Origin of the sequence: Paenibacillus sp. VTT E-133291 (assembly GCF_002264395.1) — a bacterium.
Classification (GTDB): Bacteria; Bacillota; Bacilli; order Paenibacillales; family Paenibacillaceae; genus Paenibacillus_AQ; species Paenibacillus_AQ nitricinens.
The window spans coordinates 1-57,671 of record NZ_NFVA01000037.1; the positions used below are offsets into that span (position 1 = coordinate 1).

General features: G+C 42.6%; 57 protein-coding genes, 1 riboswitch and 1 other annotated feature (1 of these 59 running past the window's edge). Of the genes, 36 read left to right on the forward strand and 21 right to left on the reverse strand.

Annotated elements, in window-relative coordinates:
* The first annotated feature begins 466 nt into the window (after positions 1–466).
* From asd to CA598_RS15775, 4 genes are all read left to right on the forward strand, one after another.
* Entirely contained in the window at positions 467–1,552 is a 1,086-nt protein-coding gene (gene asd / locus CA598_RS15760) for an aspartate-semialdehyde dehydrogenase (RefSeq protein ID WP_094868596.1), read from the forward strand.
* A 116-nt stretch (positions 1,553–1,668) separates the two neighbouring features.
* The gene (locus CA598_RS15765) at positions 1,669–2,067 is read left to right on the forward strand and encodes a hypothetical protein (protein WP_094877127.1); all 399 of its coding nucleotides are present in this window, start codon (positions 1,669–1,671) and stop codon (positions 2,065–2,067) included.
* Positions 2,068–2,182: 115 nt separating this feature from the next.
* A complete protein-coding gene (locus CA598_RS15770) occupies positions 2,183–2,365 on the forward strand; it encodes a DUF3934 family protein (RefSeq protein ID WP_094868598.1) in 183 nt (60 codons plus the stop codon).
* Between the two features lie 113 nt (positions 2,366–2,478).
* Positions 2,479–3,171, forward strand: coding sequence for a pseudouridine synthase (locus tag CA598_RS15775; RefSeq protein ID WP_094877128.1), 693 nt, complete (start codon positions 2,479–2,481; stop codon positions 3,169–3,171).
* On the opposite strand, the gene thiE is transcribed toward CA598_RS15775, so the two are convergent.
* The 6 genes from thiE to CA598_RS15805 are packed head-to-tail and all read right to left on the reverse strand — an operon-like array spanning position 3,152 to position 8,160.
* Positions 3,152–3,817, reverse strand: coding sequence for a thiamine phosphate synthase (gene thiE, locus CA598_RS15780; protein ID WP_094877129.1), 666 nt, complete (start codon positions 3,815–3,817; stop codon positions 3,152–3,154). The genes CA598_RS15775 and thiE overlap by 20 nt on opposite strands.
* On the reverse strand, positions 3,798–4,628 hold the full coding sequence (thiD, locus tag CA598_RS15785) for a bifunctional hydroxymethylpyrimidine kinase/phosphomethylpyrimidine kinase (RefSeq protein WP_094868601.1): 831 nt from the start codon (positions 4,626–4,628) through the stop codon (positions 3,798–3,800). The genes thiE and thiD overlap by 20 nt, the downstream gene beginning before the upstream one ends.
* A 21-nt stretch (positions 4,629–4,649) precedes the next feature.
* The gene (gene thiM, locus CA598_RS15790) at positions 4,650–5,444 is read right to left on the reverse strand and encodes a hydroxyethylthiazole kinase (RefSeq protein ID WP_094877130.1); all 795 of its coding nucleotides are present in this window, start codon (positions 5,442–5,444) and stop codon (positions 4,650–4,652) included.
* Between the two features lie 40 nt (positions 5,445–5,484).
* The gene (locus CA598_RS15795; protein ID WP_094877131.1) at positions 5,485–6,519 is read right to left on the reverse strand and encodes an ABC transporter substrate-binding protein; all 1,035 of its coding nucleotides are present in this window, start codon (positions 6,517–6,519) and stop codon (positions 5,485–5,487) included.
* Entirely contained in the window at positions 6,516–7,289 is a 774-nt protein-coding gene (locus CA598_RS15800; protein WP_179283682.1) for an ABC transporter permease, read from the reverse strand. Before CA598_RS15800 ends, CA598_RS15795 begins: the two co-directional genes overlap by 4 nt.
* Positions 7,270–8,160: an ABC transporter ATP-binding protein gene (locus CA598_RS15805; RefSeq protein ID WP_256990517.1), complete on the reverse strand. Its 891-nt coding sequence runs from the start codon at positions 8,158–8,160 to the stop codon at positions 7,270–7,272. Before CA598_RS15805 ends, CA598_RS15800 begins: the two co-directional genes overlap by 20 nt.
* A 39-nt stretch (positions 8,161–8,199) precedes the next feature.
* Positions 8,200–8,303: riboswitch (TPP riboswitch) on the reverse strand.
* 223 nt (positions 8,304–8,526) lie between these two features.
* On the opposite strand from CA598_RS15805, the gene CA598_RS15810 reads away from it, so the two are divergent.
* Genes CA598_RS15810 through CA598_RS15820 form a run of 3 tightly spaced genes read left to right on the forward strand, consistent with a single transcriptional unit; the run spans position 8,527 to position 10,851 of the window.
* Entirely contained in the window at positions 8,527–9,363 is an 837-nt protein-coding gene (locus CA598_RS15810; protein WP_094877132.1) for an amino acid ABC transporter substrate-binding protein, read from the forward strand.
* 52 nt (positions 9,364–9,415) lie between these two features.
* Complete coding sequence (locus CA598_RS15815) at positions 9,416–10,084, forward strand: amino acid ABC transporter permease (protein ID WP_094877133.1); 669 nt, start codon at positions 9,416–9,418, stop codon at positions 10,082–10,084.
* 14 nt (positions 10,085–10,098) lie between these two features.
* On the forward strand, positions 10,099–10,851 hold the full coding sequence (locus CA598_RS15820) for an amino acid ABC transporter ATP-binding protein (protein WP_094868606.1): 753 nt from the start codon (positions 10,099–10,101) through the stop codon (positions 10,849–10,851).
* Between the two features lie 93 nt (positions 10,852–10,944).
* Here the strand turns inward: CA598_RS15820 and CA598_RS15825 are convergent, their stop codons facing one another.
* The gene (locus CA598_RS15825; protein WP_094877134.1) at positions 10,945–11,607 is read right to left on the reverse strand and encodes an S-layer homology domain-containing protein; all 663 of its coding nucleotides are present in this window, start codon (positions 11,605–11,607) and stop codon (positions 10,945–10,947) included.
* A 322-nt stretch (positions 11,608–11,929) separates the two neighbouring features.
* Between CA598_RS15825 and CA598_RS15830 the strand changes: the two genes are divergently transcribed.
* Entirely contained in the window at positions 11,930–12,403 is a 474-nt protein-coding gene (locus tag CA598_RS15830) for a Fur family transcriptional regulator (protein WP_094868664.1), read from the forward strand.
* 368 nt (positions 12,404–12,771) lie between these two features.
* Here the strand turns inward: CA598_RS15830 and CA598_RS15835 are convergent, their stop codons facing one another.
* Positions 12,772–13,452, reverse strand: a complete 681-nt coding sequence (locus CA598_RS15835; RefSeq protein WP_042187527.1) for a TIGR00266 family protein — start codon at positions 13,450–13,452, stop codon at positions 12,772–12,774.
* Positions 13,453–13,597: 145 nt separating this feature from the next.
* On the opposite strand from CA598_RS15835, the gene CA598_RS15840 reads away from it, so the two are divergent.
* Positions 13,598–13,804: a hypothetical protein gene (locus CA598_RS15840; protein WP_094877135.1), complete on the forward strand. Its 207-nt coding sequence runs from the start codon at positions 13,598–13,600 to the stop codon at positions 13,802–13,804.
* Between the two features lie 61 nt (positions 13,805–13,865).
* On the forward strand, positions 13,866–14,597 hold the full coding sequence (locus CA598_RS15845) for a class I SAM-dependent methyltransferase (RefSeq protein WP_094877136.1): 732 nt from the start codon (positions 13,866–13,868) through the stop codon (positions 14,595–14,597).
* A gap of 109 nt (positions 14,598–14,706) precedes the next feature.
* Here CA598_RS15845 and CA598_RS15850 read toward each other — a convergent pair whose 3' ends face one another.
* Positions 14,707–15,525: an AraC family transcriptional regulator gene (locus CA598_RS15850; protein ID WP_094868610.1), complete on the reverse strand. Its 819-nt coding sequence runs from the start codon at positions 15,523–15,525 to the stop codon at positions 14,707–14,709.
* Between the two features lie 320 nt (positions 15,526–15,845).
* Between CA598_RS15850 and CA598_RS15855 the strand changes: the two genes are divergently transcribed.
* The 5 genes from CA598_RS15855 to CA598_RS15875 all read left to right on the forward strand — a co-directional run bounded on the left by CA598_RS15855 (position 15,846) and on the right by CA598_RS15875 (position 20,158).
* Positions 15,846–16,619 carry a sugar phosphate isomerase/epimerase family protein gene (locus CA598_RS15855; RefSeq protein WP_094877137.1) on the forward strand — a complete coding sequence of 258 codons (774 nt, stop codon included), beginning with the start codon at positions 15,846–15,848 and terminating at the stop codon, positions 16,617–16,619.
* On the forward strand, positions 16,612–17,709 hold the full coding sequence (locus tag CA598_RS15860) for a Gfo/Idh/MocA family protein (RefSeq protein WP_094877138.1): 1,098 nt from the start codon (positions 16,612–16,614) through the stop codon (positions 17,707–17,709). The genes CA598_RS15855 and CA598_RS15860 overlap by 8 nt, the downstream gene beginning before the upstream one ends.
* Before the next feature lie 22 nt (positions 17,710–17,731).
* Positions 17,732–18,808, forward strand: a complete 1,077-nt coding sequence (locus CA598_RS15865) for a Gfo/Idh/MocA family protein (RefSeq protein ID WP_094877139.1) — start codon at positions 17,732–17,734, stop codon at positions 18,806–18,808.
* Positions 18,809–18,834: 26 nt separating this feature from the next.
* The gene (locus CA598_RS15870; protein ID WP_094868614.1) at positions 18,835–19,803 is read left to right on the forward strand and encodes a sugar phosphate isomerase/epimerase family protein; all 969 of its coding nucleotides are present in this window, start codon (positions 18,835–18,837) and stop codon (positions 19,801–19,803) included.
* 97 nt (positions 19,804–19,900) lie between these two features.
* Positions 19,901–20,158 carry a DUF2164 domain-containing protein gene (locus tag CA598_RS15875; RefSeq protein ID WP_094877140.1) on the forward strand — a complete coding sequence of 86 codons (258 nt, stop codon included), beginning with the start codon at positions 19,901–19,903 and terminating at the stop codon, positions 20,156–20,158.
* A gap of 23 nt (positions 20,159–20,181) precedes the next feature.
* On the opposite strand, the gene fabV is transcribed toward CA598_RS15875, so the two are convergent.
* Positions 20,182–21,372, reverse strand: coding sequence for an enoyl-ACP reductase FabV (gene fabV / locus CA598_RS15880; RefSeq protein ID WP_094877141.1), 1,191 nt, complete (start codon positions 21,370–21,372; stop codon positions 20,182–20,184).
* 129 nt (positions 21,373–21,501) lie between these two features.
* On the opposite strand from fabV, the gene CA598_RS15885 reads away from it, so the two are divergent.
* From CA598_RS15885 to abnB, 3 genes are all read left to right on the forward strand, one after another.
* On the forward strand, positions 21,502–22,464 hold the full coding sequence (locus tag CA598_RS15885) for a phosphotransferase family protein (RefSeq protein ID WP_094877142.1): 963 nt from the start codon (positions 21,502–21,504) through the stop codon (positions 22,462–22,464).
* Positions 22,465–22,971: 507 nt separating this feature from the next.
* Entirely contained in the window at positions 22,972–24,039 is a 1,068-nt protein-coding gene (locus tag CA598_RS15890; protein ID WP_042187548.1) for an ABC transporter ATP-binding protein, read from the forward strand.
* 187 nt (positions 24,040–24,226) lie between these two features.
* Positions 24,227–25,693, forward strand: coding sequence for an arabinan endo-1,5-alpha-L-arabinosidase AbnB (abnB, locus tag CA598_RS15895; RefSeq protein WP_094877143.1), 1,467 nt, complete (start codon positions 24,227–24,229; stop codon positions 25,691–25,693).
* An 88-nt stretch (positions 25,694–25,781) separates the two neighbouring features.
* Here abnB and fabF read toward each other — a convergent pair whose 3' ends face one another.
* Entirely contained in the window at positions 25,782–27,020 is a 1,239-nt protein-coding gene (fabF, locus tag CA598_RS15900) for a beta-ketoacyl-ACP synthase II (RefSeq protein WP_094877144.1), read from the reverse strand.
* A gap of 124 nt (positions 27,021–27,144) precedes the next feature.
* Here fabF and CA598_RS15905 point away from each other — a divergent pair, with 124 nt between their 5' ends.
* Positions 27,145–27,993, forward strand: a complete 849-nt coding sequence (locus CA598_RS15905; protein WP_094877145.1) for a helix-turn-helix transcriptional regulator — start codon at positions 27,145–27,147, stop codon at positions 27,991–27,993.
* An 86-nt stretch (positions 27,994–28,079) separates the two neighbouring features.
* On the opposite strand, the gene CA598_RS15910 is transcribed toward CA598_RS15905, so the two are convergent.
* Together CA598_RS15910 and CA598_RS15915 are read right to left on the reverse strand one after the other, a co-directional pair.
* Positions 28,080–28,367: a hypothetical protein gene (locus CA598_RS15910; RefSeq protein WP_094877146.1), complete on the reverse strand. Its 288-nt coding sequence runs from the start codon at positions 28,365–28,367 to the stop codon at positions 28,080–28,082.
* 204 nt (positions 28,368–28,571) lie between these two features.
* Positions 28,572–29,741, reverse strand: a complete 1,170-nt coding sequence (locus CA598_RS15915; protein ID WP_094877147.1) for an MFS transporter — start codon at positions 29,739–29,741, stop codon at positions 28,572–28,574.
* A 139-nt stretch (positions 29,742–29,880) separates the two neighbouring features.
* Between CA598_RS15915 and CA598_RS15920 the strand changes: the two genes are divergently transcribed.
* A complete protein-coding gene (locus CA598_RS15920) occupies positions 29,881–30,645 on the forward strand; it encodes an exodeoxyribonuclease III (RefSeq protein ID WP_094868665.1) in 765 nt (254 codons plus the stop codon).
* A gap of 70 nt (positions 30,646–30,715) precedes the next feature.
* Here CA598_RS15920 and CA598_RS15925 read toward each other — a convergent pair whose 3' ends face one another.
* Both CA598_RS15925 and CA598_RS15930 read right to left on the reverse strand, forming a co-directional pair.
* Complete coding sequence (locus CA598_RS15925) at positions 30,716–32,155, reverse strand: serine hydrolase domain-containing protein (RefSeq protein ID WP_094877148.1); 1,440 nt, start codon at positions 32,153–32,155, stop codon at positions 30,716–30,718.
* A gap of 87 nt (positions 32,156–32,242) precedes the next feature.
* Positions 32,243–33,379 carry a VanZ family protein gene (locus CA598_RS15930; RefSeq protein WP_094877149.1) on the reverse strand — a complete coding sequence of 379 codons (1,137 nt, stop codon included), beginning with the start codon at positions 33,377–33,379 and terminating at the stop codon, positions 32,243–32,245.
* A 149-nt stretch (positions 33,380–33,528) separates the two neighbouring features.
* Between CA598_RS15930 and CA598_RS15935 the strand changes: the two genes are divergently transcribed.
* On the forward strand, positions 33,529–33,876 hold the full coding sequence (locus CA598_RS15935) for a hypothetical protein (protein ID WP_094877150.1): 348 nt from the start codon (positions 33,529–33,531) through the stop codon (positions 33,874–33,876).
* A 166-nt stretch (positions 33,877–34,042) separates the two neighbouring features.
* Positions 34,043–35,275 (forward strand): aminopeptidase, encoded by a 1,233-nt coding sequence (locus CA598_RS15940; protein WP_094877151.1) that lies wholly within the window; start codon positions 34,043–34,045, stop codon positions 35,273–35,275.
* Between the two features lie 98 nt (positions 35,276–35,373).
* On the opposite strand, the gene trpS is transcribed toward CA598_RS15940, so the two are convergent.
* Complete coding sequence (gene trpS / locus CA598_RS15945; RefSeq protein WP_094877152.1) at positions 35,374–36,369, reverse strand: tryptophan--tRNA ligase; 996 nt, start codon at positions 36,367–36,369, stop codon at positions 35,374–35,376.
* 102 nt (positions 36,370–36,471) lie between these two features.
* Positions 36,472–36,760, reverse strand: a binding site (T-box leader).
* 197 nt (positions 36,761–36,957) lie between these two features.
* Here trpS and CA598_RS15950 point away from each other — a divergent pair.
* Entirely contained in the window at positions 36,958–37,383 is a 426-nt protein-coding gene (locus tag CA598_RS15950; RefSeq protein ID WP_094868628.1) for a hypothetical protein, read from the forward strand.
* Positions 37,384–37,446: 63 nt separating this feature from the next.
* Here CA598_RS15950 and CA598_RS15955 read toward each other — a convergent pair whose 3' ends face one another.
* A complete protein-coding gene (locus tag CA598_RS15955) occupies positions 37,447–37,836 on the reverse strand; it encodes a winged helix-turn-helix transcriptional regulator (protein ID WP_094868629.1) in 390 nt (129 codons plus the stop codon).
* A gap of 225 nt (positions 37,837–38,061) precedes the next feature.
* Here CA598_RS15955 and CA598_RS15960 point away from each other — a divergent pair, with 225 nt between their 5' ends.
* From CA598_RS15960 to CA598_RS15970, 3 genes are all read left to right on the forward strand, one after another.
* A complete protein-coding gene (locus CA598_RS15960; RefSeq protein ID WP_094877153.1) occupies positions 38,062–38,598 on the forward strand; it encodes a sigma-70 family RNA polymerase sigma factor in 537 nt (178 codons plus the stop codon).
* Complete coding sequence (locus tag CA598_RS15965) at positions 38,591–39,709, forward strand: DUF4179 domain-containing protein (protein WP_094877154.1); 1,119 nt, start codon at positions 38,591–38,593, stop codon at positions 39,707–39,709. Before CA598_RS15960 ends, CA598_RS15965 begins: the two co-directional genes overlap by 8 nt.
* Before the next feature lie 187 nt (positions 39,710–39,896).
* The gene (locus CA598_RS15970) at positions 39,897–41,468 is read left to right on the forward strand and encodes an ABC-F family ATP-binding cassette domain-containing protein (protein WP_094877155.1); all 1,572 of its coding nucleotides are present in this window, start codon (positions 39,897–39,899) and stop codon (positions 41,466–41,468) included.
* A 2-nt stretch (positions 41,469–41,470) separates the two neighbouring features.
* On the opposite strand, the gene CA598_RS15975 is transcribed toward CA598_RS15970, so the two are convergent.
* Both CA598_RS15975 and CA598_RS15980 read right to left on the reverse strand, forming a co-directional pair.
* Positions 41,471–43,276, reverse strand: coding sequence for a cache domain-containing sensor histidine kinase (locus tag CA598_RS15975; RefSeq protein WP_094877156.1), 1,806 nt, complete (start codon positions 43,274–43,276; stop codon positions 41,471–41,473).
* A 7-nt stretch (positions 43,277–43,283) separates the two neighbouring features.
* A complete protein-coding gene (locus CA598_RS15980; protein ID WP_094877157.1) occupies positions 43,284–44,879 on the reverse strand; it encodes a response regulator in 1,596 nt (531 codons plus the stop codon).
* A gap of 294 nt (positions 44,880–45,173) precedes the next feature.
* Between CA598_RS15980 and CA598_RS15985 the strand changes: the two genes are divergently transcribed.
* The 7 genes from CA598_RS15985 to CA598_RS32965 all read left to right on the forward strand — a co-directional run bounded on the left by CA598_RS15985 (position 45,174) and on the right by CA598_RS32965 (position 52,770).
* Positions 45,174–46,565 carry an ABC transporter substrate-binding protein gene (locus CA598_RS15985; RefSeq protein WP_076121384.1) on the forward strand — a complete coding sequence of 464 codons (1,392 nt, stop codon included), beginning with the start codon at positions 45,174–45,176 and terminating at the stop codon, positions 46,563–46,565.
* A gap of 127 nt (positions 46,566–46,692) precedes the next feature.
* Positions 46,693–47,589, forward strand: coding sequence for a carbohydrate ABC transporter permease (locus CA598_RS15990; protein ID WP_440962122.1), 897 nt, complete (start codon positions 46,693–46,695; stop codon positions 47,587–47,589).
* A gap of 12 nt (positions 47,590–47,601) precedes the next feature.
* Positions 47,602–48,489: a carbohydrate ABC transporter permease gene (locus CA598_RS15995; RefSeq protein WP_094877158.1), complete on the forward strand. Its 888-nt coding sequence runs from the start codon at positions 47,602–47,604 to the stop codon at positions 48,487–48,489.
* Positions 48,490–48,545: 56 nt separating this feature from the next.
* The gene (locus CA598_RS16000; RefSeq protein ID WP_094877159.1) at positions 48,546–49,463 is read left to right on the forward strand and encodes a dihydrodipicolinate synthase family protein; all 918 of its coding nucleotides are present in this window, start codon (positions 48,546–48,548) and stop codon (positions 49,461–49,463) included.
* Between the two features lie 5 nt (positions 49,464–49,468).
* On the forward strand, positions 49,469–50,152 hold the full coding sequence (locus CA598_RS16005) for an N-acetylmannosamine-6-phosphate 2-epimerase (RefSeq protein WP_094868638.1): 684 nt from the start codon (positions 49,469–49,471) through the stop codon (positions 50,150–50,152).
* Positions 50,153–50,171: 19 nt separating this feature from the next.
* Entirely contained in the window at positions 50,172–51,167 is a 996-nt protein-coding gene (locus CA598_RS16010; RefSeq protein ID WP_094877160.1) for an ROK family protein, read from the forward strand.
* A 196-nt stretch (positions 51,168–51,363) separates the two neighbouring features.
* The gene (locus tag CA598_RS32965; protein ID WP_094877161.1) at positions 51,364–52,770 is read left to right on the forward strand and encodes a GNAT family N-acetyltransferase; all 1,407 of its coding nucleotides are present in this window, start codon (positions 51,364–51,366) and stop codon (positions 52,768–52,770) included.
* A 402-nt stretch (positions 52,771–53,172) separates the two neighbouring features.
* Here the strand turns inward: CA598_RS32965 and CA598_RS16020 are convergent, their stop codons facing one another.
* Entirely contained in the window at positions 53,173–53,703 is a 531-nt protein-coding gene (locus CA598_RS16020; RefSeq protein ID WP_179283683.1) for a GNAT family N-acetyltransferase, read from the reverse strand.
* A 202-nt stretch (positions 53,704–53,905) separates the two neighbouring features.
* Between CA598_RS16020 and CA598_RS16025 the strand changes: the two genes are divergently transcribed.
* Both CA598_RS16025 and CA598_RS16030 read left to right on the forward strand, forming a co-directional pair.
* Positions 53,906–55,102, forward strand: coding sequence for a stalk domain-containing protein (locus tag CA598_RS16025; protein ID WP_094877163.1), 1,197 nt, complete (start codon positions 53,906–53,908; stop codon positions 55,100–55,102).
* A 184-nt stretch (positions 55,103–55,286) separates the two neighbouring features.
* Positions 55,287–55,475 carry a hypothetical protein gene (locus CA598_RS16030; protein WP_076121390.1) on the forward strand — a complete coding sequence of 63 codons (189 nt, stop codon included), beginning with the start codon at positions 55,287–55,289 and terminating at the stop codon, positions 55,473–55,475.
* 117 nt (positions 55,476–55,592) lie between these two features.
* Here CA598_RS16030 and CA598_RS16035 read toward each other — a convergent pair whose 3' ends face one another.
* Positions 55,593–56,882 carry an adenylosuccinate synthase gene (locus tag CA598_RS16035; RefSeq protein ID WP_094868643.1) on the reverse strand — a complete coding sequence of 430 codons (1,290 nt, stop codon included), beginning with the start codon at positions 56,880–56,882 and terminating at the stop codon, positions 55,593–55,595.
* Positions 56,883–56,995: 113 nt separating this feature from the next.
* On the opposite strand from CA598_RS16035, the gene CA598_RS16040 reads away from it, so the two are divergent.
* Positions 56,996–57,671, forward strand: the 5' portion of a protein-coding gene (locus CA598_RS16040; protein ID WP_094868667.1) for a LysR family transcriptional regulator. The gene runs 203 nt beyond the window's last position; the window shows 676 of its 879 coding nt (coding positions 1–676); the start codon lies at positions 56,996–56,998; the stop codon falls past the right edge of the window.

The following is a 57,671-nucleotide window of genomic DNA, read 5'->3' on the forward strand; positions in this document are numbered from 1 at the left end:
AGAACGCTGCCGCAGAACGCAACCGCAGAACGCTGTCGCAGAACGCAACCGCAGAACGCTAATCGCTAATCGCGAAACGGGTTGCTGATCAACTAACTCTGGTCACTTATCGCATATAGATGTATTTCGTACAACTATATGTGATAAAATGCTGGGCAAATGAGATTTAACTGTATTTCATACATCTAAAAGCTCGCGTAGAGGGCATTTTCACTATTTTACCGGAAAATAGGTGTACAGAATGCAGTTAAAGTGTTGTCCGAGCAAAAAATACAATTATAATTGTACTAAGTGCAGCTATTTGCTCGATGAGTCGTAGTGAAGCTCTATATTATCAGTTAACAAAATAAAATTTTTAATGTTATTTTGATGTTAACACTCGCCAAATGTTCCCGAGCCGTATATCATTAATTATCAGCCTATTATTCAAGATAGGACAGTTAATCAAAAGGAAGTGTATTTTCTGATGTCAAGAAAGCTAAGAGCCGGCATAGTTGGCGGCACAGGTATGGTAGGTCAGCGGTTTATTGCCCTTCTAGAGAATCATCCTTGGTTTGAAGTAACTGCAATTGCTGCAAGCGCGAAATCTGCTGGGAAAACGTTTGAAGAATCGGCCAAGGGCAGATGGAAACTATCCACTCCAATGCCTGAGAACGTGAAGAATATTATGGTTCAAGATGCTTCTAAGGTAGAAGAAGTAGCTGCGGACGTAGACCTGATCTTTTGCGCAGTAGACATGAAAAAAGAAGAGATTAAAGCGCTCGAAGAAGCTTATGCTCGTACGGGTACTCCAGTAATCTCCAATAACTCTGCGCATCGCTGGACGCCGGACGTGCCTATGGTCATTCCTGAGATTAACCCAGAGCATCTTGGGGTTATTGCGCAGCAAAGAAAACGTCTGGGTACAGAAACAGGTTTCATTGCGGTTAAACCTAACTGCTCCATTCAAAGTTATGTGCCTGCGCTTCATGCGCTTAAAGAATTCAACCCCTCTAAAGTTGTAGTTACAACGTACCAAGCGATTTCCGGTGCAGGTAAGACTTTTGCTGACTGGCCAGAAATGCTTGACAATGTAATTCCTTACATTGGTGGTGAAGAAGAGAAGAGCGAGCAAGAGCCGTTGCGCATCTGGGGAAGCGTGCAAGAAGAAGGCATCGTAAAAAGTGAAGCGCCAACCATTACTTCGCAATGTATCCGTGTGCCTGTAGCAGATGGACATATGGCTGCTGTATTTGTTTCTTTTGAGAAAAAGCCATCCAAAGAAGAGATTTTGAACCTGTGGAAGAGTTTTAAAGGACGTCCTCAAGAGCTTGAGCTGCCTAGCGCACCTAAACAGTTCATTACTTATTTCGAAGAGGAGAACCGTCCACAGACCAAACTGGATCGCGATATTGAGAACGGTATGGGCGTGTCGACAGGCAGACTTCGCGAAGATGCCATCTATGATTACAAGTTCGTGGGCCTCTCCCACAATACCCTGCGCGGAGCAGCCGGCGGTGCTGTATTGATCGCTGAGCTTCTGAAAGCAGAAGGTTATATTCAGCCTAAATAAAATGGGTGAGCTATAAAGCGGATTCGAAATAGACACCTCATCAAAGCCTAGTCTTTGGTGGGGTGTTTTTTAATGGATTGATTTGGTGAAATAAGTCAGGGAAGGAGCTGATATACTTGTATAAATATTTATTAGCTTTTATAGGGTTACCTTTAATACTATTCACAAGCGGATGCACATCATCAACTCAAGAGGTACAAGAGTATGGATTATCTTCCATAAATGCTGAAATTCCTATTCCGGAAAATGCCAAAGAAATCGAAGTCACGACAACTTCTAGTAATCCTAATGTAAAAATAGGCGTAAAGTACGAACTCGATAATATAGGGGGAGAACAAGGTCTCTATCGACCTGACCACTACTTTAATAAATTAGAGGATGCTGGCTGGGTAGAGCTGGAGGACAAGCGGTTAGGGCATGTACAATTTTTCGAAAAAGAGGGTACTGTCATCGCCATTGAAATACATGAAGATACCTTTGATATTTATGAAATGAATAAAGATGCTAAATACTAATCAGAGTATCGTTAGACGAAGCTGAGCTATTACTTAAACAGAAAGTTTGAGAGTGTGGTAAAATAGATGAAGTGTATAAACTATACGAATTCTGAATGACTGACGGAGTGATATGATGGGTGCAAAAAGTAAAGGTGGCGGCACGGGCAGAGGTACGGGGAGTAAGGGCTGGACACGCTGGAACAAAACAGCAAAGCCAGTTAAACCTGCAAAAGGTGCTCCAACCACGGGTCCAGGCGCTAAAGATCTAAGTGGAAGCAAGGGCAATAACGTGAAAAAAAGCGGAAGCACCAAATAGCTCCCTTGAACTGGGTTATTCCTGAAGGTTAACATCTGATTTTGATCGTTAAAATCAGGTGTTTTTTTATTGGATAAATATGACTAAGCTTATGAATAGAAAGTAGGTTCATTGTGAGAATCGATAAATATATAAGCGAGACTGGCTTTTGTTCCAGAAGAGAAACGAAACGGCTAATTGCCGCTGGCCGAATCACGGTTAATGGAGTTGTCTGTGAGGCGAATAATCTTATAGAGCCAGAGGATATTGTATCCGTAGATGGAGAGCCCATAACGACTAGTAAAGGGGAGCTGGTATATCTCGCGCTGAACAAGCCAATCGGGATTACCTGTACCGCAGCCCCTGATGTGGCTGGGAATATTATAGATTTTGTAGGATATCCTTCACGAATCTTTGCAATCGGGAGATTAGATAAACACTCGGAAGGTCTCATTTTATTAACGAACGATGGAGATATCGTAAACAAAATGATGCGTTTCGAAAATGGGCATGAGAAAGAATACGTGGTTACCGTAGATAAGCCAGTGTCGCCAGAATTCTTACATGAAATGTCTAGCGGTGTAGATATACTTGGGGTCACAACGAAACCTTGCGAAGTGTACCCGATCGCTGATGATGAGTTTAGAATTATCCTAACTCAAGGCCTTAATCTGCAAATACGCAGAATGTGCAAGGAGTTAGGATATAGAGTACTTAAACTAGAACGAATAAGAATCATGAATATTACACTTGATAGTTTGGAGCGAGGACAATGGCGTCATTTGAGCGGAGAAGAGCTGAGTGAGCTTATGTTCCTCTTAAATTAACTTCTTGAACAAATCCTCTGGCGGCTAAGGTGATGTCTTCAGCGCCCGCAATAGCTGATATAACGGAGATACCGTCCGCACCCGCAGCTAGTACTGGTGCTGCATTGTGCACTGTGATTCCTCCTATGCCGACTAAAGGAACCGTAATGCCGCTGTTTCGTATTTCCTCAATGACTAATGTGCCTCGAACGGCTTGGGCATCGTCCTTGGAAGAGGTAGGATAAATAGGTCCAATCCCTAGATAATCAGCTCCATCTGCAATGGCCTGCTGGGCTTCGGCGAGCGAATGAGCGGATACACCAACGATCTTGTCCTCCCCAAGCAGCTGCCTGATTGCTAGCGTGGGGGTGTCATCTTGTCCAACATGAATGCCGTCCGCATCAAGGGCGATGGCTAGATCAATATCGTCATTAACGATAAAAGGGACTCCGTTAGCACGACATATCTTTTGAAGCCGTCTTCCTAAATTAAATCTAACCTCTGCAGTTAATGCCCCTGTACCTTTTTCACGAAATTGGAACATTGTTATGCCTCCAGCAACGGCTTCTTTTAATACCTTGGCTGGGGATTTAACGCAATTCACACTACCCATAATGAAATAGACTTTTAATAAATTACGTAGTTGATCACTGTCTATTTGCTTCAAGGTTCATCCCTCGCAATCTATTCTGATATGCAAAATGATTCGTAGGTCCATGTCCAGCCCCTATGCCCAGCTCATCTTCAATCGCCGCTTGTATAAAAGCTTTGGCGGTTTGAATGGCCTCAGCAACGGATTTGCCTTTGGCTAGCTCAGCAGTAATTGCTGCTGAATAGGTGCAGCCAGTGCCATGGGTATGTTTAGTCTGAATCCGAGTACTCTCCATATAGATAAACTCTTGACCATCATATAGAAGATCGACAACCGCTGTAGTTGAGGTATCATGCCCACCTTTTAGCACTACATAGTCAGAGCCCATGGAATGAATGATTTTAGCCGCTTCTTTACGTTCTTCGATGGTGGTGATGCTTCGGTTAGTAATCATTTCGGCCTCTGGAATATTGGGCGTCGTCACCAATGCTAAGGGCAGCAGATGGCTGATTAAGGAGTGAACAGCTTCCTGCCGGAGCAAGGTAGAGCCACCTTTGGCAACCATTACAGGATCAACTACAAGATTATGCCAGTCATATTGCTGGATCTTCTCTGCTACGATACAAATGATGTCACTGTTAAAAAGCATCCCAGTCTTCACGGCCTCAGGCTTCAAATCAATTCCAATGGAATCAAGCTGTTGCGTAATAGCTTCCAGTGTCAACGGAAATACGCCCTGAACTCCTAGTGTGTTTTGGGCTGTCACAGCTGTGAGTGCGGACATGCCATATACAGAAAGCTCTTGAAAGGTTTTTAGATCTGCCTGGATGCCAGCGCCACCACCGCTATCCGAGCCGGCTATAGTTAAAGCTTTGGATATAGTCATTCTGTTCACTCCTTAGGGTTGTTATCTGAGTTGTTTAATTTTTGATTTATCTTTGTAAGTTTCAGCTGTGAGCAAGCTCAATTGATTTAGAAACTCGATTTGAAAGTTCCCCGGACCTTGTCCAGCCGTTAGTTCAGCGGCGATTTCAGCAGCCACTCCATAGAAGGAGAGAGCTTCAACTGCTGCTTCAAGAGATGCTCCTTCACTTACCGCAAGAAATGCACCGACTACTGCACTTAGCAAACAACCGGTTCCCGTTACTTTTGTTAGAATAGGGTGACCATTGCTGGCAATGTAGGTGTTATCTCCATTTGTGATGACATCATCTTTTCCGGTGATGATAACCACACAATCTAACTTCCGCGCAGCTGTCTCAGCCAAGACGACGACATCGCCCTCACCTTCACCAGCATCCACCCCTTTGATAGACCAGCTCTCACCAATGACATTGGCAACTTCAGCCACATTGCCACGTAGAGCGGTAATTTGCATCTCATTCACAAGCTTTTGAGTGACAGCTGTTCGATAAGCAGTGGCTCCCGCACCCACTGGATCAAGAACTAAGGGAACGCCGTGCTTATTCGCAGATTGTCCCGCGAGCACCATAGATTGAATGGCGTAGTCATTCAGTGTGCCGATATTCAGAACTACGGCAGATGAAAATGCGGCGATATCTGCCACTTCTTCGTGAGCATCCGCCATAAAGGGGGAGGCTCCAAGCGCTAAAAGACCGTTGGCTGAAAAATTCGCTACCACGATATTGGTGATATTGTGGATCAAGGGATTGAATTCCCGTACTTTGGATAGATAACACATGATAATTCCTCCTCAAGTTTTATGGGCGAATAGCTAATGTTTAAAGATTAATAAAAGCATCCTCAGCTTTGATGTCAGTAGACAGTAAATCATTGTCTGATAGCCACTGTCGTACCTTCTCCCAAGACGCGGGTTCTTGATATCCAAAATCTTGGTCACCCGCATTCATTAGCGGTAGTAGAATAGCCAGACTCTTCTCTTCAATTTGCTTATCAAGTGGAGAGGTCTCATCTTCGTGTGCAAGCAGCAAATGCAACGCTTTTTCCGGATTCTCCTGCACAAATTGTTGTCCTTTAGTAATTGCATTCAGAAACTTTTTGAAATAGGACTCAGAATTTTGTATTCCTTGATCGCTGGCGACAAGTACTAGCTCGTAATAATCAGGGACTCCGTAATCCGTGGGGTTGAACGAGTTCACGGAATGCCCTTCTTTTTCCAAGATTAATTGTTCGTGGTTAATGAACCCTCCCATAATGGCATCCACTTGCCCCGTCGCAATCGCCGGAATAAGGTCAAAGCCTACGTCGATTAATTTGCTGGCCTTAGGGTCACCCCCATCGTTTTGGATCATCGTACGAATCATGGCTTCATAAAGAGGAATGGAAGAATACCCAATCTGTTTACCTGTGAGGTCTTTGGGACTATGAATGTCTCCAGTCTGAGGTACCATTAAATGATTAAGCGGATGTCTCACAATCGCAGCAATCGAACGTACTGGAATGTTCTCACTGCGTGCCATGAGCACCTGAGGCTGATAACTAAGCGCTAAATCGATTTGATTCGCTGCTACAAGTTTCAGTGCGTCATTGCTGTCTGCGGGCATTTGGATCTCTACGTCCAGACCTTCCTCTTGGAAATAACCATTCTGCTCAGCAGCATATAAAAAAGAGTGAACGGCATTGGGATACCAATCGAGCATAATCGTCAGCTTGTGCGTTTGTTTAATTTCGTTATTAGATGAATTAGCAGGAGTATTGCTTACATTGGATGCTTTTCCGCAGCTGGTGAAGATTAGGACTGAACATATGAGAAATACGGGAATAAGCCATTTTCTTTGGAAATTCAAATCATTCATTGTTTAGATCCTCTTTTCTTTAAAAATAATGGTTCGAGCAGAGCTATCATTAGAAACAACACTATACCAAGCGCGGACAACAGAAATACAGCGGCGAACATTTCGGCACTTTGCAAATTTCCGGCCATCCTTCGGCTAAAGTAACCGAGTCCTTTGCTGCCGCCGAGCCATTCGCCGATGGTCGCTCCAATCACGGAGTACACAATGGATAGCTTTAGTCCTGAGAAAAAGGAGGGCAGCGCCAGCGGGATTTGGGTTTTAACGAGCAGTTGCCAGCGGTTGGCGCCAAATGTTAACAATAAGTCTTTGTAGGCTTGACCACTTATACGAAGTCCGTCATATGTACTCACAACGACTGGAAAAAAAGCAGTTAGAAACACAACAGCCACTTTGCTCCACAGCGTATACCCGAACCACATAATAAAAATGGGGGATAGTGCGATTAACGGAATCGTCTGACTGATAATAAGGAACGGATAGATGGCCTTTTCAAGGGGACGAAACAAGTACATTCCGGTGCCCAGCAGTGCACCACAAATAACTGAGAGAACAAAGCCTACCCATATTTCCTGCAATGTCGCCAATAAATGCGGTCTGAGTAATTGCCTGTGTTCGATCAATGCGATGCCTATTGAAGAAGGTGCAGGTAGGATAAAGGCTGGAATCAAGTGAAGACGAACAGCTGACTCCCAGATCACAAGAATGAACAACAGCAGTAGAATGAAGGGAACGTAATTGTTTACATATTTTTTAAAAGGTATGGGCTGCATACAGTCTCCGCTCCAACTCTTCCCGTAACGCTATAAACCGGGGTTCATAGTTCAACTTGTAATGTCTTGGCCTCGGTAAATCAACGACAATCTCCTGGATTTCGCTATGGATTCCTCCAGACAATAAATAAATCCGATCGCTTAGTAATAGCGCTTCCTCTAGATCATGGGTGATGAGCATCACTGTTTGACCCAGCTCATCCCAAAGCTCCAATAGCCAACGGTGTATCTCACGTTTGGTCATAGCATCGAGCGCTCCAAACGGCTCATCTAGCAGCATAAGACCGGCCCCGCCACCAGCTACAAGCGTTCGTAGAAATGCGACTCGCTGTTTCATGCCACCCGACAGCTCATGGGGATATGCCCTCTCTACATCGGCTAAACCGAAACGTGAAAGCATTTCTTGAATGCGAGAGATCGTCTGTTGTTTGCTAAACGTTGGTTTAATCTCCCAGGGCAAAAGACAGTTGTCGAGCACGGTTCTCCAAGGCAACAGCAAATCCTGCTGAGGCATGTAAGCGATCTGACCTAAGCGAGTAGAGGATGACGGGTTCGAATGAATTATTATTTGCCCGTGAGTGGGTTCGAGCAAGCCTGCTATAGTTTTGAAAAACGTGCTTTTTCCGCATCCGCTAGCCCCAATGACCGAGACAAACTCTCCTCTGCTGATATCTAAGGATAGATCTGCAAATACAGGGGGGTGTTCAGATTCCGGAAAAGAGTAGGTTAAGCTTTGAATGGATAGGATTGTCGTGATGATTGAACCTCCTAAACGTTTTGTGATGGATAAACTTCTTGTATGCTTAAGTTTTGTGATTGATTGTAAACAAATAAAGACCCATTCATTTCCGAAGGGAAATAAATGGGTCAAAAAGTTCATTCTGCATAGGAACACTAAAATGCATGGGATGAAAATTCTGCTCCACTTCCCTCCGCTGGTATGATCCAGATCAGGTTCCAAGGGTCCGGAGCTTGAAGCTCCGTCTCAGTCGGCCGACTCCCCTAGTGAAATAACAGGTCCATATTTAATTTGTTTATAAATATACCATATCTTTCTGAGATGTAAAGAGAGGATCTTGTGAAGGATTATTCTAAGAATGGGTAATATAAGGGTAGAGATTTACCTAATATTACAATTCCGATGTATATAATCGGAAAAAATCATTGACGGTATACAGCGGCCAGTGTAGTATACAATTTACCGGATGAATTCCGGGTAAAGAGAGGGGAATTAATTATGAAAAAACTAAGTTTAACTATTCTATTGGCGTTAACCGTGGTGTTTGTAGCGGCCTGCGGCAATAATTCGAATACCGGTACGTCTAAGAATTCTTCAGCTGGAACGAATGCTGGAAATACAGCCACTGCACAAAACAGTCTGGAAGCTGTTCAAGCTAGCGGCAAATTGCGTATAGGAACAGAAGGGACCTATGCACCCTTTACTTATCATGACGCTTCGGGCAAACTGACCGGCTTTGATGTAGAAATTGCTGAGGAAGTAGCGAAGCGTCTCGGTGTTGAACCAGAGTTTTTTGAGACACAGTGGGACGGTATTTTTGCTGGGATGGATGCCAAGCGGTTTGATGTTATTTTTAACGAAGTATCCATTAATGAAGATCGTAAAGTGAAATATGATTTCTCCGAACCGTATATCGTATCTAAAGCGGTATTGATAGTGAGTGAAAACAATGAGGATATCAAAACCTTTGCAGATCTTAAGGGGAAAAAAGCCGGACAATCTCTGACCAGTAACCTGTCTGATATCGCCCGTGAGAACGGGGCTGAAATTGTAGCTACAGATGGCTTCAATCAAGCGATGGACCTATTGACCTCAGGCCGTATTGATGCGACTGTAAATGATGGTTTGTCTTATCTAGACCTGAAAAAGCAAAAGCCTGATGTGAAAATTAAAGTAGTAGATGAGATTCCTGACGGTTCACAAAGCGCAGCTGTTTTCTTAAAAGGCAACGAAGAGTTGGTAAAAGCAGTTAGTGATGCAATTGTTGAAATGAAGAGCGATGGCACGTACTTAAAGATTTCTGAGAAATACTTTGGTGCTGACGTTTCAAAATAATTCAAGGGTTCAGAAGCTTATCAGCTTGGAGCCAAAAAAAGGATGTCTAAAAATGGATGACCGCAAAATACAAATTTTCTTAGATTCACTGCTACCCCTGCTAAAAGCTGGGGTGGCTTTTACCATTCCATTGGCATTGATATCATTTGCACTGGGAATGATCTTAGCGATATTGACAGCACTGGCTCGTCTCTCCCCGTGGATACTTCCGAAGCTAATCGCCCGCTTTTATGTATGGGTCATTCGTGGAACCCCATTGTTAGTACAACTGTTTATTATTTTTTATGGTTTGCCGGCAGTGGGAATTGTGCTCGACCCTTTCATAGCCGCGACCATTGGATTTACGCTTAGTGTAGGGGCTTATTCATCGGAAATCATCCGTGCGGCTATTCTGTCGATACATAAAGGTCAGTGGGAAGCGGCTTTCTCCGTTGGGATGACTCGTACCCAGGCAATGCGCCGCATTATTCTGCCACAAGCTGCCCGTGTTTCTGTACCGCCGTTATCGAATTCCTTTATTAGCTTAGTCAAAGACACTTCATTGGCAGCAATCATTACCTATACAGAGATGTTTAGAACTGCGCAGCAGGTAGCTTCTACAACGTATGAGCCTCTGCTGGTGTATACGGAAGCCGGATTATTCTACTTATTGTTCTGCTCTGTGTTGTCAGCACTGCAAAACTACTTGGAAAAACGACTGAGTCGTTACTCTGCGAGCTAAAGGGGGAGACAATTATGATTGAAATACTTAATTTGCATAAATCCTTCGGTGAGCTGCAGGTATTAAAGGGCATTGATCTGGAAATGGAGCATGGCAAGGTGCTGGTCATTATTGGCCCATCGGGTTCAGGCAAAACAACGCTTTTACGCTGCTTTAATCTGCTTGAAGTCCCTGATCAAGGAAGCTTATCGCTCAGTGATATTAAAATTAATTTCACGGATAACAAGAAAATTCCCCAGAAGTCCATTTTGGCGTTACGCCAAAAAACAGGGATGGTCTTTCAGTCCTATAATCTTTTTCCGCATATGACGGCACTAGGCAATGTAATGGAGGGGCAGGTGACGGTCCAGAAGCGATCCAAGGACGAAGCACGCGAACGTGCCCTTAAGTTATTAACTAAAGTTGGCTTGGCGGACAAAGCGGATGCTTATCCGCATCAACTGTCAGGTGGTCAGCAGCAACGGGTAGCTATCGCTCGTGCCATGGCAGTAGATCCAGAGGTGCTGTTGTTCGATGAGCCAACCTCTGCGCTTGATCCTGAGTTGGTGGGGGAAGTGCTTAAGGTTATAAAACAGTTAGCGGCAGAGGGGATGACCATGGTGATAGTGACCCATGAGATGAAATTTGCTGCTGATGTGGCTGACCGGATCATTCTGATGGATGGAGGCCATATTCTAGAGCAAGGGACTCCGCAAGAAGTTCTTGAGCATCCGCAGCATCCTCGTGCGCTGCAATTTCTGAACAGAATTAGTGGAGAAGAGATATAGAAGAAGATTAAGTCGTAAAAAAGAGCAGTTCAGGAACATTCCTGGACTGCTTTTTCGTGTGTTCAATCAGATCAGTTGAATGCCGCTTATCGGTTAGGATTTCAGACCGGTCTTCAGGAATTCCAAAGCATTATAGAGCATAATCGCAGCTTCGGCGCGAGTGATTTCACTTTTCGGATTAAACTTCCCATTGGCGTCTAAACTATTGATCTTGTATTTAAGCGAACGTTGAATGCTGCCTTGGTAAGAAGGATTCAGCGCAGCATCGTCAGCGATATCTACGGGCACTATATTAATCATCGGCAGATTCCCAATGCCTTCGACCCCTTGCACTAGATAATTGGTGAACTCTTCTTTGGTTATTGTTTTGGTTGGATCAATATCCTTAGGAAGCTCGACATGATTGTAATACGCATTAATAAAAGCTTCAGCGTACCAAGCTTTATCCTTGACTTTCGTGAACAAGCCACTAGCAACGGGAGCTTTGTTGAAATCAATAGCCGCAAGACTAAGCTGGAGACCACCCGAAATGAACTGGATCCCTTGTGCTGTTGTTACTTTGGAGCTGGGCAAGAATTGGGATTCACTAACCCCTTTGATCAAGCCTTGGTTTTTTAAAGAAATAATTTTTTCTTTGCCGTTTATATTGTCAATATCCTTAAAGGTGTTTCCGGCTGCAAATATTTGGCCACCCAAAGAGCAGGAGAGAATCGTAACGGTTGTAATCGCGGCTAATGTTCTTTTTTTCATATTCATGTTTATTTCACCTCGTTGTAAGGATAGGCCTCGTGGCCGCTATCAACTCCTTTAACGCAGAAAAATATGGAAAGGTTGCGGTCAAACCTACAATATTTCACGAAAAAGTAGATTTTGGTAGAAAAATAGGCAGGAAAAGGTGAAAGAAACTTTGGATAAGAGAGCTAAAATGTTATAATGATGTCAGGCTCTATTCATTCGTGACTAATTTTGATATGATTATATCGTAACGATTACTATTTACGTTTTATATTTTGATGCATAAATGGGTGCGTCTCAGTGGATACGGATGTTAAATCATTCCGGGAAGGTAGGAAATCAAATGGATCAAATTTCAAATATCAGTCAGCTTTTTGCGGCGCAAAAATATAAATTAACGCCCCAGCGTGAGGCCATAGTGAACATATTGCTCGACAATGAGAAAGATCATCTCAGCGTAGAAGAAGTATATATGCTTGTTAAGCTCAGCTATCCGCATTTAGGGCTGGCAACGGTATACCGTACACTTGAGCTCTTATGCGAGCTTCACATTGTAGAAAAGATGAACTTCGGAGATGGAGTCGCTCGTTACGATCTGCGGGGGAATGATCATTCTCACATGCATCATCATTTGATATGCAGCGTGTGTGGCAGGTTGGAGGAAATTAAGGATGACTGGCTAGTGGAGCTGGAGAAAAGAGTGGAACGTGAATACGGCTTTAACGTCACGGATCACCGCCTTGATTTCAAAGGCACTTATGACACATGTAAACGAACAGGCTGTAAAAAAGAAAAAGCAAACAAAGCGGTTTCATAAGCCGCTTTCTAACTAAAAGGAGAAGCTGTCTCAGAAGTAGTGAATACTGCTTAGGGGGCAGCTTCTTTTTTGGAAAGTAATTAGGGAAAAACTCCGTCTAAAGTAGTGATAATTGGCCAATATGAATGGAAATGGGGAAATCCTCCCTATAAATCGGCGGAAAATCTATATTTCACAACAAATCAGTTGAATTATAGGGAGAGTTTCCCTAATTAGTATTCAAATGCGCAGAAATTTCTGAGTTATAGGGAGATATTCCTTAATTCGCACGCAAAGCAGTGCTTCTTAAAAACCGGAGAAGCGCTATGTTGCGTTTTAAACAGTTAAAAGAAAGAAATCCTGCTTTTTGGGAAAGCCTATGTCATTTTTTAGCTTCGAGTGGGTACGAAGGATTTAATCCACGTTCCGAAGCTCCCAGGGTTACGGCTCTGAACAAGGATTACACCTTCTCCGCGGAATCGGCAGACAAGCGCTTCACCACTGGTTAAACTGTTCAACCAACCCGAGGCTGCTTTTTCTACCTTATAGTCCATATAATCTGGCCAAGCGACGAGATGTCCATTGTCGATAATCATCTCTTCACCTGGTGCTAAATTAATGGCGTGGATCGCTCCGAAGGAGGACAGGAATACCGTTCCTCTGCCGCTGATTTCTACAATGAAGAAGCCTTCGCCAGAGAAAAGTCCGCGTGTTAAATTTTGCATTTTGGTATTTACTTGAATGCCTTCCGTTCCGGCTAAGAATCCGTCTTTTTGAACTAACAGCTTATAAGAACCATCTAATTCGATAGCTTGGATATCACCTAATGATCCTGGAGACAGTAGGACCTCACTTTGACCACGGATAGCTCTGAGTTCCTGGAAGAAGAATTTTTCACCGCTCAGCATTCTTCCCAGACCCCGCATCACGCCTCCATCAGCCGTTCCTTTTAACTCTACGTTAGGAGACATGGCAACCATTGCGCCCATCTCAGCTTTAACACTTTCGCCGGGGTCCAAATATACCTTCAACATTGCAAAAGCACCCTCGTACAAAACATCGTATTTCATCACTAATAACCTCCGAATCTATTTAGATAAGTTAGAAAACAAGCAGTGATCTCATTGTAACGGAATTCTGGCTGCGCTCATAGTCTGTATTATGTTAAACTATAGCTGTCTGATAGTTCATCAATGAATAGGAGAGTGGTGCCACATGGCACGAACCAAGACTCAAAAAGCCTTGTTAAAGGCAGAGCGCTCAGGTATCTGGTGCGCAGCTCAAAGTCGAAGATCCAATAGGGATTATAGCGCCATTTCACAGCATGTACGGTTAATGCCGAGCAAACAACAGCAATTGAATAAGAACAAACACAAGGAGCGGATCTTCCAAGATGATGCTCCTTTTTGTTTGGCCATTTGAAATGAATATATCACTAAGAATATACTGATTGAATACATAAAGGATAGGAGATGTGTAACTAATGAAACAAAATAAATACGACGATACGAATTTCTTCTCAGCCTATAAACAAATGCCTCGTTCCATTGGCGGGCTTGAAGCAGCTGGAGAATGGCATGTATTACAACCTCTGATCCCAGACTTACATAATAAAAGTGTTCTTGATTTAGGCTGCGGGTTTGGCTGGCATTGTTTATATGCACGCGAGCAGCAGGCAAGCTCAGTCGTTGGCGTAGATATCTCTGGAAAAATGCTTCAAGAAGCGCGTGGAAAAACAGATGATCCAGCTATTTCTTATATCCAGATGCCGATTGAGGATATTGAATTTGCGAGCGAACAATTTGATGTGGTCATTAGTTCATTGGCCATGCATTATGTAGCGTCCTTTGAAGCCATCTGTCGCAAGGTTCATGCTTATCTTAAGCCAGGCGGTAGTTTTATATTTTCAGTGGAGCATCCCATCTTTACTTCTCGAAATGAACAGGACTGGTATGTGGATGACCAAGGCAATCGTCTCCATTGGCCTGTAGATCATTATCAGTCTGAGGGATTGCGTGAAACGACATTCTTAACAGAAAATGTGATTAAATATCATCGCACAATCTCAACCTATTTCAATGACTTGATTGGAGCCGGGTTTGCTATCAAAGCAGTTAAAGAGCCTAAGCCTTCTGATGAGATGAGCAATGATCCGTGGATGAAGGACGAGGATCGCAGACCGATGTTCCTGATTATTTCAGCTCAAAAAGAATAATTATCTCATTAACATGCCTATGCTTTGAATATAGAAGCAAGGGCTATCCTAGTAGGAGTTTATCTACTTCAGGGATAGCCCTATTTTTATTGATTCGCCTTATCTCTTGTTATACTTGAGTTCTGCTGTGTACACGGTATTGTCTAGGGGACATGCCGAAACGACTTCGGAATACACGGTGAAAATAAGTATAGTTTGCGAAACCGCAGGTTTCTGCTACTTGCTCCAGCGGCATTGGACTGAAGGTGATTCGTTCTCTTGCCATTTCTAGCCGGACATCATTTACATATTTGATAATACTGGTCCCAAAGGCCTCCTTAAATAAATGAACGGCACGGGAGACGGAAATATCTACATTTGCGGCAACATCCTCCAACAGAAAAGGTAAGGTTGCATGCTCCTCAACATATTGCTTCATTCGGTATGCTAGATAGCCTTTAGGCGTAATCGCTGGCTGATCTGTAATGAGTCTGTCGATTTCCATACATAGGATTTGCAAATAACAGGCAGATATCGCTGGTGAGAAATCGGAAAGACGTCTGTGCTCAAGAATCAGCTGACGAAATAAGCCGAGGAAATTCTCACTCAGTGGCACACTTAAGAGTGAGGGTCTCTGAGCACGTTCCCACCATTCAACAATCCAAGTGCCTTCACAAAAAATATGATAATCTCCGCTTTCAATGCGCGGCTTACCTACAGGATACTCTTCCTTATCAATAATTAAATAGTAAGGATCATTAGGAGCAAACAGCATGATATCGCCGCTCTCCACTGGTGTCATCACACCGTCGATCATTGCTCGGCTTCGGCCCTCTGTTTGCAGACGAATTAAATAGTTCTGATTTCCATGGCTATGTGACATATGGAAAGGTTTGCGGTGAAAGGAAAATCCAGCGGATAAAACGTGACAGGTAGTAGATTGATTCATATGTCCTCCTTGATGACTAGAAATGATAATCAGATTGTTCATGTTTTAATCATATTATTCATTTTATTATATACGCTTTCATATTACTATGTACCTAAGCAATAAAGAAAGAAATCGACCATCTACGCTATACGGAGTCGATATTAGCTATGCAAACAAGAATGGCAGTTGAAGGAAACTAATGGGAATCAGATTAGTCAATTCTACAACAGCATTATTGTTCAAGTGATTGCTGCTGTTGATCTCTTTGGGGACGAGCAGCAGAAAGAAGTTTAAATGAATTAGTAAGCTAACCCTAAACCCATTGGAGTGATTAGAAAATGCTGAAGATAGGTCTGCAATTGTACACGCTTAGAGAAGAACTGGAACAGGATTTTGAAGGGACACTGCGTAAGGTAGCAGCCCTTGGATATAAAGGCGTAGAGTTTTTCCACTATTTCGGCCGCACCGCAGCAGAAGTTAAACAATTGCTAAATGAGCTTGGACTGGTCGCGCTCGGCGCACATCGTCCATATGACGCATTGTTGAATGATACAGAAGCAGAGATCTCTTACAATCTTGAGATTGGAAATCCAAATTTGATTGTTCCTTATTTGTCAGAAGAACAACGTAACTATGAAGAGGTTGCCGCGAATCTGAAGGTTATTGGAGAAAAGTGTAAAGCGGGCGGAGCAGTTCTTCTGTATCACAATCATGATTTCGAGTTAACTGATAAATATGGTGATAGTGACCGTACTGCTTTTGATGGATTGTTTGAAGAGGTGCCGGCTGACCTGTTGCAAGTGGAAATGGATACTTGCTGGGTACATCATGCAGGCTATGATCCAGTTGAATATATCAATAAATACGCAGGTCGACTGCCGATCATCCATCTGAAGGATTTGAAGAAAAATGAAGACGGCTCTCCAGAAACTGTAGTACTAGGTGAAGGTGAAGTGAACCTTACTGCAATTTTAAATGCAGCTGTACAGGCGAATGTGGAGTGGGCGGTAGTAGAGCAGGATTTCTGCAGTCGTTCACCATTAGAAAGTGTAGAAGATAGTTTGAAATGGGTAAAAGCATACGCAAATCAAGGAGGAAAAGTTAATGTCTAATAAGTTGAGAATTGCTATTGTAGGTTGCGGTGGTATCGCAAATGGAAAACATATGCCAAGTTTGTCACGTCAGAAGGATGCTGAAATGGTAGCTTTCTGCGATATCGTTGAAGAACGTGCACAGAAAGCCGCTCAGACTTATGGCGCTGAAGGCGCTGCTGTTTATACAGATTACACTGAGCTTTTGAAAGCTGGCGGATTTGATATTGTTCATGTATGTACACCAAATGACAGTCACTCCGTGATTACTATCGCTGCATTGGAAGCAGGTAACCATGTAATGTGCGAGAAACCAATGGCTAAAACCACTGCCCAAGCACAAGAAATGTTGGATGCTGCGAAGCGTACGGGGATGAAGTTGTCTGTCGCTTACCAGAACCGTTATCGTTCGGATAGTGAATACCTTAAAGCACTCTGCGAAAACGGCGAACTAGGTGATATCTATTATGCAAAAGCAATTGCCCTTCGTCGTCGTGCGGTTCCTACTTGGGGCGTGTTCCTGGATGAAGAAAAGCAAGGCGGCGGCCCACTGATCGATATCGGTACGCATGCACTTGATCTTACTTTATGGATGATGGATAATTATAAACCACGCAGTGTTATGGGTTCGTCTTTCCATAAACTGAGTAACCGAAAGAATGCTGGAAATGCCTTTGGTCCTTGGGATCCTGAGCAGTTTAAGGTAGAAGATTCAGCTTTTGGATTTATTACCATGGAAAATGGTGCTACAATTGTACTTGAATCTAGCTGGGCACTAAATGTATCTGAGTATCGAGAAGCTCAGACGCTTCTTGCAGGTACAGAAGGTGGTGCAGATATGAAGGATGGTCTGCGCCTAAACGGTGACCGTGGTGGACGTCTGTATGAGACCAAAGTAGACTTGTCTGCTGGTGGAGTAGCGTTCTTTGATGGAGGACAGGAAAATGAATCTGATCGTGAAGCTCGCTTGTGGCTTGAGGCGGTTAGAGAAGACAAGGAACCTGTAGTTAAACCTGAGCAGGCCCTCGTTGTTACTCAAATCTTGGAAGCTATTTATGAATCTTCACGTACAGGTCGCGCTGTGTATTTTGACGGCACATCAGATAATTAATAGGGAAGTAGGAGTGGAAGTCATGAGCTCAAAGATACATTCCGTAGTCATCGTTGGCTTTGGTGGAATGGGAAGTTATCACGCGAAATTAATTAAGGAGACTAACTCCCTTGAAGTGGTAGGGACATACGACTTGCTTGAAGCACGTCGTGCGGACTCCATCAATGCTGGTTACAAGGTATATGAAAGTTATGAAGAAGTATTAGCAGATCCTGCAGTTGAGATTGTTCTTATTGCGACACCAAACGATGTACACAAAGTAATCGCTGTACGTGCGCTACAAGCTGGCAAACATGTTATTTGTGAGAAGCCGGTCGCTATGTCGAAGGTAGAGCTTCAAGAAATGCTGGCCGCTGCAGATGCAGCAGGACGTGTGTTCATGGTACATCAGAACAGACGGTGGGATGAGGATTTCTTAACGATCAAAAAAATGTATGATCAAGAGACCATTGGTTCATTGTTCCAGCTTGAATCTCGCGTACACGGAGCGAATGGTATTCCAGGAGACTGGCGCCATGTCAAGGCACAAGGTGGAGGAATGCTGCTGGATTGGGGCGTTCATTTATTAGATCAGCTCTTATTTATGATCGATAGCAAAGTCATCAGTGTGAGCAGCAGTCTGAGCTTTATTCTAGGCAATGATGTAGATGATGGCTTTGAAGCCATCCTGCAATTTGAGAATGGAATAAAAGCTATCATTGAGGTTGGGACAACTAACTTTATTACGCTGCCTAGATGGTATGTGAAGGGTATTGAAGGAACGGGTATTATCGAAGATTGGTCTTTAACTGGACGTTTAGTAACCAGAAACAATGAAGGCGAAAAGATCGAGCCTAAGCCTATACGTGCAGGTGTCGGATTAACTAAAACGATGGCGCCTCCTTCGGAAGGGGCTACGATTACAGAAGCTTTACCTCAACCTGCGGAGCTAGGTTCTAGCTTCTATGACAATTTCGCAGCCGTAATTGAGGGGACAGCTGAACCCATTGTTAAGAATGCTGAAGTCATGCGTGTTCAGAATTTGATTGAGGCTATTTTTGAATCTGCTGAGAAGAATCAAGTGCTCAAAGACTTCGATATGTATGGTGAAGGTAAGTAAACTATTTGCAAAAGAGGTGACTTACAATGAAACTTGGAGTATTTATGGTCTTGTTTGGGGGTCGCAAGCTGGAGGATGCTCTTGATTATGTAGCGTCCAAAGGACTAAAGGCGGTAGAGATTGGTACAGGAGGCAATCCTGGTAACAGTCATTGTGATCCTAAGATGCTTCTCGAGAATGAGGCAGCATTGAGAGAATTCAAACATGCTGTGGAATCCCGTGGATTAACGATCAGTGCACTGAGCTGTCACGGAAATCCCCTACACCCACAAAAAGAGCTTGCCCAGAAGGATCATGAGGACTTTGTGAACTCGGTCAAATTGGCGCAGAAGCTAGGTGTTCCAGTCGTTAATACGTTTTCTGGTTGTCCAGGTGATCATGAGGGTGCCAAGTATCCGAACTGGCCGGTAGCTCCATGGCCAAATGATTATCAAGAAATTCTGGATTGGCAATGGGAGAATAAAGTGATCCCTTACTGGACTGAATGGGGAGCCTTTGCCGCAGAGCATGATGTGAAGGTTGGTCTTGAGCTCCACGGCGGATTCTCTGTTCACACACCGGGTACTTTACTGCGTTTGAGAGAAGCTGCGGGTGAGGTAATCGGAGCAAACCTTGATCCGAGCCATATGTGGTGGCAAGGAATTGATCCGGTGCAGGCGATTCATATATTGGGACGCCAAGGCGCAATCCATCATTTCCACGCCAAAGATACAGTTATTGATCCAGTCAATGTTAATATGCATGGCTTAACAGATATGCAATCCTATACCAAAATGCTTGACCGTGCATGGCAGTTCCGTTCGGTTGGTTTTGGACATGATCTTAAGACTTGGGCTGATATTATGAGCGCTCTTCGTTTGGTAGGATACGATTATGTGGTCAGTATTGAGCATGAAGATGGATTGATGTCTGTGGAAGAAGGCTTCTCCAAAGCGGTAAGTAATCTTCAACAAGTATTAATTGAGGAGCCACTAGCAGAAATGTGGTGGGTATAGATTAAGGGCATAGAATATAAAAAATGACGTGCGTAAGCACGTCATTTTTCCTGTATTAATAATCCGAAATTTAACCCATACAAATTGGAGGACGATCATGCAGCCGATAAAAATACAGAGAGAACACAAACTACAAGTTACATCCAGTATTCAGGATTATTTTGAAACGGAGCTATCTAGCGAAATTGGCCAATTAGCAAGTGAGAATCTTCTTGATTTTATGCTCAAAGAACTCTCACCTCATATTTATAATCAGGCACTGGCAGATGCCCGTAAAGTGATTGAGCAAAAGATGATTTCCATTGAAGAAGAATTGTATGCACTTGAGCAACCACTGACCTCTGCTAGAAGATAGTCACCAACATAATGTATTGTTGTTTACCGCTGATTGATAAGCGCTACGTCTGGATCAGTCTCAGCTTCATAATCTACACCCTCGGTCTCAAATCCAAATAACTGGAAGAACTCTTGTTTGTAGCTTTCTAGATCTGTCAATTCGTAGATATTGTTTGTCGTGAGTTCATCCCAGATTTGAGCCACTTGATTCTGTACATCCGGGGACATCTCCCAGTCATCGATTCGGATACGCCCTTCTTCATCCACAGGAGTCCCTTCCATCGCATAAAGACGTTCTGCAAACAACCGATAGGTTTGTTCAATACAACCTTCATGAAGTTCTTGCTCTTTCATGACTTTGTATAGCGCAGAAGTGTATAGGGGGACGACAGGAATTGCTGAGCTAGACTGTGTGACCAGTCCTTTCGTAACTGCTACATAGGCCCGACCGTTTATACTTGATAGTTGATTGTTAAGAGTGTGTGCTGTTAATTCTAGATGATCTTTTGCACGTCCAATTGTTCCCTTCCGATATACAGACTGGGTGATCTCCGGCCCGATATATGAGAATGCGATGGTGGTAGCATGATCTGCCAAAGCTCCGGCTTGATGAAGTGCTTCCATCCAAAGCTGCCAATCGTCACCACCCATCACTCGAATAGTATCATTGATTTCTTTGTCTGTAGCGGGCTCAATAGAAATTTGACTGACTTCACCCGTATGAAAGTTTACGGTTTTATTCGTGTAGGTATCGCCTATAGGTTTAATTACGGAGTTATAAACTTCACCCGTCACAGGATCTGTTCGACGGGCAGAAGCAACGCTGTAGATGACTAGATCAACTTGTCCCAATTCACTGCGAATCAGCTGTATAGTTCTATCCTTAGTTTCTTTGGAGAAGGCATCACCGGTTACGCTGTAGGATTGAAGTCCAGCTTTCTCTGCAAGTTCCTCAAAGGCTGCTGAATTGTACCATCCAGCAGAGGCTGTACGGGCTCCGTTGCTGCTGCTCTGGCGGTAGACGCCTACTGTACTGGCTCCAGCCCCAAAGGCGGCTGTAATCCGTGAGGCGAGGCCATATCCTGTTGAGGCGCCAATGACAAGCACCTTGCGTGGTCCTTTGATTTCGGGTTGTGTCTGGATATATTCGATTTGCCGCTCTACTTGACGAGCGCAACCTTGCGGATGTGCGGTAGTACAAATAAAGCCGCGTGTTCTAGGTTTAATAATCATGTTAATCGTTTCCTCTCTTTCATGAAAAGCGGGCTAATGAGACTCGTTTGTTCTAATTTTAACAATTTTCAATCAAATGGAGAAGGGTTGTTTATTATTTGATACTTATTTCATTATGGTGGTGAGATCTTGGAGAGCTTTACTAAAACAAAATTAACGACAGAGCAACAGAGTGATTTGGTAGGTGCTACTTTTGGAAGTCATGTGAGCATTCAGCGAAGTACTGAACTGACAGGTGGCTACTTTAACGCAGCATATGACCTTTTATTATCAGATGGAAGAGACATGATTCTTAAGATAGCACCGTCAGCTGAAGCAGACACCCTTAGTTACGAACATGATATTATGTCTGTAGAGGTTGCGGCGATGCGACTGATGAAGTCAAATGGGACAGTACCTGTGCCACGGGTATACGCTTATGATAACAGTAAAGAAATGATTTCAAGTGAGTTTTTTTTCATGGAGAAAATAGTTGGCCAGCCTTATAATGAAATTAAGGAAGAGCTAAGTTCGCAGCAGAGAATGAGTATTGAGGAAGAGTTAGGTCGTTATTCCCGTTTAATTAATGAAATTCCTGGTGAGCGTTTCGGATTATTTAGTGCGTCCACACCCGTAAAAGGAACTTCATGGCGGGAAACTTTTAAGCATTTGATAATGAACCTGCTTGAAGATGCACGTCGTTTAAAGGTAGAAATGCCCATTCCGTTAGAATCTGTTGAGGCAGAGATCAAAATTCGCTTACATGTTATGGACGCAGTCGTTAAGCCTCGTCTAATACATTGGGATTTATGGGATGGCAATGTGTTTGTGCGAGAGGGGCGCATTGTTGCATTGATTGATTGGGAACGGGCACTTTGGGGCGATCCCCTTATGGAATATTATTTTCGCTATATTGAGAATTCAGAGCATTTCTGCAGAGGTTACGGAGATAGCTTCGACAGTCCAAATGAATGTGCCCGTAAAAAACTCTACGACTTATATATCGACTTAATTTACTTCATCGAGTGTTATTCGCGTAAGTACGATAGCCAGGGCCACCTGAAGTGGGCGCATGATAATCTGCTTGAGGGCTGGAAGCGGTTCATGAATTAACATATTTTTGACACAACTACAATATGAAAGATAGGGAGGCTGAGCAACAGTAGGGGAGAGTTCTTATATTTGAACGGCTGAGTGTACATATGGATACTGTAAGTTTGCTATAGCCACTGTCGATACTACGTTTGTTTCATGATCATTTATGCATAATAAGCATTACTTACTGATCACATAACCATGTAACTTTTGCTTTGGTTGTATTATTCGTGTATATTTTGATAGTGGGCTTTAGAATCATGGCAGTATTCCTTCCATACCATTTATTATATTTAGCAGTACCTAGTAGTTCTTCCTTATTCTCTGATTTGCGTATTTTAAAGTGGAACTATCACACCTATTGAGCACGCAATAATTAGATCTAGTACTAAAGTGTGAGGTTCGCCGTATTTTTTTCAGAAAAATCTTGACTAGAACCCTTAAAACTAGATAAAATAATACTTATTGCTTACAACATGCTGAGAATCATTATCATAATTGACGAGGAAATGAGAGGGTGACAAGATGGAGCGCCTTTTAGAGGTAAAAGACTTAGCGATATCATTCAAAACACATGGCGGAGAGGTACAAGCGATCCGTGGTGTTAGCTTCCATGTAGATAAAGGTGAAACTCTAGCGATTGTTGGGGAGTCAGGTTCCGGTAAAAGTGTAACCTCACAAGCGGTTATGAAGCTAGTTCCTACACCACCAGGAGAATATAAACGCGGACAGATTCTGTTCGATGGACAAGATTTGATTGGCAAGACAGAGAAGCAGATGCAGAAAATCCGCGGTAAAGAGATCGGTATGATCTTCCAAGATCCGATGACCTCTCTGAACCCAATGATGAAGGTCGGCAGACAAATTACTGAAGTGCTGCTTAAACATGAGAACATCTCCAAGGCTGATGCGAATAAACGTGGGATTGAGCTTCTCAATCTTGTAGGTATTCCTTCTCCAGAACGTCGCTTCAATCAATATCCACATGAATTCAGTGGTGGTATGCGTCAACGTGTTGTTATTGCAATGGCACTTGCTGCGAACCCTAAACTTCTGATTGCGGATGAGCCGACTACTGCGCTCGACGTAACCATCCAAGCACAAATCCTTGATTTGATGAAGGAATTGCAGAAGAAGATTGATACGGCTATTATTTTTATCACCCATGATCTCGGGGTTGTAGCAAGAATGGCAGATCGTGTAGCTGTAATGTATGCCGGACAAATTGTTGAAATGGGAACAGCGGAAGAGATCTTCTACGATCCAAGACACCCATATACTTGGGGCTTGTTAGCTTCCATGCCAAGTCTAGAGAGCAAAGGTTCTTTGCTAACAGCAATTCCTGGTACGCCTCCAGATTTGATCAAACCGCCTAAGGGCGATGCTTTTGCACTACGTAGCACTTACGCTATGCAAATCGATATGGAGAAAGAGCCTCCAATGTATAAGGTTTCGGATACCCATATGGTGAAGTCTTGGCTAATGCATCCGATGGCTCCTAAGGTGGAACCGCCGGCAGTTGTTAAGAATAGACAACGTGTGCTTAAGAACGCTTATCCAGAGCCGGTTTTGGTACAAGAAGGCGCTAATTAAACAGATTATTCTTCGGAAAATATAAAAGGAAACGTCAGGCCATTTCGATGGCTTGGCGTTTTTTTTGTGCATGAATGTTCACTATTATTTAAATAAACATGAATTAATACGAACTTAATTAAATAAAAGGATTGACTATTGTTCGTTTTCGTTTCAAAATGAAAAGGCATACATAGGGGGTATAACGATGAGAAAAGCAATTATAACTACAATGATCAGTGTTTCATTATTAGCAGTAACCGCGTGCAATGACAAATCAGCCAGTTCCATCGACACAAATAACGCAGCTGACTCTGCGCAGCCAATCTTCAAAAATGTATCTGTACATGATCCGTCGATTATTATGGCAGATAATAAATACTATGTATTCGGTTCTCATTTAGCATCTGCTAAATCAAATGATCTGATGTCTTGGACTCAGCTGTCCTCAGGGGTGGTAGAAGGAAACGTACTCATTCCTAATGTCAAAGAGGAGTTTGCGGAAGCATTAAAATGGGCACAGACGGATACCTTATGGGCACCTGATGTTATCCAATTGGCGGATGGCAAATACTATATGTATTATAATGCTTGTAAAGGGGATTCCCCGTTGTCTGCACTCGGCATAGCTGTGTCGGACAATATTGAGGGACCTTTTAAGAATAAGGGCGTCATTCTGAAGTCAGGTAAGATGGGTAAGGGTGATGATGGAGAAATATATGATGCCACTCAAAAGCCGAATGTAGTTGATCCGGACGTGTTCTTTGATAAAGAAGGGAAGCTGTGGATGGTCTATGGCTCGTACTCCGGTGGTATTTTTATTATGGAACTAGATGCTAATACAGGCTTCCCGCTACCAGATCAAGGTTATGGCAAAAAGCTCCTGGGTGCGAATCATGCTCGGATAGAAGCTCCATATATGCTATACAGTCCGGAAACGGATTACTACTATCTGTTCCTATCCTACGGTGGTCTGGCTGCAGACGGTGGATATAACATCCGTGTAGCTCGTTCAAAGGCGCCCGATGGACCTTTCGAAGATTCTGAGGGTCAGGATATGATTAATGCACAAGGATCTCCTACGGTATTGTTCGATGATCCAGCATATGCTCCTTATGGAGTGAAGCTAATGGGGAATTTCGAATTCTTGAATACGGATGACGAGCTGCCAGTGAGTGGAGAAGGATATGTATCACCAGGTCATAACTCAGCGTTTTATGATGAAGAGAATGGCAAGTATTATCTGATCTTCCATACACGCTTCCCGAATCGTGGAGAAAAGCATGAGGTAAGAGTCCATCAGATGTTTATGAACAGTGAGGGCTGGCCGGTGGTAGCCCCACACCGCTATGGCGGAGAGAGCATAGAGAAATACACGAAAGAGCAAATTTCAGGCGAATATAAATATGTAAACCATAACAAAGACATTACGGCTGATATCGTGCAGTCGGAGCGGATCGAATTAACTAAAAGCGGTAAGATTAAAGGAGCGGTAAAGGGGAAATGGAAGCTTATCGATGATCATACTGCGGAGCTTACCATTGACGGTTCTACTTATAATGGGGTATTCCTGAAAGTGTGGAATGAAGCAACAGCTAGTAACGTTATGACGTTTACTGCGGTTTCCAAGGAAGGTATCTCTATCTGGGGGAGCCATGTATCAACGATGGAATAATAGATTTTTTTTGAAATTGGCAGTAGAAACGGGGTTCCACTTAGTCCTGAGAATGACTAATCTGGAACCCCGTTTTATGGATGAGTGGTTAATCTTCAAACTTTCGAATCACAATGACAGCATTATGCCCGCCGAAACCAAAGGAGTTAGACATACCTATAGTAAGATCAGATTTTCGCGCAATGTTCGGGACATAATCCAGATCACAGATGGAATCTTTGACCTCCTGATTAAGGGTAGGCGGGATGATTCCTTCTTGAATGCTCTTAATTAGGGCAATGGCTTCTAGGCCACCGGCCGCCCCTAAGGCGTGTCCAGTCATGGACTTATTAGCGGTTACGGGAATCTGGTAGGCCTGATCACCGAATAACTTCTTTATCGCAAGGGTCTCGGAGCGGTCACCTACAACTGTACTTGTGGCATGAGCACTAATTACATCTACCTCTTCGGGCTGGAGATTAGCTTCATTCAGGGCCAGCTTCATCGCTTGATAAGCGCCAATTCCTTCTGGATGGGTGGCGACCATATGATAGGCATCAGAGCTGGCACCATAACCGATAACCTCTCCGTGAATCTTGGCGTTTCTACGCTGCGCATGAGAAAGTGACTCCAGAATAACTATTCCGCCACCTTCACCGATAACAAATCCGTCACGTTCCCCGTCAAAAGGCCGACTCGCCTTAATCGGCTCCTCATTTCGAGTGGATAAGGAGGTGGCATTGCCGAAACTGGCTAAAGAGATTTCGGTAATGGCTGCTTCTGATCCACCAGCAATTACGATGTCGGCACCTCCATAACGGATCAACCGGAAGGCTTCGCCGATTGCCGTATTTCCAATAGAGCAGGCAGTTACTGGAGACATTGTAGGACCCAAGGCTCCTAATTTAATGCTGATCATCGCCGCAGCCATATTGGAGATCATCATGGGAATTAAAGTAGGGCTGACCCGATCTGGTCCACGCCCCTTTAGGACACTCCCTTGCTCCATCAAGGTCTGAATTCCACCAACACCGGATCCTACATAAACTCCGAGACGTTCCTTGTCAATCTTATCAAGCTGTAGACCGGAATGTGTCCAGGCATCTTCAGCGGCTGCGAGGGCGAACTGACTAAATCTATCCATTCTGCGTGCTTCTTTACGGCCAAATCTGGCCTCCGCATCGAAATCATGCACGATTCCCGCAATCTTTGTCTTAAAGTTAGAGGTATCAAATGAAGTGATTGGGGAAATACCCGACTCACCAGAAACTAGACGATCCCAAAATTTCTCTATTGTATTTCCAAGGGGTGAGATTAGACCCATACCTGTAATAACTACGCGTTCCATAGTGAACCTCCTCAAGAAGTGTATATAGGTATTTTTCCACTTATTTTATCCTATTACAAGTTAGCGTTTATCCTAGTATAATTTGTACTATACTAAAGAATGTAACAGAGAGGAGAGGAAGCGTATGGCTAATCAGACGAGATTGCAGGCATTATCAGATTTCTTAAAAGCACGCCGTGCTGCGATCTCACCCGGCTCTGTTGGACTGCCAGAAGGCACTCGCAGGAGAACACCTGGACTTCGCAGGGAAGAAGTTGCACAGCTAGCAGGGGTAAGCAGCACCTGGTATACGTGGCTAGAACAGGGCAGGGATATTAAAGTATCTTCGTCTGTTCTGGACTGTATTGCAACTGCCTTAAAGTTAACTAGTGATGAGCGGAAGTATCTTTTTGCACTAGCACTAGAGACTGGAACAGGGAATGCTCTATTTCAGCAAGAGGAATCCTCCATAATTAGTCCTTCTTTGCAGAAAATTTTACAGGAGCTTAAGACTTGTCCTACGATTATTTCAGACCGACGTTGCGGGATTGTAGGTTGGAATGAGGCTGCAGCACATGTGTTTCTAGATTTCTCCAAACTGCCCATCGAGGAGAGAAATATGATTCGTTTGCTATTTGTTCGCAAGGAATTCAAACGTTTAGCCGTAAATTGGGAACAATTCGTAAGTGGATATCTATCCATCTTTAGAGCGTATTACGGACAATATGTAGAGGATCGTTGGTACGATGAATTTATTGAGGAATTAAAGGGACTGCATCCAGCGTTTAATGAAATATGGGAACAAAGTCGTGTTAGCTCTGCTCCAGATGTGCTATTGGAATTCAGACATGCCAAAGCAGGGAAAATGTTATTTCATTTAACCTCACTACAGGTTCAAGGCAGCACAGATTTACGTTGTAGTATTTATACGCCTGCCGCAGATTCAAATACTGAAATCAAACTGAAGCAGCTTATGGAGCAACATAAAGAATGAATGACTTAGGTAGAAGTTCATAGAAAATCATCTCTAGCTGAACTATCAGCTAGAGATGCTTTAGAGAGCATTATGAAATGAATCTATTAGAAATCTGATGTTGAGATTTCAATAAATCCAAATGTAGTACCTGCAGCAGTGCTTAAGAGTGCTGCAACCAACAGTGCATGAACTTGCAGTGTAAGGCTATTAAATGCTGGAATCGTGTAAGTGATAACTGGAGCATTCACACGAGTTAACACTAGCTCTACAGGGAAGCCCGAGTTATTATTTACTGTAACTGCGGCATTAATCCCACCTGCCAGATTTTCGTAATAAGATTTGCCAACGATAGGTACTAAATTAAAAAATTGTTGCGGTAATACGATGGCCATAGTAACGACCTCCTTTTCTTTTGATAGGATATACTATGCGATAAATCTATTGATGGGAGAGCGAATGACACGGTGAATTAGCACTTTTTGATAGGGGACAAGGAGCTTGTTATCACGGACACTACGATACTTATTCATAGAAAACGGGCATGTCCGTCAGCCGTCTACATGGCTATGGGACATACCCGTTTAATTGTCGAAAGATTAATGAGTGGCTATATTCTTTTTATTGGCGTGTTTACTTCCATAGATTCTGTACAATATCAATCCGAACAGCATACCGATAAATGACATCACGGAAATTGTTAAGTAAAGGACCTTACCGCCAAAGGCTTCATATAATGCTCCACCAGCATAAGAAGCGAGAATACCTGATACACCGAAGAACAGTAGCGCCAACACAGTTTGACCCGTAGCACGCCATTCCACAGGCACAATACTATATAGATACTGAATAGCTGCGGAGTAGAATACCGGGAAGGTAAGGATTTGTAGAATCTGTAGATAAGCTATTAAATGCGGATCAGAAATCCAGGCCGAAATAAAGAATCGAAGAAAATAAAAGGCTCCAGAAATTGAAATAATGATTAACTCTTTTCCTTTGCGAAGCCACCAAAAGCTTAAGGCAAACACAATAATTTCACTCATTGCGGCGATAAAGAACGATTGACCAACTAATTCAGGACTGCCTCCAAGCTCGCGAATATATACCCCAAGGAAGGTATCGTTCATTCGTGCGGGAACGGAGCTAATAAAGATGAGTACTAGGAATAGCAGTGTTTCTTTGTTCCTAAGAAAATGCTTCAGGCTATCTAGTGTGACCGGTTTACCGGTCACCGGAGCATCTGGCATGAACCAGCTGACCACAAGGCTTGTAAGACTAATCGCGACGAACAGCAAGGCCATCCCTTGTGAACCGAAATAACTCATCACATAACCTGTGAGTAGGGCCATAACACCGTACCCCAACGCTCCGTATGTACGTATTGAACCATAGCTAATTCCAGCTGCTTCAGAGATACGGAAATTTAGGCTCTCAGCTAGCGGATCGATAGGCATTAAGAAGAAATAGAGCAGCATCGCAAAAAGAATAAGTCGCACGTAGCTGCTTGAATCGAATAAAAAGTATCCGGTCACCGCAGAACATAACAACAGAATTAACAGCACTTTGCGGATCGTTCTTGTTTTGTCACTGATCATCCCCCATAAGGGTTGAGCAATAATAGTAACAAACCCTCCAGTACCAATAATGAATCCAATTTGCGCCGGATTAAGACCTTGCTCCCCTAGATAGACTGGCAGAAAAGGAATGAACATAGCCAGCAACGCAAAATACAAAAAGTTAAACCCTCGTAATAGTGTTGGTGCATTCATAAGTTTCTTTACCTCACGTATTTAATAATATTTAGATAGAGTCAATTTTGTTATTGTATCATGGATGTTGAATGATTAGGATATAAAACTATGATAAACTGAGAATAATTATAGCAAAATGCAAGGAGAAAAGCCGATGATAAAGCTGGTATCATGGAATGTTAATGGCCTTCGGGCATGTGTTAAAAAAGGGTTTAATGACTATTTCAAAGAAGTAGATGCGGATATCTTCTGTGTTCAAGAGACTAAGCTTCAAGAAGGGCAAATTACACTGGAGCATGGTGAAGAATACGAACAATACTGGAATTACGCAGTGAAAAAGGGATATTCCGGTACGGCAATATTCACCAAAATCAAGCCAATCTCTGCGAGATATGGGATGGAAGAAGATGAAGAAGAAGAAGGGCGGATCATTACATTAGAGTTCGAACATTTCTATATGGTCAATGTCTATACACCTAATGCCAAACGAGATCTGTCCCGATTGGAGTATAGAATGGAATGGGAGGACCGTTTCCGTAATTATCTCTTAGAGCTGGACAAGCATAAACCAGTTGTTGTCTGTGGAGACCTAAACGTTGCCCATGAAGATATTGATATCAAGAATGCAAAGGCTAACCGTGGGAACTCCGGTTTTACGGATGAAGAGAGAGGGAAAATGAGCACACTGTTAGAGTCGGGCTTCATAGATACATTCAGATATCTTCACCCGGAGCTGGAGGGAGTGTATTCATGGTGGTCTTATATGCCGAAGGTGAGAGAGCGGAATGTGGGCTGGCGAATTGATTATTTCTTAGCTTCTTCCAGACTTGCACCTAATGTAATGGATGCTCAAATTGATTGTCAGATCATGGGTAGTGATCATTGCCCAGTCATGTTGAAGCTAGCTGATTTTTCGGAATAAAAAAAGTGATATAAGGCCGCTAAGTTCCTGCACAGGACAAAGCGGCCTTTCTTTTATTAACTAACTATACCTATTGTATTCTTCCGATGATATCATCGAATTCAAGCGGTCCCATATTCACATTAATCCGCTGCTTTAGGATTAGCATGTTCTCTAGAATATTAATATCAAGTGTAATCAAGAAAGGCATTTCAATAAATAGCAAGGACAACTGAAGCTGATCTTCTGCAGACCAAGTAAAGCTGGACATAATCCGGTTCATGAAAGGCTCCAGGATGAGTGCAAAGCTTTCGAGCCATTGTCCTCGGCCTACTCGAATGACATTCTTTTCACCAAGCTTAGTGATTAAAGTAACTTCAGCTTCATCATTGAAGGAAATAGAGATAGTAGCTAGTGAAAATTGGTTATCCTCGAGTGTGTAGGTTATACCATTAATTTGATCTTCTAGAGAAGATGACTGCTGCAATTGTGGAGGGGCTATTGATAAGTTTTTTAATTGGTCTGCCAAATTACTTACTAATACTTGGTCCTCCGGAAGAGGGGCATCCTTCATGTTGGGTAGTAAATGCTCCCACACTGTATCCAAAATGCCCTGGATACTTTGGGTGGCGGCAGTAATCGCAATTACCGCATCCTGATCAGGAAGAACAACGCAGAGTTGTCCGAATGCGCCATCGGCGCGGTAGGCTCTGTGTTGGCATCTCCAGAATTGATAACCATATCCGAGCGCCCAGTCATGATCGCCTTCGCCATTGGAAATGTGTTTGGAAGTTGCCTCATTAATCCATTGTTCAGGCAGGATTCGTTGATTATTCCAGATCCCTTTTTGTAAGTAAAGCTGACCGAATTTAGCGATATCCTCTGTGGTAATGCTTAAGCCAAATCCCCCCGTGTTAATTCCACGTGGACAAGACTGCCAAGTTGCTCCGTGAATACCGAGCGGAGCGAACAGACGCGGTTCTAGATATTCTAGCAGTGTTTGGCCAGTAACTCGTTGAAGGATCGCGGACAGCATGTAAGTGGCGCCGGTATTATATAGAAAATGTGTACCTGGTTGTTTCTCCACTGGGACTGAGAAGAAAGCTTTAACCCAATTCCCGTCTGCACTTTTATGAAGTGTGTCCATAGTATCCACGACATGCCCGGTACCCATCATCAATAGATGTCTGATTGTCATGTTGGATAGATTGTCAGTGATAGTCGCAGGAGCCTCTTCAGGGAAGAAGGAGATGACTGCATCGTCAAGCGTAATTAGCTTTTCTGTAACCGCAAACCCGATTGCAGTTGAGGTGAAGCTTTTGCTAAGGGAAAATAGCATATGTGGTAGATCGGACTTATAAGGAGACCACCAGCCTTCAGAGACCACATACCCATGCCGTAGAAGCATGAAGCTATGCAGACCTAAGCTTTGCGTCTCGACTGCATCAATAAAGCTGGATATTGCGGCTGAGGAAATGCCCTGCTCTTCTGGAAGACTTCTAGATAACTGTAAGCTACTTGTAGTTTCCATTCATTCATCTCCTAAATTTTGAGAATTCTTACCTTCCTATTCTATAACAAATCCCGTTGTATAAATACTATATAAATGGGAGGATTTTCAATCCTCTATAGAGCTGCTGTTTGAGGCATCGGTATGCAATTTTTTCTCAGGCCATGAAATAACATGCGAGGTTCGGCTTAATTTCTCATAGATTAGCTGGTCATCTTTTTTGAATACCTTAATGATTAAATGAGTAAAGAAAACTAAATCGACCAGTAGAACAAAGAGATAAGCGACCGTTCTCAATGGTGAAGATAGAAGCCCCGTCACATCAGAATCGATAACAATAGCATGAAGTCCAAGTATTACCCAATATAGCAGACCATATCGGATCATAAGCGCCCAGAAAGAAGCCCGATGACCTCTGTTCGTCACCCGAATACGTACAATCCATTTGCCTAAGGTCCGCCCACCCGTGAAAGCTGGAATCAGGATGAAGTAAATCCCTGTTACAATCCAGAAAGCACTTTTAATATCGAATCCATAAAGTAGACCAAACCCAATGATCCACACCATACTATCGATGAAAAAGGCAATCCCTCTGCGGGTATAGGAGACTCTTTTGGCAGAACGATCGATATTCGTATCCAGTTGTTCTATGCGTGGCAGTAACCCGTTTATCCAGATCGCAATTCGGAATCCAAAGATTCCTCCCAGCGTGTTGGTAATAAGATCATCAACATCAAATAGACGGTAGGGATGATCAAAAAAGCCGTAGATGCCTGTAACCTGAGTGACCTCAAAAGATAACGAAAGTATGAAAGACAAGAGAATACACATTCCCCAGCGCGTTCGGAAATAGTAGCCCAGAAACAATCCAAACGGCACGGTCAAAGCGATGTTAAATATCACCTGTAAAAAAGCAGGCTCACGCAGTAACGACCAATACGTTGAAATCTGATCAGGTATGATCTTAGAACCATCAATAATATCTTGTATGAATTGAAGAGGGACAAGCTGCATGATACTTCCCGAAGGTGCCATATTATGTCTTGAGGAAGGCATCGGAAGCAAAACGAGAAAATAAGCGTTCATCAGATAGAGCAGCAATAAGTATAGAATTAAAGCTCTAAGCTTATGGATGTAGCCGTGTCTACGGTATTGGACGATTAAAAATGGGAGTGTGAAGATCAATGCCGCTATAGGAAACAACATAAAGGCATAAGAAATGGGGAAAAAGTAAGAATGAAACATAAGTCACCTGCCGAATCATTGTTTTTGTGGAATAATGTAGTCTGCTGCAAACTAGCTTTCCCGGCTCATTATAAAATTTTATGATAGGGAACTCAACTTATTTATTTAGCGCTTCCGGCATACATATGTCTATAGAGGAGCGTGAAGTGATGGAGAAAAAGGTGCAGCAGTATTATCGACTGAAGCAAAAGCAAAAGGAAATTGAAAAAGAGTTGGCAGAGCTTCGGCAGGATATTCTAAGCTATTGCAGTGAGCAGGGGGCCACCGAGACTGAAATCGGAAGCTACAAAGTGAAGCTTGTGATGCAAAATCGCAAAGAATATGATGATCTCAAGCTATATGAAACCTTATCAGACCCTGAAGTGTGGCGTATGCTCTCCAAATCAGATCCCGCGAAGGTAGCAAGTTTGACCAAGCTTAACGTAATCTCTGAGGACAAGATTAGGCATACCTATTCTTTAAAGACCGTAACGTTGCTGCAAGTGGATAAAAAATAAGGATTTACGTGAGCGGTTCCTTTCATGGGGGCCGCTTTATTATATCGAATCGCAACTCTAAGCATTTTGCGTTAAAATAAGAAGTGAAGCTGACCGTCTGCTGTTAAGGAGCTCCGGTGCTTTGGTGCGACAGTAAAGCAACCATAGAGATGGAGGAAGAGAATTCATGAAAGATTTTGATGTCATGTTAGAGAAATATGCGAACCTGGTTGTAAAAGTAGGGGTAAATGTACAGCCTGGACAAGTTTTGATGGTGCATGCACCTATTGAAACGGCAGAGCTTACTCGCTTGATTGTAGGTAAAGCCTATGAAGCAGGTGCAAAATATGTAATTGTTGATTGGGAAGATGAAGCGACTACACGTATTCGTTACGAAAAAGCTCCAGAAGATTCCTTTGATTACTATCCACAGTGGCAAGCAGAAATGATGGAGAAGTTTGCGGAAGAGAACGGCGCCATCTTACATATTAAAGTACCAGATCCGGAATTGTTCAATGGTATTGATTCTTCCAAAGTGTCAAGAGCAGTTAAAGCGGCAGCGGTTGCTCGTAAGAACTACTCTAAATACACTCGTAATAGCAAAATTAGCTGGTCTCTCGTTAAGGCTCCAACGCGCGCTTGGGCGAACAAGGTGTTCGCCGATCTCCCTGAGGAAGATCGAGTGGAAGCGATGTGGGAAGCGGTATTCCAGATGAATCGTGTAGGTAGCGAGGATCCGGTTGCCGCATGGAGAGAACATATCGGTCAATTGAAAGAAAGTCAGGATAGAATGAACGCTAAGCGTTATAAAAGCCTGCTTTACCGTGCTCCGGGTACGGATCTGCATGTGGAGCTTCCGGAAGGACATCTATGGCGTGGAGGCGGCGGAGAGAATGATAAAGGCGTGTATTTCGTGGCTAATATGCCAACGGAAGAGATCTATTCCATGCCGCATCGTACAGGTGTGAATGGTACAGTTAGAAGCACACTTCCTTTGAATCTGAATGGACGTCTGGTAGAAGGCCTTTCATTCACTTTTAAAGATGGAAAAGTAGTAGCATATGAAGCTGAATCCGGACGTGAGCATCTGACTTCGCTGCTGGCAACGGATGAAGGTGCATCCTATCTAGGAGAAGTAGCTTTAGTACAGCATGATTCTCCCATCTCGCGCTTAAATAGGATTTTCTACAATACAGGGATTGATGAGAATGCCTCCTGCCATTTTGCATTGGGAAGTGCTTATCCTGTCAATATTGAAGGTGGCACAAAGCTTACGAATGAAGAGCTTGTCGCAAGAGGCGCTAATGTCAGCTTAACGCATGTCGATTTCATGATTGGTTCTGCTGAGTTGGATATTGATGGAGAATTGGCGGATGGTACGATTGAGCCGGTATTCCGTAAAGGGAATTGGGTGCTGTAAGAGGAAATCCATATTAAATAATATTTTCTTATAAAAACAGCCGGCGCTCTCTTCAATAGAGAGTCCGGCATTTTTTTTATTGCCATTAGAGATCAGTTCTACTTTGAAAAATAATTAAGGCCCATAGCCCCGCGTACTTCAGACATCGTTTCTTGAGCGATGTCGCAGGCACGCTTTGTTCCGGATAATAAGATATCCTCAACAACCTTGGGTCTGGCAGCATAATAGGAGCGCCGCTCACGCATTGGTTCAATTAGCTGGTCTAGAGCTGCCGTGATAAGCTGCTTACAGGCAGAACAGCTTATACTGCCACTTTCGCAGCTATCGTGAATTTCTGGGGCGCCATGTGAACGAACAGCACGATGATAAGCATAAATGGGACAAATATCTGGATGCCCAGGATCATTTTTATGAACACGGGCTGGATCGGTTATGGCTTTACGAATCTTGAAGGTGATCTCTTCTTTTGTAGAGTCCAGCTCGATAGCATTGCCTAGGCTTTTACTCATTTTAGCATTGCCGTCTGTGCCCACTAGTCTTGGCGTCCCGCTGATGAGCGCTCTGGGCTCCACAAGGATGGGGCTGTACAGTTCGTTGAATCTACGTACGATTTTGCGTGTCAACTCCAGATGGGGAAGCTGGTCTTCTCCTACAGGAATAATCGTCGCTTTACAAAAGGTTATATCCGCAGCCTGGCTAACTGGATAACCAAGAAAACCGTAGTACAGTTCATCTAAGCTGGAATTTTTCGATTCGGCTTTAATCGTGGGATTATGCCTTAACGAATTCACAGTAACAAACATGGAGAATAGGACGGTCAGCTCAGCGATCTCAGGAACCATAGATTGAATAAATAGGGTTGCTTTATCTGGATTAATACCCGCTGATAAATAGTCCAGTGTGATTTCATTCAAGTTTTGAGCAAGGTGTTGAGGCCGATCAAAGTGAGTCGTTAGGGCTTGAATATCTGCTAGAAACACAAAAGTGTCATATTGCTCCTGTAGAGTTACTCGGTTCTGTAAGCTGCCGACGTAATGGCCAAGGTGCAGCTTTCCAGTCACTCGATCTCCAGTTAATACACGTTCTTTTATCATTTAAATTCCTCCTGTTTTGTCGCTTCTGATTAACATTGAATCGCCACCACCAGCCATCATCCATGGCCATCACCTCCTTAAAATGACAAAAAAACCTCATCCAATAAGGACGAAGTTGTCGTGGTACCACCTTAATTGATCGTGTTACCATACTTTTCGTTGGCTTTACGATCTTCTCTTACCTGTACGAAAGAGGGTTAAAGATAATCTCGGATACAGGTCCCTTGATAACGGCGGGAACCCCGGCTTCTCCTACAGCATCCAAGCAAGATGGTTCGGAAGAGCAACTCTAAAGGCCATTCGATCAAGCGCTGGACACCGGTTCGCAGCAACCACCGGCTCTCTGAAGTCCATGTTCGTTTGTCTACTTACCCTTTGTCAGCGTTGTTCATGATATTTGGGTAATTCTAATTCTGATGAGTGAGTTTGTCAATAGGTGGAAATTAGAGGGTGATATTCGAAGGAACCAGGTTTTATAATCTAGTAAAGGTATAACTTAAATGTTTATAATCATCAGGAATTAAGTCCAATCTATCATTGCGGATTCACAATATACTAATCTATAACCTTGAAATGGAGTGATGAACAATGGCGACAATTATAAGTTATGGGTCACAGGCAAAAATCCCGTTAGACCCGTTTACTACTGCTATAACGGTTGCAGGGATTCCTGGAGCTGGAGCGGGTCTAGCCACCACGCAAGTAAATATTAGTCCGGCTAATCCGGCCTCTTTCTCCAGCAGAGTCGAGTTAAATGGTAGTTTTAGTCTTACTGCACTTGCTGATAGCCAATTTCTTGTTTTAATCCGACGTGCTGGAGTCGATATTTATAGCTCCTTTTTTCGTTTTACTACAACTACTGATATTCAATTAAATGTTCAGTGGGTTGATGGTCCTTATATTGGAATCCACAACTATGAACTGGTAATTCAGAATGATAGCGACTTGCCTATAAATATATTTGGACCCATATCATTTACAGCAACTGCTATTGGTGGAGATGGCGTAATATAATCCTCAAAAAACCCCAACCATTATGGATGGGGTTTATTAAGAGTGAACTTAAGGTTCCACTAATTATTTATTTAAAATGTTGTCCTCCAGAACAGCATATTTATCGCCATACTGCTTAATGATATGTTGTTCTCCCCAATTACAGAGAGAAGTCAAAATATCGCTTAAACTATCCCCATACTCGCTAAGCTCATATTCCACTTTTGGCGGAACCTGATTGTATACGATTCGGTTGATGATTCCATCAGCCTCTAACTCTCGAAGCTGCTGTGTCAACATTTTTTGAGTAATGCCTGGCATCAATTGTTTCAATTCTGATGTGCGTTTTTTGCCATGCGTTAAATGACAAAGAATTACGCATTTCCATTTTCCTCCGATGACTTCGAGTGTGGCTTCAACAGAAATATTATATTTTTTCTTGACGGTTGATGATGTTGTTGGTGTTGTTGTCATGATAGCCTCCAATGTATGGGCACTTTTTAGTGCCTATGGTACTTTTAAGTGCGTACTATTGATTATGTCCAATTTTATCTATCATAACATTTATCGTTCATTTTTTATAGAATGTTATAATTTTATGGTGCTCAGCCCAAAACAAGTTAATACAAATAAAAACCGTTTCTATTCCCTCTCCGTCTTAATCTATGAGAGGTTTAGGAGAGGGGGCTAAGGAAGGAAATGACGATGACTAATGCAGAAATGAAGAAGGTAACGATTCTTGATGCTCGGAGCGAGACGGATTTCTACGATTCCATATTAGTACATAGAGAACAACTATACAGTATTGCCTATAGCTACTTGCGTAACCGGAATGATGCGCTTGAAGCGATGCAGGAAATGACTTGCCGGGCTTGGATCAAAAGAAAAACATTAAAGGATCCCAAAGCGTTCAAATCATGGATCATTCGGATCCTGATTTATGTCTGTATAGATGAACAAAGACGCAGAAAACGTTCCATGCCACTTGTAGACGAGAGAATCGGTGAGCGGGTTACGCACATTGGCCATCATCGGATGGAAATGTTGTGGGCACTCGAACAGGTTAAGCCCAAGTATCGCCATGTGCTGCTGCTTAAATACTACAACGATATGACCTTAAGCGAAATCGCTAACATTCTGGATAAACCTGAAGGAACGGTCAAGACATGGCAGCATAAAGGACTCAAGCAGTTAAGAATGATCATTAAGAATCGGGGTGATTGGAACCATGAGTAGTCAGGAGGAGCTTGCCATGTTAATCGATGCTGAACGAATCCCACAGGAGCAAAAACAAGAGAGTGCAGCCGCACAAATCTATGCCATTCAAGCAGGACTCGAACTAGGTAAAAAGCGCGGAAAAAAGCTGGTATTCGCTAGAAGCGCAATGACTGTGCTGACTGCTGTGGTGATGATAGCGGGTTTGCTGTTCTTCAATCCAACCCAGTTGCTACCGCAAGGTACTTCTAGTGTTGAAACGGTGGATTGGGGTGTACTGGAGCCTTTTAAAAAGTTGGCTGAATCTGATGTGGATGCCCTTACGTTAGAATCTGCTATTCGAAACGATTATGTGCAAATCGTGAATAAGAGTGCTGAGAAAAACGGATATAAAATCACTCTAAATGCTGTAATCGCTGATGAAAATAAAATTATACTGCTATATACAGGGACTACAAGTGGTGGTCAGGAAATTTACAATGTGAATAGTGTATGGCTGACAGATGCTGTGACGGGACAGAGTGTAGTGGATAAAAATGGGAGTAGAGGTGGGATGGGTTTACATGCTGTGGATAGTATTTATACATGGCTCGGAAAAACTATCTATCCACTAGATAAGAATAAAGCATTTCCAAAAGAGTTGGTGGCGAATTTTCAGATTGCATCAGTGGACCCAGGAATGCTAGCAAAACCAAAAACGGGAACGGACCTAGCTGACATGCGCTATTCTGATCGTTTAAAGGTGAGCTTCGCTATTGATTCGAAATTTTGGGAGCAGAAGACCGAGACAGTAGTTCTAAATCAGCCTTTTATGATTGACGGGCATGTAGTGAATCTTGCACAGGTGGAGCTATCTCCTTTAAGTATAGTAGTTGAATTTACGTTAAGCGAGGCATTAAAAACCGATTGGGAGATCAGGAATGAAATTTTTGGAGAGACGCCTAGTGAGTTGACATCACGGATTGGGAAACACGAAATGAAAAATAATTCGATTGGCGGTAGTGGCAGTGAGGATGGCTTTATAAGTTACTTCAGCAGTAATGTTTTGGATCACCCGAAATCCTTGCGTTTGAAGCTTGATGCGGGGCCTGATCGCGAGAAAGAAGAGTATATTGATATTCTGAGAAAATAAGCAACAAGTGATGAGAGTGAGAATGTGCTGGAATTCGTAATGCAGAAAAAGGTTCGCTGACAGCGACCTTTTTTTGTTTTCTAGAAGATTAAATATGATTATAAAGTCCTTTTTTAAAATAGTGCTATAATAGCTCTTTGAGTGTTCTGAGCTGTATTTTGATCTATATGAACTAGGGGTGATAGATTTGAGCGTAATCCGTATGGAGAACGTAACTAAGAAATATGAGAATACTTTGATTTTTCGAGATATATATTTTCGAGTGAGCAAGGGTGAACGAATTGGGTTAATCGGACGAAATGGTGCGGGGAAGTCTACTGTTTTTAAACTGATGATGGGAAAAGAGGAGCCAACAGCAGGGAAAGTAGAGTTAGATCCCAATGTGAAGATCAGTTATTTCTCTCAATTCTCGGAGCTTTCCGGGTCCTTGTCTGTACAGCAAGAGTTAGAATTGTGCTTCGAGCAGGTAGCGCTCATCGAACAGGAGCTTAACCAAATCGGGGAACAGCTTGGGCAAGTGACGGATGATGACCAGATGAATACACTTTTAGAGCGGCAAGCGGCGCTTTTTGAACAAATGGATCATTTGGATGGCTGGAATGTATCTGTAGAAATCAACACTGTTCTGACGAAGTTGGGCTTCAATGAAAAATCACGGCATCAACCTGTAGATGAGTTATCGGGAGGCTGGAGGAACCGTGCAGCACTGGCTAAAGTCTTAATTGAAATGCCCGATGTCGTATTGCTCGATGAGCCTACTAACTTTTTGGATATCGAAGGGATCGTATGGCTGGAGCAGTGGCTGCACCGTTTTAATGGGGCGATGATTCTCGTCTCCCATGACCGGCAATTTATTGACAGAGTAGTCACGCGGACGATAGAAATCGAGAATTATCATTTTCAGGAATATGAAGGCAATTACACCGACTATGTTCGTAAAAAGAAGATGCGCAAAAAGGTGCTTGATCGTCAATTCGAGTGGGAAGAAGAGCTGCTCCTTATGGAGTCGGAGGCCATTGAAACTCGCGGGACCAAAAAGTCCTCTAAGGATCGTTTATCACGTAAGCTGACCGATATGAAAAAACGCGTGGAGCCTCATCCAGTGAACGTGCTGATCACCGATATCTATAGTAATTTACGGTTTCCGGACAAGCTTGGTGAAGTGAAGGGAATTGGACAAAGCTATGATGGTCGGACGATATTCCAGAACATTAGCTTTGATATTCAAAAGGAAGATCGGATAGCTATTGTGGGGCCTAACGGAAGCGGGAAGTCGACACTTATTAAGGTATTGACTGGGCAAGAAGAGCCTGAAACGGGTGAAGTGACATGGGAACGCGGAGTTAGCTATGCTTATTTCAATCGCATGTGGGATGAACTGGATGTTAAGGATACTGTCAGTCATGCCGTCAATGTGTATGGGCTGGGACTTGACGCTCCGCGGAAAAAAGTGAACAAATTCTTATCGATGCTGCAATTCTCAGAAATGGATCTGAGCAAAACGATCGGCAGTCTGTCAGGTGGACAGCAGGCCAGAGTAGCGTTAGCGAAATGCCTTCTCTCTGGCGCGGCTGTCATTATTTTGGATGAACCAACCAATCATTTGGATTTGACGAGTATTCAGGTGATGGAGCAGGCACTCATTCATTTCCCGGGGGCCGTAGTTACCGTCAGTCATGACCGCTTCTTCATCGATAAAATAGCAACGAAAATGCTTACCTTCGATCCTGAAGCAGGAATCACTGAGCAGAATGTTTAGGATTATGCTGGGAGCCGGAGGACCACCGTCGTTCCTTTTCCTACTTGACTGGTGATTTCAATTCCGTACTGTTCACCAAAATGAAATTGAATACGATCATGAACATTTTTTATACCAATATGATCTTCATCTAGGGTGTCTGATGGTTGAGAGAGACGAAGACGTAACTGTTTAAGTTTCTCTTCATCGATACCAATTCCGTTATCTTTAACGATAATTAGCATGTCATCCCCCGAAATCATCGTGGAGACTTCAAGGAGACCCGGTTCACTTCGACACTCCAGTCCATGGACGATAGCATTCTCAACGATGGGTTGAAGGGAAAAATGCATGACTTTAATGATTTCGGTATTAGGTTCTAGCTGTTCAATATATTGAATTTTGTCCCCGAAACGTAATTGCTGGATCTTTACATACAACCGGACGTGCTCAAGTTCTTCTCGCAAGGTTACGGTTATCTTTCCGGTCTGGATATGAATCCGAAACAATCTACCTACAATCCCCACCATTTCGCCAATCTCTCTTTGCCCATTAATGATGGCTTTCATTTGAATAGATTCAAGTACATTCGCAAGGAAGTGTGGATTGATTTGGCTTTTAAGGGCGCCATATTGAGCTACTTTTTGCTGTGCTTTGGCCATAGAAGATCGCTCGATATAATTTTGCAGGTCTTTCACCATTTTACGGATTCCATTGTATAGAACACCAAACTCATCTTGACGATTACTATACAAATCCACATCAAAGTTCCCCATCCCCACCAGCTTGACCTTTCGGCTTAAGAGAATAATGGGCTTAGTGACACGCTCCGATAGGATATACATGAATAAGATCGCAGTGACAAGCGACAAGAGCGCTAAGGTTAAAATGATTTTTCCGAGAAAAGTAGCTTGCTTAGTCATTTCTTTTTCATCAATATACTGAATGACCTTCCAGTTGGAATAGGGAGAAGTAACAAAGTTAATGTACGAGTCCTTATCGTCAAAAGTACCATAAAAGCTCCCCGTATCATTGCTCATAAAAGTATTAAGCGTCTGAGGTTCTATAGGGATGGGCTGTATGGGTGACGTCTCCATGATATCAGAGCTGTAAACACTACCGCCCTTATCGTCTAAAATAATGAATTTTCGTTTACTATTCTCCGAGAGCTTTAAGATTTCCCGTAATGAATCCAAACGGATATCGATTAACATGACGCCTATGGGCTGTTTGCTTCCTTTTTTATTGATCACCCGGGCGATAGAAATGACGGATTGTTTGGAATTGGTGCGATAGAAGGGGACATGGCTGCCAAACAGGATCACCCCGCCTTTTTTCTGCTGGGTCTGTAAATACCAATCCTCATGCGTATAATCCTTCACATCATAATCCGCACGGTTGAAATTGGCAGAGTAGAATACACGCGATCCTGCAAAAATCTGCACACTATCCACATTTTTAATTGTCATCTCAATCCCGCTGATGAAATGCTCAATCGTGTTTCCATACTGAATATTCAGATCATTTCCGACGTCGTCTTTATGGATCGTCCAATGCTCAAGTGCGGTTTGGAGCTGGCTATCTACCTGTGCGTTCAGTGTCCCTTTATCAATGCTTTGAAGATATTGGTCAATATTAAATGATAGGTTATTAAGGATCAGATTAGAGCTGCTCTGATATTCATTTTTGACGGCTTGGTTTGAAAAGATATAAATGATTGCGGATATGATCAGGAGTGGAATGGTAATGGTCAGGATCATCAGCATGAAAATTTGACGATTGACATGTCGCATCCGGTATCGTCGCTTGGGTTGCTCAATCTGCATCATTTGGTCATCACCAGCCTGATTGTTTTCTATAATCTGATGGGGTCATATTCGTGATACTTCGGAATGTTTTAACGAAATGCTTATAGCTTTTATAACCACACATCGTACAGACATCGGTCACTAGAATCTCCGGTTTTTTTAAGCATTCCTGCGCATATTCCATCCGGATTTCAGTTACAAATCGCATATAGTTCTTATCGAGTTTCCGCTTGAAGAGGCGGCTTAAATAAGATGGATTATAGAAGAATCGATCTGCTACCATCTGCAGAGTCACGTCTTGATCAATATTTTCTTTTATGAAGGATTTAATATGTTCGAAGATGATCACATCCTGTTGGTGGTTATGCGTCAGACCTTCGGTATAAACAATCCCCAAATGAATCATCCATCTGCCAAGCCAGTCGAAAAGCGTCTCAAGCGAATCGAAATCATCCACAAAGGTAAGGTTCAGGAGCTTTTCGCTGTACACACCTTCGATATGGATGTGGTTTTTATTGGCGAAGCGGATGATAACACTTAGGATTTCATGAAGAAATGCGAGCCAGTAATCAGGAGAAGAGACATCAGTTTTACTTAGAATATCTTGAGCCAGACGGTGCATTAGCTGAAGCGTCTCTTGTTCGTTAGCACTTTCTATGCAGGAAATCATTCGTTTCTTATCATTCTCATCTAGTTGAATTAGGGATGGTTTCATAGAATTTGAGTTTTCTATCCATTGTGGCACATAGAATAACCTGCAATCTCTTTTGTAAAAGCGTTGATATAACATTCGATCAGACTCGTGCAGCAAAGTATTTATTTGTGCAGGGTTCTCCGTCGTCTTACCTATTACTAAATAGAGGCCTAGGTGATGTTCTAGCGTAAGCGCCTTCAGATATTGGTCAATTCGTGTCTGCACTTGAGCTTGTAGAGGGAAGTTGTCAGTAGAAGACGGAGATCCCAATACAATAAGACCATAGAGCTTTGTCTTTAATGAATATGTAAAAATAGAGTGCGGTGTAGTGGCAAGCAGATACTCGCCCACTGCGTTATGAATAAACTTCTCCACATTTTCTCTCATAGGGATACCTGTCAAAACAAAGGGCAGATAAAGATAGTAGTTACTGTTGAAATTACATAGTTTATGGATTAGAGCATCATCGATTACTGCATCTTCTTCCTCTAGTAACAGTTTTACAAATTGTGCTCCTTCCAGCGTGGAACGTTTTAATCGGTCTTGCCGCTTTAGCTGAAGCTTGTTTATACATTTTTGTATTATTAGAAGGCTTTCTTCGTATTCCAAAGGCTTAAGCAAAAAAGCATGTACATTCCCTAGTTGTATAGCCTTCTGAGCGTATTGGAAATCGTTGAATCCCGTCAAAATGATAAATAATGTATCAGGAAGCAGATCACGAATCTGCTCAATCATTTGAAGCCCATCCATTTCAGGCATCCGGATATCGGTGATCACCAAATCTGGCTTTTCACGTAGTGCGGTGGCTATGCCTTCTTTTCCATTCTCTGCTTCAATAATGTTGTGAACCCCGAGCTCCTCCCAAGCAAAATAATGTTTTAAGCCTGTTCGAATTAATGGCTCATCCTCTACAATCATTAGTTTGTACATGAAATCCCTCCGGAAGACTAGAATTATAGTGGATCATTCGTTAGGAAATGTCATTTGATGTAAGATTAAAAGGGTTACATTAAGGCGGAAAAGTGAAAAATTATAAATTAAATTGTTAATAAGTGGTATGTGTAATGTATTATAACATTGAAGAGGTACAGTTTGAAGGGATATGTCAGAAAAGAACCCTAAAAGTAAAAGGAGTGGGATTCTCCTGAATTTGCAATTGATTTATGATTAGCGCAAGGAATAAGAGCCGTACTTTATTCCACAAAAAATAATTGGGGGTAGCACATGAAAGCAATGAAAAAAGGGCTAATGAGTATTGTTGGTGTCGCACTTTTAGGTACACAGTTAGTTGCATGTGGAAATACGAACACAGCGAATTCAGCAGTTACACCAAGTAATAATGCTGACAAGACAGAGCCCGCAGCAACTGAAGTTGCTGCTAAACCAGTAGAAATTACTTGGTGGAATTTTCCGAGCTTTCAAGCTTTAGATGGTGAAGTAGGCAAGTATGAGAAGGAAATCATTGCAGCTTTTAATGAGAAGAATCCTGAAATTAAAGTTAACCTTGAGATGATCACCTTTGAAGGCGGCCCAGAAAAACTGAATGTCGCAATTGCTTCGAATACTGCACCCGATGTGATCTATGATGCGCCTGGACGGATTATCGATTGGGGTAAAAAGGATTTGCTTGCACCGCTTAACGACATGGTGACGGATGAAGTGAAGAATGATATTTCAGAAGCTTTTTGGAAGCAGTCAAGTGTAGGCGACAACATCTTTATGTACCCGATCAACACAGCACCTTTTATGATGGCTGTTAATAAGTCTATTTTTGAAAAGATTGGCGCGCTAGATTTACTTCCTCTGGATAAGGAAGATAGAACCTGGACGTTTGAAGAATATAAAAAGGCGTTGGAAGCCGTAAAAGAAAAGGCACCAGACGTTATTCCTACAGGATTCTTCGCGAAGAGCCAAGCTGGAGACCAAGGCACTCGCGCTTATCTTGCTAACTTAGGGGTATCCCGATTCTTAAATGAAGATAACTCAGCAGTCGCTATCAATACTGATAATGCTGCTAAAGCGTTAGATTGGATTGTCCAAGCTACGAAAGATAAACTCAGTGTCTCCGGTGCAGCTTCACTTGCGGCTGCTGATGTGAACGACTTATTCCTGCAAGGGAAATTGGCCTTTACACTTAACTATTCCGCGGTACTAAAAGCACAGAACGTATCTAAAAAAATGGTACAGTTCGAAGACATTCTCCTTCCATTCCCTACACTAGATGGTTCGGAACCTAAGCTTGAGCCTTATCTGGGTGGTATGGCTGTATTCAATAATGGAGATGAGGCTAAAATCGCAGCATCCAAAAAGCTGATTGATTTTATTGCTAATGATCCTGTATGGGGTAAGAAAAACTTGATTCAAACAGGAGGTCTCTCGGTTCGTAATTCGATTACTGGTCTTTATGACGATCCAGAATATAAATACGCTGAATATGCTCGTAAGTTTACGACAGATGCACCAACGATTGCCGATGGGTATGCAGATATTCGTACGTTCTGGTTCCCTGAATTACAACGTGCTTTAACTGGAGGCGCAACCGGCAAGGAAGCTTTGGATAGTTTTGCTACGAAGGCTAACGAAGCGATTACTAAAGCAAAAGCAGCTATGAAATAAAAAGTGAATGGTGTTTAAAAGAATAGAGTGCGGGAAGCACTCTATTCTTTTTTTAAAAAATGAATATTTACAAGCTAAGCACCTTATAAATATCATTATTTTTCATCAGAGAAATGGGGAGAAGGTTGTGGGGACAACGGTACGCAAAATTAAAGGTTATGTGATACGCGACTGGATGATGAGTTATCTTTTCTTATTACCAGCGTTTGGATTTTTTCTTCTGTTTGTAGCCTACCCGATGATAAAAGGGGTTTATATTAGTTTCTTTGATTACTCGTTGAGAGATTTTAGCTTTATTGGTCTCGATAATTATATTTCTTTATTTAAAGATGATAATTTCATGAAGTCCATGGGAAATACTTTATTACTCGTAGTGATCACTGTACCAATCGTGATTATCTTTTCACTGTTTGTTTCAATGAATATCTATAAGAAAAAAGAGTTTGCCAGATCATTTTTCCGCGGTGTGTTCTATTTGCCAGCCGTATCTTCGGTCGTAAGTATCACCGTTGTGTGGGGCTGGATTTATCATCCCAACTATGGAATTCTGAATTATTTAACAGGTTTGTTTGGACTGGAGCCTGTTTCATGGCTAGGGGATACAAGAACCGCGTTACTTGCGATTATTGTGGTTTTAATAACGACTTCTGTAGGGCAACCGATCATTTTATATGTGGCATCTATTGGTAACATTCCTACCTCTTACATTGAAGCAGCAGAGATTGATCGGGCAACCCCTTGGCAAATTTTCCGGAAAATATTATGGCCGATGCTGATGCCAACGAACTTATATATTATCGTGATTACCACGATTAATACCTTTCAGTGCTTTGCACTGATTCAACTCCTTACCTCAGGTGGACCTGTATATAGCACCTCAACCGTTATGTATGGTGTATACGAACAAGCCTTTATGTTAGGTCATTTCGGATATGCCTCAGCCATGGGTGTCATACTCGCAATTGTAATTGGGATCATTTCTATCATTCAATTCAAATACTTTGGCAGCGATGTTGAGTATTAAGGAGGGGACAGCATGAATTCTACAAATCCACTAGAACTGAAAGCACCTATTGTCCGGCTAAAGAAAGCAAGCGCATGGAAAAAAGAATTAACAATACCAAAAATAATAGCTACCATCCTGTTGATATTGGCTACACTATTTTTTATCTTTCCTTTTTATTGGGTAGTTTCAGGGGCCTTTAAACTTCAAACGGTAGCCACGACTATCCCACCGGAGTGGTTTCCATTAAAGCCGACGCTTCAGAACTGGACAGAATTATTTAAGAATCCTGTAGAACGCTGGATGTTTAATAGCTTTATTATTGCTTTTGCAGAAATGGCTGCGATCTGTATTGTCTCTTCCTGCGCCGGATATGTTCTCGCAAAGAAATCATTTCCAGGACGAGGAATGATCTTCACGATGTTTGTTGCCGCTATGGCATTGCCTAAGCAAGTGATTCTCGTTCCACTGTTTACGATGTTAGCTGACTTTGGTTGGGTCAATACGTATAAAGGGCTTATTTTACCGGCAATTGGTTGGCCATTTGGAGTTTTTCTGATGAAACAGTTCGCGCAGACGATTCCGGGTGAGCTGATTGAAGCGGCTAAAATTGACGGTAGTTCTGAAATTCGATTATTTGGAACGATCATTTTACCGTTATTAAAACCAGCAGTTGGTGCACTAGCCATATTCACCTTCATCACTTCGTGGAACGATTATTTCAGTCAGCTTATTATGACGAGATCAACTTCGATGATGACCTTGCCTCTTGGGGTAGCGACACTTCGTGGTGAATTTACAACGAACTATGGACTGCTAATGGCAGGAGCTGCGTTAGCTTCGATTCCTATGATTGCCATTTTCTTAATGTTTCAAAAAGCATTCACACAAGGAATTACGATGGGCGCTGTTAAAGGTTAGTTTCTCATAACAACGTAAATTAACAATAGTGATTTAAACGACGGAGGCTATTATCTATGAAATCATATGATCTTGAAGCTTTTAAAGGCATTATTATCGCTTTGTACTCCAGTTATGATGCCGAGGGGAATATCAATAAAGAAGGGGCGCGGAAATTAGCTCGTCATTATGCTTCTACAGGTGTGAAAGGTCTTTATGTTGGCGGAAGCTCAGGCGAAGGCATGCTGCAATCGGTAGAGGAACGCAAACAAATGCTCGAGGCAGTCATAGCAGAAGTAGGAGATGAGCTTACGATCATTGCTCACGTAGGTGCTCCATCTACAAGAGACAGTGTTGAGCTAGCTGCACATGCTGAATTAGTTGGCGCACATGCGGTATCGGCTGTTCCAGCGATCTATTACCGCCTATCACCGGATAGTGTTGAAAGTCATTGGCAAGCGATTATTGACAGCACCTCGCTTCCATTTATGATCTATCACATCCCGCAAACTACAGGTTTTCAATTATCGAAAAGCTTGCTGATCAAGATGGCAGCTCAGGTTAAAGTGATCGGGGTGAAAATTTCAGCGGAGAGCACATTTGAGCTTCAGCAGTTTAAATCCGCAGGCGGGAAGGATTTTTTAGTATTGAATGGACCGGATGAGCAGTACTTGGCTGGCCGCAGTATCGGGGCTGATGGCGGGATTGGTGGAACCTATGGGGTTATGCCTGAGCTATTTTTAAAAGTTGAACAATGTTATGGGCAAGGTGATATGGCTGAGGCACAGAAATGGCAGTTCATCATCAATGATCTCATTGTAGAATTATTATCCTTTCCATCATTATATGGTGCATGTAAAGCAATTCTGAGTTTGCGTGGATTTGAAACGGGCCTACCGAGAATGCCACTTCTACCCATCAAGGCTTCGGATCAGGATCGGGTGGAAGCTCTCAACAATAGAATATTAGAGTATATTCTTGAAGCGAAGGGATAGGGTTAATGATGACTCGAATGAGCGATATCTTTCCGATGAAAGGTCTGATCGTTTCATGTCAGGCACTTGAGCATGAGCCGCTTCATGGTGGAGATACAATGGCAAAAATGGCAAGAGCGGCGGTTCAATCAGGGGCAATTGGAATTCGGACGAATGGGGTTCCAGATATTCTAGCTATTAAAGAAGAAGTAAATGTACCGGTCATTGGACTTATTAAACGGGATATTCCCGGATCAGCCATATTTATTACGCCAACTCTGGATGAGGTGAAAGCAATCGTGTCCGCAAAAGCGGATATTGTTGCATTAGATGTTACGAATCGGGAAGGTCGCTTATTGTCGGTTCAGCCACTAATCGCATATGCCCATCAAATGGGTGTGCTTGTAATGGCAGATATATCGACCTTGGAGGAGGGACTGGCAGCGGAAGAATTAGGTGTAGATTTTATTGGTACAACACTTTCGGGCTACACACCATACAGTACACAACAAGAAGGACCAGATCTTGTCTTGCTTCAGCAATTATGCGAGTTCGTGAAGATTCCGGTAGTTGCAGAAGGGCGTATATGGACACCTGAAGATGCGGCGAGTGCTAAGAGGGCTGGGGCATCTTATGTAGTTGTAGGAAGTGCGATTACAAGGCCACAGTTAATCACTTCACGATATGTCAAAGCCGTGATCGATTGCTGAGACTTAAGGAGGCGAGTCCGTGTTAAAAGATTATGATCCTCTAATGGAATATGCGGTCGGTTTGGATATCGGGGGAACGAAAATTAATGCTGGACTCGTTACACCACAGGGAGATGTAGTACATACTGTAAGTCTGAGTACAATGGCTGGGTTTATGAAGACCGTGGACCGAGCTATTCAGGCTATTCAAAAGCTTATGAGTGAAGTTAATGCGATGCACGCAGGCATTCAGTTTAAAGGGATTGGTGTAGGAACTGCAGGACAAATCGATTGGGAGTCGGGGAGTATTCGCGCTGCCTCTGAGCTTATTCCTGGCTATGCTGGGACAGCTTTGAAAGCGTGGCTTCAGAATCAGTTCCAGCTTCCGGTAATCGTAGATAATGACGTGAATGTACTGGCATTAACAGAGAAATATTTAGGTTCTTGTAAAGGTGTAGAAGATTTTATTTGTCTTGCCCTTGGAACGGGTGTAGGCGGAGCAATTATTGTAGAAGGTCGCCTTGTTCATGGTTCTTGGGGCGGGGCTGGAGAGTTAGGGCATATGTCTGTAGATTTCAACGGCCCGGCTTGCGTTTGTGGTGGGAGAGGCTGCTTAGAACATTATGCCTCAGGAACAAGCATTGCTCGTCGCATGCAGGAAAAACTAACTACACACAGCTTGCCACTTTATAACTTAGATTCACGGGAAGTGATCACGAGATGGAGATCAGGAGAGCCTCTAGCAACAGAAGTAATGGAAGATACAACCGCTGCGCTTGGTTCAGCTATCGCTTCATTTATTCATATATTTAACCCGAAGGTCATTGTTATTGGTGGTGGAGTGGCTGAAGCTGGTGAGTTATTATTCGAAGGAATAAGAAGAGAAGTGGGCAGGAGAACGATGCCCGCGATGCTGGATAAGGTTCGAATTGAAGCAGCCTATCGTGGGAATTCCTGTGGAATGATCGGTGCGGCATTACAGGTCTGGGAGTACGGGGTTCCATCCCTTTCTTCTTATAATAAAGGCTTTATCTAAATCTCTTGATTAAATAGAATAATTTACCGATAATGTTAAAGGGATGAGAAGAAAGGTCAAATCTTTCTGAGGTCTCTAATCCGTTTAAAGGGAGTGATGATGTTTGAGTACGAACAACACCACAATGAAGTCCGAGAGAGGTCAGTATTCGTAAGGGAAGAACATCTCTCAATGACTACGGGAGGCACTATCGGAAATGATGACATTAATGAACATGGTACGGGGAACTGAGAACGATCTACCTGCCAAAGAGATGATCAAGTATTGGAATCATGAGCCTGGAACTTTGAAGCTTGTGAGAGCAAGCAGCAATTTTATTTATACGTTTCAATGGAATAGTAAGCACTATTATTTAAGGTTTACTCACGAAGAGGATAATAGCGCAGAGAATATTCAGGCTGAACTAGATTTTATGATGTACTTATTGGAACAGGGCTATGAGACTGTAGCACCAGCATGCTCCAAGCAAGGGAAGTGGATTGAGACCCTTTCAACTGGTAATGGCAAATATCACGGGGTTGTTTTTGAACAAGCCCAGGGGGAGTACGTTCCACTTGAAAAGATGTCGGAGCTGCAGTTCCAACATTGGGGTCAAACGCTCGCGCGACTGCATAATTTCTCCGAAACTTATGCTCCGAGCACACCCGCGCGTAAAAGCTGGGTCGATTCTCTTCAATTTATTTTATCCGTATTAAGAAGACACCCCGAGGAGCATAAAGCGCTTAAGGAATATGAACGAATTGAGGCGTGGCTAAGTGAGCTCTCTTTTGGCGTTGGACATACGGGGCTGATCCATTTTGATTTTGAGACCGACAATATCTTTTATATGAAAGAGAAATCTCGATATAGTGCGATCGACTTTGATGACTCTATGTATCACTGGTTTGCGATGGATATCACATCAGCGTTGAGAGATCTATCCAAGCAGAATGATGAGGAGAGCAAGAAGAACATCGATCATTTTATTAATGGCTATAGATCTGTAAAGCGTCTGGATGATGAATATATCAAGCTATTGCCAGAATTCCAAAGATTCTCTGATTTATATGGATTCGCTAGGTTGCTTCGGAGCTTAGAGAATTTGGACGTTTCTATTAGTCCAGAATGGGCACTACAGCTTAAATCGAAATTAGAAGGAATCTGTGATCGTATTCGGGATGGCTTTCATCCACATATTGCGCTGAAGACAATTACTGAGAATAACTGGTATGCCTGTACGCAATTAGAGGTGTCCAATGAGCAAAAAACGGTTTTTCCTGTACCGGTAGTCTATTGGTTAGCTGAATCGGCTTATTGCGGAATGACTCCGTTGGCTTTATATGCAGATGAAGAATTGGTAGGATTCTCAGTATATGCCGTTGATCCTGAGGACGGAAGTTATTGGATTATGGCTTTTATGATTGATCAGAAATATCAGAATAGAGGATTCGGTAGAACCGGAATGGATGCCTTGATTCGAACTATAAAAGCGGAACATCATTGCGACAAAATCGTTATTGGACATCGAATAGAGAACGAACGTGCTTCGAACTTATATACATCCCTTGGATTCGTTGAAATGAGCAGGGATGAGTTTGAAGTTGTACGTGAGTTGATAGTGTAAAGAGAAAGGAGGCCGTTCCAAAAGTAGTTTTTTTACTACTTGGGTGTGGCTCTCTTCTTGTTATCCTGTAAATGACGTTCCAAATGATGATCCAAGTGAAGCCCCAATAGAACAATTAGGGAATTTCTCCCTAAAATTAAGAGGTTATTGGTCAGTAGACTGATAATTCGGGAAAAATTCCCTTAAATTCCTCTGATTTGATGAAAATCAAAGGGATTAGCCTAATTTATAGGGAGGAATCCCCTAATTTCATTCATTATTAGTGAATACCGATTATTTATAGGGAGTTTTTCCCTAATTAGTGTTAATACATCAAGTGAGAGCCTGTTGCTTGGATTATCATATGAAAAAAGCTGTCTCATAAGTAGCGTTCACTACTTATGAGACAGCTCCCTTTAAATATTAGGTCCACTCTTGTTCCAAAGAAGAATAAATAATCTCGTTGCACCATTGCTGATTACAGAATCTAGTCTCCCTAAGAACCCCGTCTTTAAACATCCCTGCTCTAATCATTACTTTCTCAGATTGCACATTCTCGGCGTTGGCATAAGCAACAACCCTATGTGCATTAAGAGACTTAAAGGCATAACCTATCATGGACTTCACGGCTTCAGTTGCATATCCCATTTTCCAATAGTCCGGGAGTAGGACCCAACCCATTTCCCATTCTCTGATTTCTTCCCAGTTTAACTTGATACTGATATTACCGATGAGCTTCATATCCAGCTTTCTACATATTGCAAGATCATAATATTGCCGTGGATCATTTGTTGCTTGAGACAAGATAGAAAGGAAGTCATTTTTAATTTGTTGGGCATCAGGTGCAGTGTTCTCATACTTGTAGGATAGGGGATTTTGTTCTAGTTCTTCATAAAAAGAAGAATCACTGCTTGTATACCCTCTTAATATTAATCTGTCAGTTATTAATTCCACGAAGATAACACTCCTAGTCTGCGATTGTGATGGCTATAAGGCTACACAGTAATTTCTTTTCGTTCCAATAGATTCCCTTTATTTTTCATAATATTTACACATTATAAAAATATAAGATCACTAATCTTCCATTTTTATCTACTAAAATAGTGGAATTGTGATAAAGTAATAATGGTTTATTTACTAGAGGAGGATTTTGGAAATGAAAGCTATTAAATGGAGTATTGCAGCAGTACTAGCAGTATCTATGTATGGTCCAATTCATACAGCGAAGGCAGCAGATGCAAATAGCACAAATGTAGTGAACGAACAGTCAATTTCTAGCACGGATGATTTGATTTTTCAAATGGATTATACGGAGATGACTGTTGGTGACAAGGTACCTGTGCAGATTTTTGCAAAAGGGCCAGATGGCTCATCCGATCGTGTTCCTTTGTCTCAAGCAGATATGGTGATCGAGAAGCCTTACTTATTGCAAAAGCTGCCAGATGGCTCAATGAAAGCAATAGCCGTTGGTGAAACAAATGTAACCGTACGTTCAGGAACTAATTCCAAAACGTTAAAGGTATCTATCAGTGCTGATAAGGACATCGAAACAGGTGTATTAATCAGTGGCACGATGTATTTGCCTGTACAATCCACATTTAAGAGCTTGGGTGCAACTATTCAGACTAACACAGCCACTAAGACCTTTAGCATTCGTCTGGGAGATTTGCCTATCCAACTTCAGCTAGGCAGTGATATTGCTATGGTGAATGGGAATAAGGTGAAAATGTCTGGTAAAGTGCAAACCGTGGATGGAGGAGCTGTATTCCCTGCAACCCTCTTAAAAACTTCATTGGGAGCAGTGTTGGACTTTGGTGCTCATTATGAGTCTTTGAACATCAATTTCGGTAAAGCGGAGTTATTTGCTTATACGAAAAATACGTTAAAAATAGCTAAAAGAGAATCTCAAGGGGATCTCGCTAAGCTAATCGGAAAGACTTATTGGTTCAACCAGTTTGACTCCGACTATAAATTCCAAAAAGCAACGATTGTTGATATTCTAGTGAACGACGATAATGAGTTTGCGATTTCTTTTAAATTGGCATCAGGTAAAGTTGTGGAGACTTATGATATGGAATATGATCAGGTCACTCGCATTCTAGCAAACAAAGAGTATTTCTTTACGTCTGATCCTACCAAAATCTATAAATGGTCAAATGCAACATGGGCTAAAATTAAGGCTGGTAAAATTTCGACAGGAATGACCAAACAGCAAGTAGAACTAAGCTGGGGAACCCCTATCGACAAATCAAGTCTATCCGGAAGTGGAATTACTGTAGAGACTTGGCGGTATGGAAATTATAACTATGTTACCTTTACGAATGGTGTTGTCTCCATGATTTACACGAACTAAGTTATCTATATCTATCCGATTCTAAACAATAGGACGTCTTCATTCTCGAAGGCGTCTTTTTTATATTCTACAGGAACTTTTGAACGTCTTTAATCATACAACCTGTCCTTGCAGCATATCTTTTGAAAGAAGCACTTTCAGAATGAAGTGTTGACTATTGTTGACCGAAATGAGGGGTTCATTCATGGCAAAGTCAAAACGTGGACATGCACTATGGAGTTTACCATCCAGGGGGAGGGGGACTTGTCCGGTCTGTCAGAGCACACGGATCAAACTGCTTTATCCAAAAAGAAAAACGGACGGGTCAGTCGTTAAGGTCTGTAAGCGTTGTGACAAGGCACCACAGACGAAAGTGGATGCAGTATTGGTGTAAAAAAGTAACGCAAGGATGCCTAGTTGCAGCTATATGCATATTGCATGTAGGTACAACTAGGCATCCTTATTTTGAAATATAAGAAAGTATACATTTCACAATATGCTGGGTATGAAATTATTTCAGCGTACGATGAATGACCTGATCACGTCTAGGTCCCACAGAAACAGTAGAAATACGTATTCCAATAGACGTTTCAATAAAGTCGACGTAACTTTTAGCTTGCTCTGGCAGCTCGTCGAAGTTCGTGATATGGGAAATATCGCAGTTCCAGCCAGATAAATGCGTTATTATCGGTTTTGCTGTGTTTAGCTTATTTGTTGCTGGAAACTTGTCAGTGATATCCCCATTTTCAAGTTCATAGGCAACGCAAACCGGAATCTCATTCAAATAACCAAGAACATCCAGATTGGTCAACACAACCTCCGTTGCACCTTGCATCAGGCATCCATAACGTGTAGCTACAGCATCAAACCAACCCATACGTCTAGGACGACCCGTAGTTGCTCCGAATTCCCCAGCATCGCCACCTCTTGTGCGAAGTTCATCCGCTACAGGGCCTTCTAATTCAGATACAAAAGGTCCGGCACCAACACAACTGGAATATGCCTTCGTTACAGCGATAACATTCGTGATGGCAGCCGCAGGTAGACCCGCGCCGACAGGTGCATATCCGGCAAGTGTCGATGATGAGGTAGAGTAAGGATAAATCCCGTGATCAGGATCACGCAGAGCGCCTAACTGCCCTTCAAGCAGAATCGTCTCATCTTTTGCATAAGCTTCTTGCAGTATTTCTGTTGTATTGGCAACGTATGGTGTTAATTGCGCAGCTTCCTTTTGCAACTGAGCCATTAATTCCGAAACTTGGAAAGGGGCTTTCTTATACAAATGTTCGAGCAATATATTTTTTGAAGCAAGTAATTGTTCGAGACGTTTCTCAAGTTGGATAGGATCAAATAAATCCGCAACCTGTATGCCGAGCTTGGCATATTTATCCGCGTAGAATGGCGCTATCCCTCGCTTGGTTGAACCGAACCCTTGTGATCCAAGTCGTTCCTCTTCCAGCTCATCAAAACAACGATGGATCGAGAGTACGATTTGAGCACGCTCAGATACGTACAACTTCGGTTTTGGAACCCCTCTATCTGCTAATGCCTGCAATTCCTTTACTAATACTTCTGTATCAAGTGCTGTTCCTGGTCCAATAATGTTTGTAACTGAAGGGTAAAATACACCAGAAGGCAGCATATGAAGCGAAAATTTTCCATACTGGTTAATGATGGTATGACCAGCATTACTTCCACCTTGAAAACGAACTACATAGGAGGATTGAGCGGCTAATACATCCGTCATCTTCCCTTTGCCTTCATCTCCCCAGTTAGCTCCTACAATTGCGATTACAGTCACGTAATTACCTCCCAAGCTTGTGATTGGCTACAGGTCTAAGTATAATGCTAGATATAACATTAGAAAAATTGATATATGTAATATCTATTATAAGGTGAGGTAATGACTTGGAAATGGACATCAACTTGGAATGGTATCGCTCTTTTTATTGGGTAGCACAAACAGGCAGCTTAACTGCGGCAGCAGAACGGCTGAATATCACACAACCAGCGGTGAGTCACACGATTAAGCAATTGGAAGAAAAAATGGGCGGACCCTTATTTTTTCGTACCTCTAGAGGGGTGGATTTAACAACAGAAGGAAAAGTACTGCTGCGATTCATTGAGCAAGCCTTTCAGAATGTGGAGATGGGTGAGCGGGCGATAGCTGAAATGAACAATTTAAATAGCGGGGAGATTCATATCGGTGCAAGTGATACCCTCTGCAAATATTACTTGTTATCATATCTCGAGCAATATCATGAACAATATCCTAGCGTACGTATTCATATTACGAATCGAACAACACCGGAAACGCTCACGCTTTTAAAAGAAGGTAAAATTGATTTCGGTATCGTTAGCTTACCGGCATCAGACAAACAGATTGAATTTCGTAAGAGTACACGGCTCCAAGATTGTCTTGTAGGAGGCAAGGGCTTCCGTCATTTAGCGGATAATACAATGCCGCTTTCAAACATCAAGCAGTACCCATTATTATTTCTAGAGCCAGGAGGCAGCACAAGAAAGTACATAGATGGGTTTCTTGCCTCCAATCATGTGACGATAACACCAGAGTTTGAACTTGGCAGTG

Bases quoted from the DNA above. Each gene is read 5' to 3' on its own strand.
- CA598_RS15865 (WP_094877139.1), top strand. From the start codon at position 17,732: ATGAGCTCAAAGATACATTCCGTAGTCATCGTTGGCTTTGGTGGAATG.
- CA598_RS15925 (WP_094877148.1), bottom strand. From the start codon at position 32,155: ATGGAAACTACAAGTAGCTTACAGTTATCTAGAAGTCTTCCAGAAGAG.
- thiM (WP_094877130.1), bottom strand. From the start codon at position 5,444: ATGTGTTATCTATCCAAAGTACGGGAATTCAATCCCTTGATCCACAAT.
- fabF (WP_094877144.1), bottom strand. From the start codon at position 27,020: ATGGAACGCGTAGTTATTACAGGTATGGGTCTAATCTCACCCCTTGGA.
- CA598_RS15965 (WP_094877154.1), top strand. From the start codon at position 38,591: ATGAGTAGTCAGGAGGAGCTTGCCATGTTAATCGATGCTGAACGAATC.
- CA598_RS32965 (WP_094877161.1), top strand. From the start codon at position 51,364: ATGATGACATTAATGAACATGGTACGGGGAACTGAGAACGATCTACCT.
- CA598_RS15815 (WP_094877133.1), top strand. From the start codon at position 9,416: ATGGATGACCGCAAAATACAAATTTTCTTAGATTCACTGCTACCCCTG.
- CA598_RS15820 (WP_094868606.1), top strand. From the start codon at position 10,099: ATGATTGAAATACTTAATTTGCATAAATCCTTCGGTGAGCTGCAGGTA.
- CA598_RS15855 (WP_094877137.1), top strand. From the start codon at position 15,846: ATGCTGAAGATAGGTCTGCAATTGTACACGCTTAGAGAAGAACTGGAA.
- CA598_RS15940 (WP_094877151.1), top strand. From the start codon at position 34,043: ATGAAAGATTTTGATGTCATGTTAGAGAAATATGCGAACCTGGTTGTA.
- CA598_RS15955 (WP_094868629.1), bottom strand. From the start codon at position 37,836: ATGACAACAACACCAACAACATCATCAACCGTCAAGAAAAAATATAAT.
- CA598_RS15890 (WP_042187548.1), top strand. From the start codon at position 22,972: ATGGAGCGCCTTTTAGAGGTAAAAGACTTAGCGATATCATTCAAAACA.
- CA598_RS15835 (WP_042187527.1), bottom strand. From the start codon at position 13,452: ATGAAATACGATGTTTTGTACGAGGGTGCTTTTGCAATGTTGAAGGTA.
- thiD (WP_094868601.1), bottom strand. From the start codon at position 4,628: ATGACTATATCCAAAGCTTTAACTATAGCCGGCTCGGATAGCGGTGGT.
- CA598_RS15845 (WP_094877136.1), top strand. From the start codon at position 13,866: ATGAAACAAAATAAATACGACGATACGAATTTCTTCTCAGCCTATAAA.
- CA598_RS15800 (WP_179283682.1), bottom strand. From the start codon at position 7,289: ATGCAGCCCATACCTTTTAAAAAATATGTAAACAATTACGTTCCCTTC.
- CA598_RS15840 (WP_094877135.1), top strand. From the start codon at position 13,598: ATGGCACGAACCAAGACTCAAAAAGCCTTGTTAAAGGCAGAGCGCTCA.
- CA598_RS16005 (WP_094868638.1), top strand. From the start codon at position 49,469: ATGATGACTCGAATGAGCGATATCTTTCCGATGAAAGGTCTGATCGTT.
- CA598_RS15810 (WP_094877132.1), top strand. From the start codon at position 8,527: ATGAAAAAACTAAGTTTAACTATTCTATTGGCGTTAACCGTGGTGTTT.
- CA598_RS15950 (WP_094868628.1), top strand. From the start codon at position 36,958: ATGGCGACAATTATAAGTTATGGGTCACAGGCAAAAATCCCGTTAGAC.
- CA598_RS15860 (WP_094877138.1), top strand. From the start codon at position 16,612: ATGTCTAATAAGTTGAGAATTGCTATTGTAGGTTGCGGTGGTATCGCA.
- CA598_RS15875 (WP_094877140.1), top strand. From the start codon at position 19,901: ATGCAGCCGATAAAAATACAGAGAGAACACAAACTACAAGTTACATCC.
- CA598_RS15960 (WP_094877153.1), top strand. From the start codon at position 38,062: ATGACGATGACTAATGCAGAAATGAAGAAGGTAACGATTCTTGATGCT.
- CA598_RS15910 (WP_094877146.1), bottom strand. From the start codon at position 28,367: ATGGCCATCGTATTACCGCAACAATTTTTTAATTTAGTACCTATCGTT.
- CA598_RS15980 (WP_094877157.1), bottom strand. From the start codon at position 44,879: ATGTACAAACTAATGATTGTAGAGGATGAGCCATTAATTCGAACAGGC.
- CA598_RS16030 (WP_076121390.1), top strand. From the start codon at position 55,287: ATGGCAAAGTCAAAACGTGGACATGCACTATGGAGTTTACCATCCAGG.
- CA598_RS15830 (WP_094868664.1), top strand. From the start codon at position 11,930: ATGGATCAAATTTCAAATATCAGTCAGCTTTTTGCGGCGCAAAAATAT.
- CA598_RS15850 (WP_094868610.1), bottom strand. From the start codon at position 15,525: ATGAATCAATCTACTACCTGTCACGTTTTATCCGCTGGATTTTCCTTT.
- CA598_RS15930 (WP_094877149.1), bottom strand. From the start codon at position 33,379: ATGTTTCATTCTTACTTTTTCCCCATTTCTTATGCCTTTATGTTGTTT.
- trpS (WP_094877152.1), bottom strand. From the start codon at position 36,369: ATGATAAAAGAACGTGTATTAACTGGAGATCGAGTGACTGGAAAGCTG.
- CA598_RS15795 (WP_094877131.1), bottom strand. From the start codon at position 6,519: ATGAATGATTTGAATTTCCAAAGAAAATGGCTTATTCCCGTATTTCTC.
- fabV (WP_094877141.1), bottom strand. From the start codon at position 21,372: ATGATTATTAAACCTAGAACACGCGGCTTTATTTGTACTACCGCACAT.
- CA598_RS15915 (WP_094877147.1), bottom strand. From the start codon at position 29,741: ATGAATGCACCAACACTATTACGAGGGTTTAACTTTTTGTATTTTGCG.
- CA598_RS15870 (WP_094868614.1), top strand. From the start codon at position 18,835: ATGAAACTTGGAGTATTTATGGTCTTGTTTGGGGGTCGCAAGCTGGAG.
- CA598_RS15935 (WP_094877150.1), top strand. From the start codon at position 33,529: ATGGAGAAAAAGGTGCAGCAGTATTATCGACTGAAGCAAAAGCAAAAG.
- asd (WP_094868596.1), top strand. From the start codon at position 467: ATGTCAAGAAAGCTAAGAGCCGGCATAGTTGGCGGCACAGGTATGGTA.
- CA598_RS15770 (WP_094868598.1), top strand. From the start codon at position 2,183: ATGGGTGCAAAAAGTAAAGGTGGCGGCACGGGCAGAGGTACGGGGAGT.
- CA598_RS16000 (WP_094877159.1), top strand. From the start codon at position 48,546: ATGAAATCATATGATCTTGAAGCTTTTAAAGGCATTATTATCGCTTTG.
- CA598_RS15975 (WP_094877156.1), bottom strand. From the start codon at position 43,276: ATGATGCAGATTGAGCAACCCAAGCGACGATACCGGATGCGACATGTC.
- CA598_RS15985 (WP_076121384.1), top strand. From the start codon at position 45,174: ATGAAAGCAATGAAAAAAGGGCTAATGAGTATTGTTGGTGTCGCACTT.
- CA598_RS16025 (WP_094877163.1), top strand. From the start codon at position 53,906: ATGAAAGCTATTAAATGGAGTATTGCAGCAGTACTAGCAGTATCTATG.
- CA598_RS15905 (WP_094877145.1), top strand. From the start codon at position 27,145: ATGGCTAATCAGACGAGATTGCAGGCATTATCAGATTTCTTAAAAGCA.
- CA598_RS15995 (WP_094877158.1), top strand. From the start codon at position 47,602: ATGAATTCTACAAATCCACTAGAACTGAAAGCACCTATTGTCCGGCTA.
- CA598_RS15825 (WP_094877134.1), bottom strand. From the start codon at position 11,607: ATGAATATGAAAAAAAGAACATTAGCCGCGATTACAACCGTTACGATT.
- abnB (WP_094877143.1), top strand. From the start codon at position 24,227: ATGAGAAAAGCAATTATAACTACAATGATCAGTGTTTCATTATTAGCA.